Consider the following 54,920-nt stretch of genomic DNA (forward strand, 5'->3'; position numbering starts at 1 on the left):
AGAGCGCAGGTGTTGCAGCGCTGCGATCATTGCACCGGTGCCGGCCAGGCGGGCGCCGGCTTCGTCTGCGCGGAACTCGCGTTTGCGTGAGAACCACATGGTGATCGCACTGGCCAGGAAGCCCAGCACCACTTCAGCAAAGATGGTCGCCACGAAGTAAGCGATACCACGGCCTTCTTCGTTCTTGAAGATCACCTTGTCGACAAAGTTGCCGATGATCCGTGCGAAGAACATCACGAAGGTGTTCACCACGCCTTGTACCAGCGCCAGGGTGACCATGTCGCCATTGGCTACGTGGCCGATCTCGTGGGCCAGCACGGCCTTCACTTCGTCGTAGGAGAAGCGTTCGAGCATGCCCTGGCTCACCGCAACGAGCGCGTCGTTCTTGTTCCAGCCGGTGGCGAAGGCGTTGGCTTCATAGGCGGGGAAGATCCCGACCTCAGGCATCTTGATGCCGGCCTCGCGGGACAGTTGCTCAACGGTTTGCAGCAACCATTGTTCATGCCGGGTGCGTGGCTGGGTGATGACCTGGGTGCTGGTGCTCATCTTCGCCATCCATTTGGAGATGAACAGCGAAAACAGCGAGCCGGCAAAACCAAAGACCGCACAGAAAACCAGCAGCTGATTGAGGTTCAGATCAACCCCGTTGGCCGCCATGAACCCGTTGAAGCCGAAAAGGCTCAGGGTGATGCTGGCAATCAGCACGACCGCCAGGTTAGTGGCCAAGAACAGCAGGATGCGCATCATGGTTGTAGAGTTCTCCTCATGCTTAATATGTCGCGTACTGCGGGGTATATAAGGTGCGGCCTAAGGTGATTCAACCGAGCGACTATTTCAAACTGTGTCCTACAGCATCAATGTAGAGCCTTGAAGGGAATTTCTGACCTGGAAAGTGACGGGTGATCACCCCGCTCATGCCTTGGCGCCCTGTAATTACAAGGGGTTGACCGGTGCGTGGTGTGCAGCGGCGAGCGAGGAGGGTAGGCAGGCTAGAGAAGTGTTGCCAGATACTCGCTGTACGACCGAATGGCGGTCGTACAGCGACTTTTAGGTTACTGGCGATAGGACTTGAGGAAGTTGCCGATGCGACCAATGGCCATGTCCAGGTCATCCACACGCGGCAAGGTCACCACGCGGAAGTGATCCGGCCACGGCCAGTTGAACGCCGTTCCCTGCACCACCAGCAGCTTTTCCGACAGCAGCAGGTCGAGCACGAATTTCTCGTCGTTGAGGATCGGGCAGACTTTCGGGTCGATGCGTGGGAAGGCATACAACGCGCCCATGGGTTTCACGCAGCTGACGCCCGGGATCGCGTTGAGCAGTTCCCAGGTGCGGTTGCGTTGCTCCAATAGACGGCCCTGGGGCAAGACCAGGTCGTTGATGCTCTGGTAGCCGCCGAGAGCGGTCTGGATCGCATGTTGGCTCGGCACGTTGGCGCACAGGCGCATATTGGCCAGCATGTCGATGCCTTCGATGTAGCTCTGGGCATTGTGCTTGGGGCCTGAGATGGCGATCCAGCCGGAGCGGAAACCCGCCACCCGGTAGGACTTGGACAGGCCATTGAAGGTCAGGCACAGCAGGTCCGGTGCCAGGGAGCCGGTGCAGATGTGCACGGCGTCGTCGTAGAGGATCTTGTCGTAGATCTCGTCGGAGAACACCACCAGGTTGTGCTGGCGCGCCAGTTCGAGCATGCCCAGCAACACTTCTTTGGAATAGACGGCGCCGGTGGGGTTGTTCGGGTTGATGATCACCAGGGCCTTGGTGTTCGGGGTGATCTTGGCCTTGATGTCGGCCAGGTCCGGGAACCAGTCCGCGCCTTCATCGCACAGGTAGTGCGCCGGGTGGCCGCCGGCGAGGGTCACGGCAGCGGTCCACAGCGGGTAGTCGGGCGCCGGCACCAGCACTTCATCGCCATTGTTGAGCAAGGCCTGCATGGACATCACGATCAGCTCGGACACGCCATTACCCAGGTAGATGTCTTCGATGCCGACACCTTCGACCTGCTTTTGCTGGTAGTACTGCATCACGGCTTTACGCGCGCTGAACAGGCCCTTGGAGTCGCTGTAGCCCTGGGCTGTCGGCAGGTTGCGGATCACGTCCTGGAGGATTTCGTCCGGCGCTTCGAAACCAAAAGGCGCCGGGTTGCCAATGTTCAGCTTGAGGATGCGATGGCCTTCCTCTTCCAGGCGTTTGGCGTGCTTGAGCACCGGGCCGCGAATGTCGTAGCAGACGTTGGCGAGCTTGTTCGATTTGCTGACCTGCATGGCGATGTGATCCTGAAAATGAACGATCCAGACGGCGTGGACACTACCGTACTGCGAAACCTGCGGGGCTCGCACCCATAAATACGTTTGAATGCCGGTAGCGCGGGTGCCAGACTGGCGTTTTGAAGAGGCGCAATCATACGTGCCGCCTGATCCATGGAAAAGACACAGATCAGGGTTTTTCAGTTGCCGAGGTGTATCGATGGATAAGTTGCAGAAAACCGTTGAAGAATGGAAGGCGATGCTCGATCCGGAGCAGTACAACGTGTGCCGTCTCAAAGGCACCGAGCGACCTTTCAGCGGCAAATACAATGCCACCAAGACTGATGGCGTGTACCACTGCATTTGCTGCAATGAGCCGCTGTTCGATTCCACCACCAAGTTTGATTCCGGCTGCGGCTGGCCGAGTTTCTACGCGCCGATTGCCGACAGCGCGATGATCGAGATCCGTGACATCAGCCACGGCATGATCCGCACCGAAGTCACCTGTGCCAAGTGCGACGCGCACCTGGGGCATGTGTTCCCGGACGGTCCGCCGCCCACCGGCCTGCGTTACTGCATCAACTCGGTGTGCCTGGACCTCGTTCCACGCTGACTGATCGTTCCCACGCTCCGCGTGGGAACGCCTCCTGTGGCGCTTCGCGTCACGACTTTAGAAGCGGACGCAGAGCGTTCTGGGCTGCATTCCCACGCGGAGCGTGGGAACGATCTATGCGCAGGCATCACTGCGGTCAATTAAATTGCACGCAATTGAATTGCCGACTATCTTTATAGCTCTTTCTCCGTATCCGAGGCGCTGCCATGAGCGACAACCTGCTGAGCATCCCGTGCACCACCATCAAGGGTGAGCAAAAGACCTTGGCCGATTTTGCCGGCAAGGCCATTTTGGTGGTCAACACCGCCAGCAAATGTGGTTTCACCCCACAATACAAAGGCCTGGAGCAGGTTTGGCAGCAGTACAAGGACCAGGGTCTGGTGGTGCTGGGCTTTCCCTGCAATCAGTTCGGCAAACAGGAGCCAGGCAACGAAGGGGCGATTTCCGAGTTCTGCGAGCTGAACTTCGGCGTCAGCTTCCCGCTGTTCAAGAAGATCGACGTGAATGGCAGCGACGCCCACCCACTGTTCGTGCAACTTAAAAAACAAGCGCCGGGGCTGCTGGGCTCCAAAGGTATCAAGTGGAACTTCACCAAATTTCTGATCGGCCGTGATGGCAAGGTGGTCAAGCGTTTTGCCCCGACCACCAAGCCCGAAGCCCTGACCCAAGAGATTGAAGCCCTGCTCAAATGACCGACTTGCCCCGCGTGTCCCTGGCGCTGGACGACCAGCTGTGTTTCAAGCTCTATGCCGCGTCCCGAGCGGTGACGCGGGCTTACAAGCCCATGCTCGATCAGTTGGGCCTGACCTACCCGCAATACCTGGCGATGCTGGTGTTGTGGGAATGGCACTGCGCGACCCCAACGCAACCCACGGTCAAGGCCCTGGGCGAGCGCCTGATGCTGGACTCTGGCACGCTGACGCCGCTGCTTAAGCGCCTGGAACAGCTGGCGCTGGTGCAGCGCCGGCGCAGCGCGCTGGATGAGCGCGAGGTGCATCTGAGCCTGAGCCCCGCGGGCGTACAGTTGCGCGACCAGGCCCATGCCCTGAAAACCCGGCTGCTGTGCGACAGCGGTGTCGACCTGAACCAGGCCGACGTGTTGCGCAATGGTCTGGACGAGCTGCTGGCGCAGATCAAAAACTTGTCGAGTTCGGCACCCACAGGTCCAGCAGGGCTTTGAGCTCTTCGCGGCGAAACGGTTTGGCCAGGTAGTCATCCATTCCCGCCGCCCGGCAGCGCTCGCGTTCTTCCGCCAGGGCGTTGGCGGTCAGGGCGACGATAGGCAGCTCCGGCCAGCGCCCGCTGCGGCGAATCTGCCGGCTGGCCTCGTAGCCGTCCATCACCGGCATATTGCAGTCCATCAACACCATGTCGAAGCGCTGCTCCTCCAGCAACTTGAGCGCCTCGCCGCCATGGGCAGCCACAATCACTTCGCAGCCGAGCTTGCTGAGCATGCCCTTGGCTACCAATTGATTGACCGGGTTGTCCTCCACCAGCAGGATGCGCGCGCGATGTGCCAGGGGCACGGCTTCTATCTGGACAGGGTCGAGGATCAGTTGCGCCTCGCTGCGCAGGTTGCGCTGCAGAATCTGATACAGCGCGTTGCGGCTCAACGGGCGTGCCTGTTGCTGCAGCGGCATCAGAGCCGCGACTTCTTCGCTGGGCATGAAGTTGCCATAGGCCGTCACCAGCAGGATCGGCGCGCTGATGCCAGGGCGCAGGCGGAACAGGCACTCCGGGCAATCGGTGATCAGCAGGTCGGGGGCCAGCCCGGTCAGGTCGTCATCCTGGGAGTAGCAGCGCAGCGCCAGCCCCCAAGCCGGCAGCAAGGTGCCGAGCAATTCCGCCAGGCCACTCCCGGTGTTGGTGATGGCGATGACTTCGCCCAACAGCGGCGCTTGTCGTGCGGCCGGCAAATGTGTGGGCAGCGGCAGGTCGGCGCAGAACTGGCTGCCAAAACCGACTTCCGAGCTGATGCTCAAGCGGCCCTTCATCGCTTCACACAGGTTATGCGTCAACGCCAGCCCCAGCCCGGTGCCGCCGAACTGGCGTGTGATACCCGCACCGGCCTGGGTAAACGGCTGGAATATTTTCACCTGCGCTTCCTGGGCAATGCCGATGCCGGTGTCACAGACTTCGATTTTTACCCGGCCACCCTCGGCACTGAGGCGCACGTCCACACGCCCGAAGCGGGTGAACTTCAAGGCATTGGAAAGCAGGTTGCTGACGATTTGCCGCACCCGTGTCGGGTCGCCAATGACTTGCGCAGGAAACAGCGGGTCGATCAGGCAGGTCAACTCGACACTCGGCGCCGCGTTCTGCGACAGCAGGTTGGCGGTGTCTTCCACCAATGAGCCGAGGTCGAACGGGATGCGTTCGAGCTCCAACTGGCCGGCGTCGAATTTCGACAGGTCGAGGATATCGTTGAGCAGTTCCACCAGCACCTTGCCCGAATCGTGGGCGATGGACAGTTGCTGGCGTTGTTCGGCGTTCAGCGGGCTGTCGAGCGACAGCGCGATCATGCCCAGCAAGCCATTGAGCGGCGTGCGGATCTCATGGCTCATATTGGCCAGGAACGCGGCGCGCGCCTGGGCCATGGCCAGGGCGGTCAATTTGGCGGCTTCGAGTTCATCGTTGGATTGGCTCAAGCGCTGGTTGCTGGCCTTAAGCTCCAGAGTGCGTGCCGAGACGATATCTTCCAGTTGGCCCAGGTACTCGGTGAGGCGGTCCTCGGCATGGCGCCGTTGCTGGATTTCGGTCTGCATGTTTTCGAATTGCTGGTTGGCGACGTTCACCAGCACGCCGATTTCATCGTTTTCGTGACCTGGCGGGCAATCCAGGCGAGCCTGCTTGCTGGTGCTCAGGGCACGGATGATGCGCACCAGTGGCTGGGTCAGCATCACGTAGAACAGGCCCAGCAGAATGCCTGTCAGCAGCAGGCTGCGGGCGAACCCGTTGAGCAAGGTTATCTCGGCGCGGTGCAGGAAACGGCTGCCAAAGGCGTAGGTGTCGACGTCCAGGCGCAGCACGCCGAGGGAATCCTCGGGCATGTGGCTCAGGAACAGTCGATCTTCAAACAAGCGGTTGGCGCCAAACAGGAAGTCACTGATGGGCCGGTAGGCGCTCTCTTTGCGCGGCCGGTTCACGTCGGCCAGTACCACGCCATTGTTATCGACCAGTTGCGCGTGGGTAATGGCCGGCGAGTGCAACAGGCCCAGGGTCAGTTCCTGGGCAAGTTCGGCATCAATGTTGTAGGCGATACGTGAGGCAGGGTTATGGCTGATTTCGATCAGTGAGCGTATTTCACGGTTGATCGAGGCGTCTTCGCTGGCATAATCAATGCCGATTTGGATCAGGCTGAGCAAGGTTCCCAAGACGAAACCGACCAGCACAGTCAATCGAGCTTGTTTATAAGACAAGCGGTGGGCGAACTTGATATCCATCGGGTGTTGAACCACTTCACGTTTCCCTTCGCCCGGCAAGCATAGCTGAACATCCACAGGCTTTGGCTTGGCCGGCATGAATCGTTTTATACGCAGCCTCGTGGGGTCTGCCACAGGGTTGCCAATACGCCATCTTTTGCAAGAACTTGCCAGAGGAATAATCGTGGATTCTCGATTGAATGCCTTTCTTGAGCGGGCCGATGCGGTCCTTGCGCGCCTGGAACCGCTGTTACCTGCACCGCGCCAAGCCATCGATTGGAATAACTGCCTCGCCGCCCGTTGGCAGCGCGAAGGCCGTACTGGCTTTTTGCTCCCGCTGGAAGTGAGCCTGGACATGCGCCTGTCCGACCTTATCGGCGTGGACAAGCAACGTGAGCAACTGGCTCGCAACACTCAGCAATTTCTCGATGGCCTGCCCGCCAACCATGCGTTGCTGTGGGGCTCGCGCGGCACCGGCAAATCTTCCATGGTGCGTGCTTTGCTGGCCCAGCATGCCAAGGCCGGTTTGCGCCTGATTGAAATCGAGCGCGATCACCTGGCTGACCTGCCGCGCGTGGTCGAGCAACTGCTCAAGCTGCCGCAACGGTTCATCCTGTTCTGTGACGACCTGTCTTTCGAAGCGGGTGAGGGCGATTATCGCGTACTCAAGAGCGTACTGGACGGCTCCCTTGAGCAAGCGCCGGAAAATGTGTTGCTGTATGCCACCTCCAACCGTCGTCACCTGGTGCCGGAAAACCAGAGCGACAACGACAATTGGAAGCGCGTGGACGGTGAGTTGCACCCCAGCGAGGCGGTGGAAGACAAGATCGCCTTGTCCGACCGTTTTGGCCTGTGGCTGTCGTTCTATCCGTTCAGCCAGGAACACTTCCTGGATGTGGTCGAACACTGGATCGGCGAACTGGCCAGCAAGGCCGGCTTGCAGTGGCAGCGTGATGAAGCCCTCGACATCCTGGCCGTGCGCTGGGCCACCGGGCGTGGCAACCGCAACGGCCGTTGCGCGTATCAATTCGCCCGTTACTGGGTGGGTCTCAAGTTGTTGGAGCGTCAACCATGATCGATTTACAACAGGCCGGCACCGGCCTGGATGGCTACGCCATGCTCTGCGCGCAGCTGGAATCGCTGCTCGCCGATGAGCGTGACTTTATCGCCAACAGTGCGCAGTTCTCGGCGTTCCTGTTCAACCAGTTGGACGACTTGAACTGGGCGGGCTTCTACCTCAATCGCAATGAAGAACTGGTGCTTGGCCCGTTCCAGGGCCAGATCGCTTGCGTGCGTATTCCCTTCGGTCGTGGCGTCTGCGGTGCGGCGGCGGCATCCCGGCAAACCCAGCGGGTAGAAGATGTGCATGCGTTCCCAGGCCATATTGCCTGTGACAGTGCCTCCAACAGCGAACTGGTGGTGCCATTGGTCAAGGATGGCCTACTGGTGGGTGTCCTGGATCTGGACAGCCCGTCGCTGGCCCGTTTTACCGCGCAGGACCAGGCGGGCATCGAGCAGTTGGCGGCGATTTTCCTGCGGTTGACCGACTGCTGATCCCGCAGGAGAGGGTCGGCCGCCGTTATTGGCTGTCCAGCTTATGGAGCTGCACTTGCAACGTCCTCTCCAGCTCCAGCATGAGTTTTTCCAGGGCCTTGACCCCCATGTCTATCGTGGGGCGCTCCTCGTTGCGGGCGCAGGCCAGCTCCAGTGCTTCGCATTGCGCGGCCAATGCACTTGCCTGGACGATGCGCGCGGCGCCCTTGATCTTGTGGGCTTGCTCAATGATCGCCTGGGGCGCTGCCTGGCGGGCCATCAAGGCCACCAGGTCCTCGCGGTCCTGACGGCTGCTGCTTAACAGTTGCGCAAGCAAACGCTGGCTCAACTGCGGGTCGCCTCCGGTCAGTGCGTCCAGGCAATCGAGTTCCAGCCGCTGGCCGCTGGATCGGGGTTTGATCTGCGCCAGTTGCTGCTCCAGTGCAGTGAGGCTGATGGGCTTGAACAGGCAGTCATTCATGCCCGCCTGCGCACAGCGAAGTTTCTCCTCGGGTTGGGCATTGGCGGTGAAACCGAGGATTACGCAGGGCACCTGCTGTTCTCGCTGCTCGTATTCACGGATCGAACGGCTCAGCTCATAGCCATTCATGATGGGCATGTTGCAATCGGCAATCACCAGGTCGAAGTGCTCCTGGCGCCAGGCCTGAAACCCGGCGGCGCCATGTTGGGCTGCCGTGAACTGGTGCCCGAGGTAACCTAATTGCTGGCACATCAGCAAACGGTTCGCCGGGTGGTCGTCCACTACCAGCACATTGAGCACCGCCGCGGCTGTTGGCGCCTGAGACTTGAGCTCGTCCAGCGCTTCAATGGGCTTGAGGCAGGTCATCTTCAGGCTGACCTGCACTTGAGTGCCCACCATTGGCACGCTGCTCAGGCTCAGTTGCCCACCCATCATCTCGCACAGGCTGCGACAGATCACCAGCCCCAGGCCCGCTCCGCTCCTGGCCAGGTGCCCGGAGTTGTCCGCCTGGGCAAAGGGTTCGAACAGGCGCAATTGGTCGTCCCGGCTGATGCCGATGCCTGTGTCCTCGACCACCAGCTTCATCTGCACCTCTTGGGGCTGCTCGGTGGCTTGCACCTGCACCTTGATCTTCACCTGCCCGCGCTCGGTGAACTTGATCGCGTTGCTGACCAGGTTGGACAGCACCTGCTTGAAGCGCAGCGGGTCTATCAGCACGGCGGTGTTGTCGAGGTTGGGGTCGAATTCGAGTAACAGGCTGAGGGTTTTCTGGCGGGCCAGACCATCGAAGACGCGCACCACCGATTCGATCACTTCGCGCAGGTTCACGCGCTCGGGAGCCAGGCTCAGGCGGCCGGATTCGATACGTGCAATGTCGAGGATATCGCCGATCAGCTCCAGCAGGTCCTTGGCCGAGTTGTAGGCCACTTCGATAGCCGGACGGTCGAGATGGCCCTGATCGGCGCGCTTGAGCGTCAGTTCCAGCATCCCGATCACGGCATTCATCGGCGTGCGGATTTCATGGCTCATGGTGGCGAGGAAGGTGCTTTTGGCGCGGTTCGCCTCGTCGGCGCGTTCCTTGGCAGTGCGCAACTCGTCGAACAGTTGGCGCCGGTCACTGATATCGATCCAGCCACCGATGATGCCCTGGACTTCGCCGTCCGAGTCGCGATAGGGCAGGATCCAGTGGTAGATCGTGAGTTTTTTGCCGTGAATGTGCAGGGTGCGATCAAGGATCAGCGGAGTGCCTTCCACCACCACCCGTTGGTAGTCGGCATGGTACTGCGCGGCTTCAGGCGCCAGGGCCATGTCCATTTGCACCACACTCTTGCCGATGACCTCTTCGCGTTTGACCCCGAACACTTGCAGGTAGCTGTCATTGCAGGTCTGCAACAGGCCCTTGCGATCACGCACATAGATTGGGTGCGGTGTTTCATTAACCAGTGCGCGCATGAACTCGAACTGGTCATTGAGGGCGCGCTCGGCCATTTTGCGGTGCTTGATCTGGCGGCGCATGTAGGCGTTCCAGGTCAGGGAAATCAGCAGCAGCAACCCGGTGCCAATGATGATTTGCGCAATCAGTTGGTGGTAATTGCGCCAGTAACTGTCCGAGGCTGGCGTGTAACCGCGCCAGCGGCTGTTGATCACGCCCATTTCGTCCGGGGCAATGCTCAGCAGCGCCTTGTCCAGGATTGAGCTCAGTTCGACGGCACCGCGCGGCGTGGCCAGGGCGAAGGTGGCGGGCAGCGTGCCAATGCTGGCGCTGATCTGCAGTTTGTCCTGGAACACCTGGGAGGCCAGGAAATAGTTGGCGATGACCAGTGAGTTCACTGCCCCGTCCACGCTTCCCTGAGCCAGCATTTCCGAGGCCTTGAAGGTATCGCTGACTTCCACCAGGCGAATCTGTGGGAAGTTTTCTTGCAAGGTTTTTTCCAGCGGGTTACCGAGGGTGATTGCCAGGCGCTTGCCTGCCATCTGCTCCAGGTTTGTGGCCGCGTCGGGCTCCTTGCGGGTCAGCAGGACGTAGGAGTTTTCCAGGTACGGGCGGCTGAAGCTGAGCTGAACCTCGCGTTCGGTGCTGGGGACGATGGCCCCGATGATATCGGCTTTACCCGCGGTGAGCTGCTCGATCATCGTGCTGACTTCGCGACTGCGCTGTATTTCAAAACGCAGGCCGGTGCGCAGGCGGATCAGTTCCAGCAGGTCGGCGGTAATACCGCGAAAGTTGCCGTCGGCATCGAAGAACGTCAGCGGCGCGAACGTCTCATTGACCACGACTTTTACCACCGGGTGATCTTTGAGCCAGCGCTCTTCACGCTGGGTCAGTTGCAGTTTCTTGTCGGTCAGCAAGATGTCGCTGCCGGCGCTCCAGCGCTTGGCAATGCTGTCTCGTTCATTAACGGGGACGGCCGTCAGCACCGCGTCGACGATGCTCTGTAGAACCTCCTGATCGTGACGCAAGGCGAAGCTGAACCCATAGGCTTCATGCTTGCCGAAGTTGGCCATGTGGATATTTTTGAGGTAGCCCTTGTTGATCATGTAATGGGTGGAAATAGTGTCCCCCAGAAACACATCCGCCTGATCGAACGCCACGGCATTGAGCGCGTTTTGATAGGAAGGAAAGGCGCGGATATCCGCCTGCGGGTATAACTTTTCCACTTCGTTCAGCGGCAGGTAGTGATAAACAAGGCTCAAGCGCAGGCCGGCCAGACCATCGCTTAAACTGCGCGTTTCACCTTCGCGGGTCACCAGTACGGGCTGGTCCACCGCATACGGCTGCGACAGGATGAGTTTCGGGTTGGCGGCCTCAAAGCCATTGGATGAGCCCAGCAGGTCGATTTCCCCGGTTTCCAGCGCATGGATCGCGGCTTCTCGTGTCGGATAACGCAATACCTTGACGGGCAGGGCCATGGCTTTGGCCAGCAGCCCTGCGTAATCGGCGGTCAGGCCTTCATAGTCGCGACCGCTGGAGGTGAGGTCGAAGGGCGGATAGTCGGGTGCCGAGGTGCCCAGTACCAGCTCGCGTTTGTACATTAGCCACTGGCGCTGGGTCTTATCCAGCTGAATATCGAGTTGAACGGTACCCGCGCGGCTCAATAAGGTGAAGTGTTCCGGTCCGATTTGAGGGGCCGCGGGCACGGTAGTGCTCAAGCACAGGCCGGCCAATAATATAATCAGATAGTCCTTTATACGCCTTGGCATCCGCTTTCTCACACTAGCGCGTTTCGTTTTGCCATCTCGATAAGTTCTACCAAGGACTTGGCTTTAAGTTTTTGCATCAGCCTTTTTTTGTAGGTACTTACTGTCTTGTTACTTAGAAACATACCTTTGGCGATTTCTTTGTTTGTACGACCTTGTGCAAAAAGTTGCAGCACCATCAGTTCCCGGTCGTTCACGGCCTTGAATAACTCAAGTTCCAGTGCGTCCTTGCTGTCGGCGCCATTGGAATTGAGTGCCTGGCTGGGGAAGTAGTTGTAGCCAGACAGTACCGCACGAATGGCACTCAGCAGTTCGCTCAGGTCGCCTTCCTTGCACACATAGCCGTCTGCGCCCGAGCGCATGCAGCGGGTGGCAAACAACGTCGGGCTCTGGGCCGTCAGGATCAGGGTTTTCATCGAGGTGTTCATCGCGTTGAATCGGCAGAGCACTTCGAGGCCGTCGAGTTTTGGAATACTGATGTCCAGGATGATCAGGTCGGGCAGGCATTCGCGAACCATTTGTATCGCGTCACAACCGTTGTCCGTTTCGCCAACGATTTTATAACCTTCGTGTTCCAGCAACATGCGAATCGCCAGCCTGATAACCGGGTGATCATCAATGATAAAAACCGTGTTCATAATCATATTCCATGCAAGTGCAAATAAAGCGGGCACATTAGCTCAGAAGAAGAGGGAGGAGGACGAGCGTTGGGGGGAGTAGATATAAAACAGGAGAATTCCTACATAATAAAAGGTAACGACCTACGGTTCGATAAGGCTTTGCGTCGTCGGATGTAAGTAATAGTTGGATCAGTAAGCCTTGGAGCCGTGCCTGGGATTCGGCGATGGTTTTGCGGCGATTGTTTACCGGTGAACGGTGTTTATAGTCCTACAGTTATAACGAGAGCAGTGGCGCAATCAACTCTGTCAGTGCATCTTTATTCAGGGGCTTCAATAAATAACCAAGCAGGGGCAGCCCGCGCCGCCGGGCCTGGAGTGTCAGGTTGGACAACTCTGTTGCGGGCAGCCCGCTCAACAGGATTGCGCCGGTGATGAAGTGTTGGCGGCTGGCAATGTCTACCAGTTCCAGCCCAGGCAGGTCAGGCAGGCATTGATCGCACAGCATCAAGTCAAAGGGGCGGGTGGCGCAAGACATCGAGCGGATCGCCTGCTCGGCATTTTCCGCAAGGGTCAGTTGTTCGAAACCGAAGCTTTTGAGCAGGCACTGCGTGGCCAGGAGTTGAAAGGGATGATCCTCCACCAATAGGATTCGAAGACGGGGTATGGGCATAGAAGGCACATGGCTCAGTCAGAGGGGCGTGACGTAGGAATTGCGTGTCGGGTTCGCAAGAAGCGTGCTCGATTATTCCTCGAGCGGATGTGCGAATTCGATCAGGCCGCTCTGTTCCCGTCGTAGGTAAAGTCTGTACGGGACGCAGGCGGCATAACCTAAGGTTTTACTGTGGGCTGGATCGCCCGGTCATCTCCCGTGCCATTTCGGTGGCGTAGCTGTCGGTCATGCCGGCGATAAAGTCGATCATGCGCAGAAACGAAGCGTGCAGCGACCAGGCTGGGTTCGGCGCGCTGTTGCCCAGCAAGTCAAGGATGCGTCGGTTCTTGAACGACGGCGTGCGCCCGCCATGCTGCTCCAGGGCGGCACCGCAAAACGCGTTCAGCAGGATTTCCAGGGTGGTGTAGGCGCCGATCTCGTGCAGGGTCTTGCGTTTGTCCTGGAAGATTTTCTTGCGCGCCATGTCCTTGGCGTCCAGTACACAGCGCTTGGCCGGGCCGTGCATGTGTTCCACCAGGTCGCCCGGCAGTGTGCCGGCGAGCAATGCGTCCTGCTGCTCGACGAAGGCGCGTGCCGCTGCGTTGGTCAGGTGCTCGATGGCCTTGCCGCGCAGGATCGCCAGCTTGCGCCGGCGTGAATCCTGCGGGCCCAGTTGCCGGTAGGTCTGGGGCAAATCATCACCCACCAGGTCGAGCAGCAGCGACTCGACTTCGGCATATTCGAGCAGCTCCATTTCCAGGCCGTCTTCGAGGTCGATCAAGGCGTAGCAGATATCATCGGCCGCCTCCATCAGGTAGACCAGCGGGTGACGGGCCCAGCGTTGCTCTTCCAGCTGGGGCAGGCCGAGCTTGTGGGCGATCTGTTCAAGGATCGGCAACTCGCTCTGATAACAACCGAACTTATGCTTCTTGTAGCCCAACGAATCCGCGTGGCGGGCGGTCCAGGGGTACTTCAGGTAAGTGCCGAGGGTGGCGTAGGTCAGCCGTGTGCCGCCGTCGAACTGGTGGTACTCCAGCTGGGTAAGCACCCTGAAGCCTTGGGCATTGCCTTCGAAATTGAGGAAATCGTTGCGTTCGGCACTGCTCATGTCATCCAGCCAGCCGCGTCCGGCCGCCTGTTGGAACCAGTGGCGAATGGCATCTTCACCCGAGTGCCCGAACGGCGGGTTGCCGATGTCATGGGCCAGGCAAGCCGATTGCACCACCATGCCCAGGTCGCTTGGCTCGCACCAGTCGGGCAGGGCGCTGCGCAAGGTTTCGCCGACACGCATGCCAAGGGAGCGGCCGACGCAGCTGACTTCCAGGGAGTGGGTCAGACGTGTATGGATATGGTCATTACTGGACACCGGGTGCACTTGAGTCTTGCGGCCCAGGCGGCGGAACGCGCCGGAGAAAATAATCCGATCGTGGTCTTTGTGGAACGGACTACGGCCGAGTTCTTCCGGGCTGTGCAGGGGTTTTCCAAGACGTTCGCGGGTAAGCAGGGTGGGCCAATCCAAGGCGGTTACTCTCCGTGCGGTGAATGACCCTCCCAGCTTCCCGGTTCAGCGCGGCATCGGCAAGCAAAAATCTACAGGCCGGCCGCATCGATATCGATTAACAGCAAGCGCTGACCGTTATCGAAGAACTGCCCGGCGGTGAGGCAGTATTGGTTGGTAGTGGCATCGCGGTAGGTCGACGACAGCGTCAGGCGCCGCTCCTCCCAGCCTTCGGCGAGCAGGTGATAGAAGTATGGCCGCCATGACCAGTTGTGGCCCAGGTAGCGGCTGTCGGCCTGCCAGGCATCCTGGCGCCACTCGAAGTTGGGCGTCAGCTGGGTGCCATGGCGGTCGCACTGGTAAAAGCGCAGCAGCCATGGAAAGTCCGGCAATTGGGGCAGTTGATCGAGCGGCGCGCGGGCCTGTGCCCAGCGTTGGAGGATGCTCATCAGCTCGGCCAATTGCACGCGCAACTGCATCACACGGCCACGCTCGGCGAGTTTGTGTTGCACGTAAACCCCGCGCAGTTGGGCAAAGCGCGCGACGAACGCATCGGCCGCAAACCAGTCCAGTTGGGCCTGGGCAAACAGATAACCCTGCACATAACGCGCGCCGCACTCCAGGGCAAAATTCAGTTGCGCCTCGGTTTCCACGCCCTCGGCGATGATCCAGCAGCCGGTTTTTTCGGCCATTTGCGCCAGTGCCCGCACCACGTCACTGCTCGGCCCGCCTTTGGCGGCTTCCTGGAACAGTCGCATGTCGAGCTTGAGAATATCCGGCTGCAGCGCCAGTACGCGGTCGAGTTGCGAATAGCCGGCACCGAAGTCATCGATGGCGATGCGTGCGCCAGCATCGCGGTAGCGTGCGACCACCTCGGCCAGGCGCTGGATGTCGCCGCCCAGTTCGGTGATTTCAAACACAATGCGCCGCGGATCGACATTGTGGGCCTGCACTTGTTTCAGGCTGGGCAAGGCTTGGCCAGGGCGCAGGCGGTTGATCCAGCGCGGTGAGATGTTCAGGCTCAGAAACCAGTCGGCGGGGGCTTCATGCAGGCGGCTCAAGGCGTTTTCGCGGATCTGCCGGTCCAGACGGCGCAGGGCCACACCCGGTGTGCGTGGGTCGGCAAACAGCGGGCCTACCGACTGCAAGTGACCATCGGCCTGACGCAAGCGGCCCAGGGCCTCGACGCCGGCAATGCGCCCGGTGGCGGTGTCGATGAATGGCTGGAAACAGGCGAGCGGTTGCCCGTCGATCACGGGGCCTCCTTAAGAGAGCTGGCGAAAAAAAGGCCCGGCCCTCAGTGACGAGGGCCGGGCCGATTCTGTTTGCAAGAATGCAGCCAGCCAGCTTCAGCCTTTACGCTGCATGGCCAATTTGATCAGCGGGATCAAACCGGCACCCAGCCGCACCAGGCGCGTCAGGCTGCTGATGCCGCCGCCCTTGGCGCCCTTGCCGGTGAAAAAGCCCATCAGGGTCACCGCCGCCACGCCCCACAGCGGCGCGTGCTTGATGCCCAGGCTGTCTTGCCAGTTGTGGCGCATGTCGCGCATTTTGTTCAACGGCGCCATCAGTTGCTGGGACTCGTGACGGATCTCCTGGCGATGCATTTCCATGCGCAGGCGAATCAACGCCTTGCGCATTTCCCGGCGCGAGGTGTTTTGCGGGATTTCAGTCATGCTCATGGCAGCAGGCGCTCCCGATCATTGGCCAACTCTTCAAGGGTGGCGTGGAAGGGCGTGGACTCATCGAACACCGCCGCTTTCAAGCGCACCCCGCAGAAGGCCGCGGCCAGGCTGTAGAACACGCAAAGGCAGATAATCCCGGTGAGACGATAGCCGGTGTCCCACACCAGAATCATCACCAACGTCGACAACCCCACCAGCAATAACAGCGCAAACACCAGCGCCAAGCCTGCAAACAGCAGCAGGCTCACGGTGCGGGCCTTCTGTTCCTGCAACTCGATGCCAAATAATTCGACGTGGCTGTGCAGCAAGCCCAGAACGGCTGCGCCCAGGCGTCGTGAAGTGGAACTGGTGCCCGTGGACGAGCCGGTTTCGCCGATAGACATGATAGTTAGCGCCTTGTAGCCAGCAGACCGATCAAAAAGCCCACGCCGGCGGCAATGCCTACAGACTGCCAAGGGTTGGCCTGAACGTAATCTTCGGTGGCCGTGACCGCCGCCTGGCCGCGTTCACGCAGGGAATCTTCGGTCAGTTGCAGGGTTTCACGGGCTTTGAGCAGGCTCTCGTGAATCTTGCTGCGCAGCTCATCGGCCTGGTCACCGGCCAGCACGGCGGTGTCGTCGAGCAACTTTTCGGTGTCACTGACCAGGGTTTGGAAATCCGCCATCAGTATTTCTTGAGCAGTCTTTGCAGTTCTTCTGGCCATGGGTATCTCCGTGATTGGCTGATCTGTTTGGTACGTGTGGTTTCGAGTCACCGGTTTCGGTGAAGGTTCAGTTCAATTGTCTGGTACAGCTTTTGCTTTGCCTTGGTGCGCAGGCCCTGGGGCTTGCGCCGAGTCGGGGCGGATCGAGGCCGATGCCTGGAAAAACCTTACCCTAAATCACACAAACTCGCGGAAAAACCCTGTCGGCAACGGCCCATTGTGTTGATCGCTGCGCTAAAGCGGTTCACGCCCTCTCAAGAGGGGCGGTGCCGGTGGTGCCAATTTAGTGCGCGCAACCCTGGCTTGAACCGCTTTGGTGCTTTTTGCCTTGAATGCAGGCCTGCCAACCTCCATGGAAAATTTGCAAAGCGCAGTGGACACCCTCGTCCACAGCTCCAATACCCTGTTTATCCTGATTGGTGCGGTCATGGTCCTGGCCATGCACGCCGGCTTCGCGTTCCTGGAAGTCGGCACCGTGCGCCAGAAAAACCAGGTCAACGCCCTGTCGAAAATCCTCAGTGACTTCGCCATCTCGACCCTGGCTTATTTCTTTATAGGCTATTGGATCTCCTATGGCGTGAGCTTTATGCAGCCGGCGGCGGTGATCAGCGCCGATCACGGCTATGGCCTGGTGAAGTTCTTCTTTCTGTTGACCTTCGCGGCAGCGATCCCGGCGATCATTTCCGGCGGCATTGCCGAACGCGCCAAGTTCGCCCCGCAGCTGTGTGCCACCGCGCTGATCGTGGCGTTTATCTACCCGTTTTTCGAAGGCATGGTGTGGAACGGCAATTTTGGCCTGCAAGCCTGGTTGCTCGCGCGCTTTGGCGCCAGCTTCCATGACTTTGCCGGCTCCGTGGTGGTGCACGCCATGGGCGGCTGGCTGGCGCTGGCGGCGGTGCTGCTGTTGGGCCCGCGCAACGGGCGCTACAGGGAAGGGCGGCTGGTCGCGTTTGCGCCTTCGAGCATTCCGTTCCTGGCGCTGGGTTCGTGGATTCTGATCGTCGGCTGGTTCGGCTTTAACGTGATGAGCGCGCAAACCCTCAACGGTGTCAGCGGCCTTGTCGCCGTCAACTCACTGATGGCGATGGTCGGCGGTACGGTCGCGGCCTTGGTGATCGGCCGCAATGACCCTGGCTTCCTGCACAACGGCCCGCTGGCAGGGCTGGTGGCGATTTGCGCCGGCTCCGACCTGATGCACCCGGTGGGCGCGCTGGTCACCGGTGTGGTCGCGGGTGGGCTGTTCGTGTGGTGCTTTATCGCCGCCCAGGATCGCTGGAAGATCGACGACGTGCTGGGCGTATGGCCGCTGCATGGCCTGTGTGGTGTGTGGGGCGGCATTGCCTGCGGGATCTTTGGCCAGACCGCATTCGGTGGCCTGGGCGGCGTCAGCCTGATCAGCCAGTTGATCGGCACCGCGCTGGGCGTGGCCGTGGCACTGGGCGGCGGCTTGCTGGTATACGGCGTGATCAAGCGCGTACACGGGCTGCGCCTGAGTCAGGAGCAGGAGTATTACGGCGCGGATCTGTCGATTCACAAAATTGGTGCGGTCAGCCAGGATTGATCGACTGTCTGGCAACAGGCTGGCCCGCTCGCCACAGTCAGGTGGGTGGGCTTAGAATGGTTGCCTGTTTTTGATCGGGTCCATTCGCCATGCTTCCTGAATGCCAGTTGTTCGGCACCCTGGGTTGCCATCTCTGTGAGCTTGCTGAAGCCGAAATCATGCCGCTCGTCGAGGGCGGGTTGCTGGTGGAGTTAGTGGATATTACTGACCCCGACGACCTCACTGAAGTTTACGGGCTGCGCATCCCGGTGCTTCGGCGCGCCGATACAGGGGCGGAGCTGGATTGGCCGTTTGAGAGCGAACAGGTGGTCAACTTCCTTAAATAGCGCGAACCCGGTGGCTTGCCGAACACCAGGCTTTGGTTGTTCAAGCGCTTTAAGTGTTCTCCAGACCGCAGCGCTCATGCGCGATCAAGTCATCGTGGGTTTCGCGCCGCCGTATCAATTTGGCGTGTGCTCCCTCCACCAGCACTTCTGGTGGGCGCCCTCGGGAGTTGTATTGGCTGGCCATGCTCATCCCATAAGCGCCACATGAGAAAATCGCCAACAAGCTTGCGTCTTCCAGTACGGGCAAGGGCCGGCCTAATGCGAAGTGATCGCCGGTTTCACAAATGGGGCCAACAATGTCGACCTCTTCCAGAGGCGCGGCTCCCGCCTCACGGACGCTTTCGCTCAACGCCGTCCAATGGCCGGAAAAGTCGCCAAATCGGGTTGGCCAGATGACGTGATTCGCGCCGTATAAAGTGGGGCGCAGCAGGACGTTCATACCCGCATCAACAATTGCAATCTTGCGATCCCAGCCTTGTTTGATGTACTCGACCGTGGTGAGTAAAACGCCCGCGTTCGCGCTGATCGAACGGCCCGGCTCAATGATGAAGCGCAGACCACGACGTTTCAGTTCTTGCAGACGCTCACAAATATGCGCTCCCGTTTCAGTCAATGAACAGACGGGATTGCTTTCGTTTCCGTATTGCGCTGGAAACCCACCGCCGATATTGATGAACTCAATCGGGCAGTCAGCGGCCTGAAGCCGGTTGACCATTTCTTCAATCTTGTCGATGGCAGACAAGTAGGTGTGGGCCGATGGGATCGGGGACCCGAGATGTATATGGATGCCAACGACATCGACGCTCGCGTAACGCTTTGGGGCAAACAGTTCATAGGCGCGTTCAATCGGTATGCCAAATTTCGTCTGGCGGCCGCCAGTGGCCGTTTTCTCATGGGTACCGGCATCCACCACATCCGGATTGACCCGAATGGCCACCTTTACACGCTTGCCGGCCGCCGACGCTACCGCATCCAGGCGCAGCAACTCTGCCTCGGACTCCACATTGAAAAGGAATACGCCCACGTCAACGGCATAGCTGATTTCTTCGTGGGACTTGCCGACACCCGCGAACACTATCTTGTCTGCGGTCACGCCTGCCATCAGTGCCCGGTACAGTTCACCGCCACTGACCACATCGAGGCCGGATCCTTGGTCGACCAAGAGCTTGAGGACGCTGAGATTGCTGCAGCTTTTAACCGAGAAACAAATCAAAGGCGCCAGTGCAGAAAATGCGTTTTGTAGTACGGCATAGTGATTTTTCAGCGTCTGTGCTGAATAGAGATAAACAGGGCTGCCGTGCTGTTCGACAATGGCATTTACATCCACTTGCTCTACATGTAAATGGCCGTTGATAAAATTAAAATGGTCCATCTTCCTACCTCGATTGGATGACTCCGACTAAACGCACTGACAACTTTCTCGGCGCAGACGATGCAAGTGTGCATGGCGAAAAAATAAAGAAAAAATATCAAAATGATGGCCATCTATTCATTTCTGATATGGTTCGACCCATTCAATTCAACGCGTGGGTTTGCTCATGAATTTCAGTTTTCGCCATGTGGAAGTGTTCTGGGCGGTCATGACCACCGGCAGTGCAACCGCTGCCGCGGCATTGCTGCATACCTCGCAGCCCACTATCAGCCGCGAGCTGAGTCGTTTTGAAACTTTGACTCAGTTGACCTTGTTCAAACGCGCGGGCGCGAAACTGATTCCCACCGAGCATGGCCTGATGCTCTTCGATGAAGTTCAGCGCAGCTATGTGGGCCTGGCTCGCGTCAAGAACGCCGCTGAGGCCATCCGGCACTTTCGCCATGGGCAAATTTCGCTGACCTGCCAGCCGGCGTTTTCGAATGCCTTGCTGCCACAGGTCTGCCAGGATTTTTGTATTAAATTCCCGGGTGTCAGCATCAATGTCACGCCGCAGGAATCTCCCGCCCTGGAAGAGTCACTGACGGCTCAACGTTATCATTTGGGGCTGACTGAAACCCTTGAGACACCACCTGGAACCCACAGCGAAACCTTGTTAAACCTTGATGTGGTGTGTGTATTGCCTTCTCATCATGTGCTCAATGCAAAAGCAGTCCTCACGCCAGAGGACTTCAATGGGCAAAACTTTGTTTACCTTGCGGCGGATGACCCCTACAGGATCAAAACCGACGCGATCTTTCAGCAGGCGGGCATTGAGAGACGGCTGGTGGTCGAAACGCATAACGCCAGCGCTGTGTGTGCGACCGTAAACCTGGGTGTGGGCGTTGCAATCGTCAATCCGCTCACCGCTCTGGACTATGTAGGCAGAGGTTTGCAGATCCGGCGTTTTTCCCATTCGATTTCTTACTGTGTGAGTGTCGTGCGGCCGTTGCACCGCCCTGAATCGTCCAGCGTCATTCACTTTGTGGATGTGCTGCGCAGCCATTGTCAGCGCATAAGTGCTCAGTTGCAGAACCTCTGAGCAGGCCCACTGGTCGCGCACGGGTGGTCTTGATTGCACAGGCGCGTTTTCGCGATGGCGAGTTTCCGAATATTAAGTTACTGTATGTTTGTACAGCGATTGAATAGAGGGAACGCCCGTGGTGAATGTTGAACAACTGAAAAGCAGCGTCAATCGCATGTCCGCCGACGTCGTGCGCGACGCGGTGAATGAGCTGCGCCTCGACGGCCTGGTCACGGAAGGCAAGACGCCGTTTAACAAAGTGCATTTCAATACCTGCTTCGCCGAGATCGAGGCGTTGTTCCAGCGCGCTGGTTACCACAAGCAGCTGGACGTGGTGGGTTACCAGGGCTTGTTGTACGCGCTCTACGATCCCGGCCGCTGGGAAGCGGTGGACGTGTTGCGCTGGCTCAAGGAATTTACCGAGGCGGCCAGCGCCTCGCCGGTGTTGCGAGCGCAATTGGCCAAGGCCTGAGATCCGCCCTAGGCCCAATCGCGTTCCATGCGGGATAATGCCTGCCGGTTTATCCAGGTTTCGAGCATTGCATGTCCACATCCGCTTTCTCTGCGTCCCAGCATCAAGCCAGCACCTTGTATCTGCCACCCGGCCCGTGGGCGACAGTGCTCGATTGCCTGTGCGAGCACTTTCCGGCGATCAGCCGTGAACACTGGCTGGACCGCGTCGCCCGTGGCCGCGTCTTGGACATCAATGGCCTGCCAATCAGCCTGGACCTCGCCTACAAGGAAGGCCTGTGCATTTATTATTTCCGCGAAGTGCCGAATGAGAAGGTGATCCCGGTTCAGGAAAGCATCCTGTATGCCGATGAGCACTTGGTAGTGGCCGACAAACCACACTTTCTGCCGGTGACCCCGGCCGGCGAATACGTCGAACAAACCCTGTTGCGCCGCCTGATTCGTCGCCTGGATAACCCCGCGCTGGTGCCCCTGCATCGCATTGATCGGCACACGGCGGGGCTGGTGCTGTTCTCGGCCAACCCGCAAACCCGGTCGGCGTATCAACAGCTGTTTCCCACACGGCGCATCGATAAATTCTACGAAGCCATTGCCCCGGCCTTACCCGACCTGACCTTCCCGCTGGTGCATAAAAGTCGCCTGGTCGATGGCCAGCCGTTCTTTCGCATGCAGGAAGGGCCGGGCGCCAGCAACACCGAAACGGCGGTGCAAGTGCGCGAGAAAAATGGCGATCTGTGGCGCTACGGCCTGTTCCCCGTGACCGGCAAGAAGCACCAGCTGCGGGTGCACATGACGGCGCTGGGGGCGAGTATCTGCAACGACCCGTTCTACCCCGATGTGCTCAAGGATGCCGAGGACGACTACGCCAACCCACTCAAACTGCTGGCCCAGGGCGTGCGCTTTATTGACCCGGTGACCGGTGAACAACGCCATTTTCGCAGCCGCATCACCCTCGACTGGTAACCGCCAGAAACGACAAGGCCCGCACATGGCGGGCCTTGTGGGCAAACGCTTAAGACTTACAGGTCTTTAACGGTGCGAACCTGATCCTTGTTGATACGGGTCTGCTTGCCGTCAAGTTGTTCGAACTCGTAGAAGCCCGAAGCCTTGTCGTATTTAGGGGTGTCGACGGCCTGGATTTCGCGACCGTCATTCAGGGTGATCACTGTAGGCGAAGCGCAACCGGCGAGAGTGGCGAGGCCCAGTGCAAGCATGAGAGCGGCGATGGTCCGTTGAGTCATGAGTTTGTCTCCAAGAGAATTCTTTTAAATAGCTGACCTTGTGACGCGCATGGCGTCGACAAAGTTCCTTGTGCGAGGTTCATTCTGACACGCCAGACCCAGGGTGCAACAGCTCGGGTGTATTCAGATTGGCCAGGCGTGGGTCGTCAGCTTGGCATTCCAGGCCCACACCGCCCAACTGCAGGAATATCTTGCGCGGGCTGCGCTCACCGGCGTCCCATGCCTGTTGTACCTGGGTTTTGAGGTGGGTGGGGATGATGCAGATCAAGGGTTCCCAGAACTCGCCATGGCGTACCATCACCGGCACCTGCGGGTTGCGGTGTGCCGTCTCACACAAATCGGCCAACAGTCCCACGTCGATGTTGGGTACGTCACACGGCAGTATCAGCACATGCGCATGGCGCGCGGCGGCCAGGCCCGCGCGGATGCCCGCCAGCGGGCCGGGGAAGTCCGGGCTGTCGTCGCTCACCAACTGGTCGGCATAGGGCGCGTACTGCTCATGGTTGCGGTTGCACGAGATGATCAGGTCATTGGTCAGCGGTCGGGTCAGGCGCTGCAAATGTGCAACCAATGGCTGGCCGTGCCAGGGCAGCAGGCCTTTGTCCTGGCCGCCCATGCGTTGGCCACGGCCGCCGGCCAGCAGCAGGATCGAACAAGGCAGGGGCGAAGAATCAAGCGACATGGTGGTTCCGCAGCGGCAGGCAAATAGGGGCCTGTGATATAACATCGGGCTGTTCATTCGACAACCGGACCAAGCCATGAAAGCCAAGGCTGATGCGCCCTTCGTACCCCTCAATATCGCTGTGCTGACTGTCAGCGACACCCGCACCCTGGACACCGACACCTCCGGCCAGGTCTTCGTCGATCGCCTGGCCGCCGCCGGCCACAACCTGGCCGAGCGCGTACTGCTCAAGGACGACCTGTACAAAATCCGCGCCCAGGTCGCCCACTGGATCGCCGAAGACGTGGTGCAAGTGGTGCTGATCACCGGCGGCACCGGCTTCACCGGCCGCGACAGCACGCCCGAAGCCGTCAGCTGCCTGCTGGACAAGCAGGTCGATGGTTTTGGCGAACTGTTCCGCCAGATCTCCGTGGCTGATATCGGCACCTCCACCGTCCAATCACGCGCCCTGGCCGGCCTGGCCAATGGCACGCTGGTCTGCTGCCTGCCGGGTTCGACCAACGCGGTGCGCACCGGTTGGGATGGCATCCTTGCCGAGCAACTGGATAACCGCCACCGCCCGTGCAACTTTGTGCCGCACCTGAAGCAGGCCGAACCCTGCGAATCCCGTGGATAAGCCTGGCAAGTCCGGTGCACTGATGCCGGTGGAACAAGCGCTGCAGCAACTACTGGACATGGCTGAAGCAACGCCGATTCGCGAGCACGACGTGCAGCCCTTGGCCGAGTGTGATGGCCGCGTATTGGCGCAAGATTTGGTCTCCACCCTCGACCTGCCGCCCTGGCCCAACAGCGCCATGGACGGTTACGCCCTGCGCCTGTCGGATTGGACCGGCGAGCCGCTGCCCGTGAGCCAGCGCATCTTCGCCGGCCAGGCACCGCAGCCACTGGCGGCCGGCACTTGCGCGCGCATCTTTACCGGCGCGCCGGTGCCCGAAGGCGCCGATTGTGTGCAGATGCAGGAAAACGCCGTGGTCCACGCCGACGACCGCGTGAGCTTCACCGAGCGCTTGCGGGCCGGCCAGAACATCCGCCCCCAAGGCCAGGAAACCACGGTCGGCGAGTTGGTGCTAAACGCAGGCACCCGGCTTGGCCCGATAGAGCTGGGCCTGGCTGCTTCCCTCGGGCATGACTGTTTAAGTGTGGTGCGCCGGGTACGCGTGGCCGTGCTGTCCACCGGCGATGAACTGATCGAACCCGGCCTGCCGCTGGGGCCGGGGCAGATCTACAACAGCAACCGGCGTGTGTTGTGCAGCTGGCTTGTGCGCATGGGCTGTGAAGTGATCGATGCCGGGATTCTTCCGGATGACCTGGAAAAGACCCGCACACGCCTGGCAAGCCTGGGCAGTGTCGACCTGATCCTGTCCACCGGCGGTGTCTCGGTCGGCGAGGCGGACTTTCTCGGCATCGCCCTGCGCGAAGAGGGCGAACTGGCCCTGTGGAAACTTGCGATCAAGCCGGGCAAACCGCTGACCTTCGGGCACTTTCGCGGTGTGCCGGTGATTGGCCTGCCCGGCAACCCGGCGTCGACTTTGGTGACCTTTGCGCTGCTGGCCCGGCCCTATCTGCTGCGCCGCCAAGGCGTGCAGGACGTGGCGCCGCTGCGCTTCGAAGTGCCGGTGGGGTTCGTGTGGCCTCAGCCGGGCAACCGCCGCGAGTACCTGCGCGGGCGTATCGAGCAGGGCCGGGCGATTATCTACCGCAACCAGAGCTCCGGCGTGCTACGCAGCGCGGCGTGGGCCGAAGGGTTTGTGGAGGTGTTGGAGGGGACGACACTCGATATTGGCGACCGCGTCAATTTCATTCCCTTGAGTGAAGTCCTGAACTGACAATAGAGACCGACTGTGGGAGCTGGCTTGCCTGCGATGCAGACACCTCGGAGTGTCAGGTACACCCGGTTGATGCCATCGCAGGCAAGCCAGCTCCCACATTTGGATTTGCGTGTAGCTAGTAATCATCCCCACGCGCAGTCACATCCCGCTCCATCGGCTCGGCATTCGGGTCATAGCCCACCGGGAATTTGCCCTTGAGCGTCCACGCAAACGCAATAATCTCGGCCACCGTGCGGTACAGCTCCTCCGGGATGCTGTCGCCCAATTCCATGCGCGCCAGCAGTTTCACTAGCTCGGCATTCTCATAGATCGGCACTTCATTTTCCCGCGCCAACTTCAAAATGGCTTCGGCCAGGGCATCGTCGCCCTTGGCCGTCAGGGTTGGCGCTTGCTGGCCGTCGTACTTGAGGGCAATCGCCTGGCGTGGCGGAAGGGAGTTTTTCATGCGGTTTCATCCACCCAGCGTTGCTCCAATCCGGTTCGTGGCCCACGTGGCGGCGTACCGAGGTGGCAGTCCAGGTCGCCGACATTGATGCCCGAGGTCACCAGGCGCTCGCGCAAGCTGCCCAAATGGCTTTCGATCAGGCTGGCGGTAAACGGGCGCGAGGCCCACAGCTGGCTGGACAATTTGCCCTGGGTCAGTTGCGCCTGCACCTGCAACGGCCCCAGCGGCTCCATGTCGAAGGCCAGCTCGACGCGCCAGAGCATTTGCTTGGGGTCTTTCTTTTCCTTGCGCTCCGGTTGGTCCTTGTCCGGCGGCGGTTCTTCACGCTGGAACTTGACCTGCAACGGCACAATGTCCTGCAAGGTGCGCATGGGGATTTCCAGCTGCCAAGTGGTTTGCAGGCGGCCATCGGCGGTAGTGCCGGTTTGCTCCAGGCTCGATAACTGGTGGCTTTGCAGCCGGGAAATGGCCCCGGCGGCCAGGCGCAGCAGGTTTTCCAGGTCGCCTTCGCCTGCAAGTTTGGCCATCAGCCGGTCCGGCAGCGGAAAGCCCGCCGGGGCTTGTCGTGCGCCGATCTGGCCGAGGGTGCTGAGCGGGTTGCGCACGAAGTTGGGCAGTACCTGGGCCAGGGTATTGGCGGCGAGGATGGCGTTCAGATTAGTGGCGGCGGGCAGGGCGGGCAGCAGTTCGGCGACCAGCCGCAGCAGGCTGCCTTTCATGTCCAGCGGTGGCACTTGCGGGTCTTGCCCGGCCAGCAGTTTGGCTTCAAGAAACACGCCGCTACTTTGTACCAACTGCGCCAGCACCTTGGGGTTGCTGACTTGAGCCAGGTCGGGCAGGGCGTTGAGCAAGCGCGCGGCGGCGGCGCGCAGGTCGCTGGAGGTGGTGTCATCGGTAGGCAGGCTTTGCAGCGCGTTGAACAGCACATCCAGCGAGCCTTGTCGACTTTGCTGGGTCGACAGCTGTTGCGCCACGGCCAGTTGATCCTTCAGCCCGCTCAACGGCACGAAATTCAGGGTTTGCGCATTTTGCACCACGGCGCTGAGCAAGCTGCCGACCCGCAGCGGCTGCGGGCTTTCCAGACTCAACGTGGTGCCGGCCAGGGCGTTATTGAGTACGCTGACCAATGAGCGATAGATCGCCGGTTGCGCGGTGCCTTGCGGCAGCATCTGGGTGGTCAGCACCTTGGCCTGCAACAGCGTGCCCACCGGCAGTTGCGTGGTGTCGATGCGGGTCAGGGCGGCCACATTGGCGCTCAGGGCTTGCTGCAAGGTGATGGTCAGGTTGCCGGTCGGCGTCTGGCTCACCGCCACGTTGCTGCCCAGCGGCAACGGCTGGGCGCTGCTGGCCTGTACCAATGTCTGGCGGCCGCTTTCGAGGGTCAACTTGAGCAACAGCTGAAATGCATCGCCGCCTTGTTTAAGCGCTATCACCTCGGCGTTCGCGGTTTTGCCAGGGTCGATCAGGCCGGTCTGCGGCTCCAGCAGTTTCAACAACTCGCCGGTCGGCGGCAGCGGGGCAGGCCCGGGCGTCGGTGCTGGCGGCAGCGTAGGAAGGTTGATCTCACCGGTCATCGTGCGCGTCGTCTCTGGGGAAATTGCCCTCTTTAGAGTAGGGCATCACATGTATAATGCCGCCCGTCTGCAAAGAGAGCGGTAAAAACCTCACAACTATTTGATCCAGCTCTCTAAAATCGGTCGCCAAAGCCGTTATTGTGCACTTCTCTATAACGGCCGCTGCACCGCCGACTTGAACCGTAAAGGCCCGCGATCTTTTGACCAGCCCTCTTCTAGAAGCCGTAGCGCTTGCCTGTGAACGCGACCTGCGCCTGCTGTTCGAGCACCTCGAACTGCGGCTGGCGGGCGGCGACATGGTGCAGATCAGCGGCCCCAATGGCAGCGGCAAGACCAGTTTGCTGCGCCTGCTGGCCGGGTTGATGCAGCCGACGGCCGGTGAGGTTCGACTCAACGGCAAGCCCCTCAACGAACAACGCACCGAGCTTGCGCGCAACCTGATCTGGATCGGCCACGCCGCCGGCATCAAGGACGTGCTCACGCCGGAAGAAAACCTCAGCTGGCTCAGCGCCCTGCATCATCCGGCGCCCCGCGATGCCATCTGGCAAGCCTTGGCCGCTGTTGGCCTTAAAGGCTTCGAAGATGTCCCTTGCCACACCTTGTCCGCCGGCCAGCAGCGCCGCGTGGCGCTGGCACGTTTGTATCTGCCTGGCCCGCCGCTGTGGATTCTCGACGAACCCTTCACCGCCCTCGACAAGCAGGGCGTCGCCCAACTCGAAGAACACCTGGCACAGCACTGTGAACAGGGTGGCCTGGTGCTGCTCACCACCCACCACACGCTGGCGCGCAGGCCCGCCGGTTACCGCGACCTGGATTTAGGGCGGTGGTCGGCATGAGTGTGTTCGCGCTGTTAGTCGCCCGTGAAGCCCGCCTGTTGTGCCGTCGCCCGGCTGAATTGGCCAATCCCTTGGTATTTTTCGCCATCGTCATCGCGCTGTTCCCGCTGGCAGTCGGCCCCGAGACTAAACTGTTGCAAACCTTGTCCCCGGGACTGGTGTGGGTGGCCGCGCTTTTATCGGTGCTGCTCTCGCTGGACGGGCTGTTTCGCAGTGATTTTGAAGACGGTTCCCTCGAACAGTGGGTCCTTTCGTCGCACCCCTTGCCACTTCTGGTACTGGCCAAGGTGCTGGCACACTGGGTTTTTTCCGGCTTGGCGCTAGTATTGCTCTCGCCGCTGCTGGCGATGATGCTCGGCTTGCCCGTTGAGTGCCTGCCGGTGTTGCTCCTGTCCTTGTTACTCGGTACGCCGGTGCTCAGCCTGTTGGGGGCGGTGGGCGCAGCGTTGACCGTCGGTTTGAAGCGGGGTGGCCTGTTGCTGGCCCTGCTGATTCTGCCTTTGTACATCCCGGTGTTGATCCTGGGCAGCGGCGCCTTGCAGGCCGCGCTCATGGGCATGCCGGCGACCGGTTACCTCCTGTGGCTTGGCAGCCTGACCGCCCTGGCGGTAACCCTGACACCCTTTGCTATAGCGGCTGGCCTGAAGATCAGCGTCGGCGAATAATGAGGTCTGGCCAAGTGTTATGCCTTGGCCAGTAAAGACCCTGAGCTTTGCGCAATGACGCACAGCCACCGTGATGGAAACAGCAATGAACTGGACCTGGTTTCACAAGCTCGGCTCGCCCAAATGGTTTTACGGCATCAGCGGCAAATTGCTGCCGTGGTTGAGCATCGCCGCCATTTTGCTGATCGGCATCGGCCTGGTCTGGGGCCTGGCCTTCGCGCCGCCGGACTACCAGCAAGGCAACAGCTTTCGCATCATCTATATCCACGTGCCCGCCGCCATGCTGGCCCAGTCCTGCTATGTGATGCTGGCGGTGTGCGGCATCGTCGGGCTGGTGTGGAAGATGAAACTGGCCGACGTGGCCCTGCAATGCGCCGCGCCCATCGGCGCCTGGATGACCGCCGTGGCGCTGGTCACCGGCGCGATCTGGGGCAAACCCACCTGGGGTTCGTGGTGGGTGTGGGATGCGCGACTGACCTCCATGCTGATCCTGCTGTTCCTGTACTTCGGCCTCATCGCCCTGGGCAATGCCATCAGCAACCGCGACAGCGCGGCCAAGGCCTGTGCGGTGCTGGCGATTGTCGGCGTAATCAACATCCCGATCATCAAATACTCGGTGGAGTGGTGGAACACTCTGCACCAGGGCGCCACCTTCACCCTCACCGAAAAACCGGCGATGCCCGTGGAAATGTGGGCGCCGCTGCTGCTGATGGTGCTGGGGTTCTACTGCTTCTTCGGCGCCGTGCTGCTGATGCGCATGCGCCTCGAAGTGCTCAAACGTGAAGCCCGCACCAGTTGGGTCAAGACCGAAGTGCAAAACAGCCTGGAAGCGCGCGGATGAACTTCAACTCGTTCAGTGAATTTCTCGCCATGGGCCATCACGGCCTGTATGTCTGGACGGCCTATGGCATCTGCCTGGCAGTGCTGGCCCTCAACGTTGCCGCGCCGATCCTGGCCCGCAAGCGTTACCTGCAACAAGAGGCGCGTCGTTTGCGCCGGGAGACCGATAAGTGAATCCGCTGCGTAGAAAGCGTCTGTTGATCATCCTCGCCATCATGGCCGGCGTCGGCATTGCCGTGACCCTGGCCCTGAGCGCCTTGCAGCAGAACATCAACCTGTTCTACACCCCGACCCAGATCGCCAATGGCGAAGCGCCTGTCGACACGCGCATCCGCGCCGGCGGCATGGTCGAGAAGGGCTCCTTGAAGCGTTCCGGTGATTCCCTTGACGTGACCTTTGTGGTCACCGACTTCAACAAAGCCGTGACCATCACCTATCGCGGCATCCTCCCGGACCTGTTCCGTGAAGGCCAGGGCATCGTCGCCCTGGGCAAGCTCAACGCCGACGGCGTGGTGGTGGCCGATGAAGTACTCGCCAAGCACGATGAGAAGTACATGCCGCCGGAAGTGACCAAGGCGTTGAAAGACAGCGGCCAATCGGCCCCAGCACCTGCCAAGGAGGGCTAAGCCATGACGTCCGCACTGTTTATTCCGGAGCTGGGCCAGTTGGCGATGATCCTCGCCCTGTGCTTCGCCATCGTCCAGGCCGTGGTGCCGTTGCTCGGCGCCTGGCGCGGCGACCGCCTGTGGATGAGCCTGGCGCAGCCGGCCGCCTGGGGCCAGTTTGCCTTTTTGGTGTTCGCGTTTGGCTGCCTGACCTACGCCTTTATGACCGACGACTTTTCCGTCGCCTATGTCGCCAATAACTCCAACAGCGCGCTGCCGTGGTACTACAAGTTCAGCGCCGTGTGGGGCGCCCACGAAGGTTCGTTGCTGCTGTGGGCCTTGATCCTTGGCGGCTGGACCTTTGCCGTATCGGTGTTCTCGCGCCAACTGCCGCAGGTCATGCTGGCCCGCGTGTTGGCGGTGATGGGCATGATCAGCATCGGCTTCCTGCTGTTTTTGATCATGACCTCCAACCCGTTCACGCGCATCCTGCCGCAGATCCCGATGGATGGGCATGACCTCAACCCGTTGTTGCAAGACATCGGCCTGATCGTGCACCCGCCGATGCTCTACATGGGCTACGTCGGTTTCTCCGTGGCCTTTGCGTTTGCCATCGCCGCCTTGCTCGGCGGGCGCCTCGATGCGGCCTGGGCGCGCTGGTCGCGGCCATGGACCATTGTGGCCTGGGCGTTCCTCGGTATCGGTATCACCCTCGGTTCGTGGTGGGCCTACTACGAACTCGGCTGGGGCGGCTGGTGGTTCTGGGACCCGGTGGAAAACGCCTCGTTCATGCCCTGGCTGGTGGGCACCGCGCTGATTCACTCGCTGGCCGTCACCGAAAAACGCGGCGTGTTCAAAAGCTGGACCGTGTTGCTGGCCATCGCCGCGTTTTCCCTCAGCCTGCTGGGTACTTTCCTGGTGCGTTCGGGCGTGTTGACCTCGGTGCATGCGTTTGCGTCCGACCCGGAGCGCGGCGTGTTCATCCTGATCTTCCTGCTGTTTGTAGTCGGTGGCTCGCTGACCCTGTTTGCGTTGCGCGCACCCGTGGTCAAGAGCCAGGTCGGCTTTAACCTGTGGTCGCGGGAAACCCTGCTGCTGGGCAATAACCTGGTGCTGGTGGTGGCCGCGTCGATGATCCTGCTCGGCACCCTGTACCCCTTGGTGCTGGACGCTTTGAGCGGCGCCAAGCTGTCCGTCGGGCCGCCGTACTTCAACGCGTTGTTTATCCCGTTGATGGGCCTGTTGATGGTGGTCATGGCCGTTGGTGTGCTGGTGCGCTGGAAAGACACGCCGGTCAAATGGCTGGCCGGCATGCTGATGCCGGTGCTGCTGGGCAGCGTGGCCCTGGCAGTGATCGCCGGGTTCGCCTACGGCGATTTCAATTGGGCGGTGCTCGCCACTTTCCTGCTGGCTGCCTGGGTATTGCTGGCCGGCGTTCGCGATATTTTCGACAAGACCCGTCACAAAGGCCTGATCAAAGGCTTGCCGACGTTGACCCGCAGCTACTGGGGCATGCAAGTCGCCCACATCGGCATCGCCGTGTGCGCCCTCGGCGTGGTGCTGTCCAGCCAGAACAGCGCTGAGCGCGACCTGCGCCTGGCGCCGGGTGAGTCCATGGACCTGGCCGGTTACCACTTCATTTTCGAAGGCGCCAAGCACTTCGAAGGCCCGAACTTCACGTCCGACAAAGGCACTGTTCGTGTCGTGCGCAACGGCAAGGAAGTGGCGGTGCTGCACCCGGAGAAACGCCTGTACACCGTGCAAAGCTCGATGATGACCGAAGCGGGTATCGACGCCGGTTTCACCCGTGACCTCTATGTGGCATTGGGTGAGCCGCTGGGCGACGGCGCCTGGGCGGTGCGCGTGCACGTCAAACCGTTTGTGCGCTGGATCTGGTTCGGCGGTTTGCTCACCGGTTTCGGCGGGTTGCTGGCCGCGCTGGACCGGCGTTATCGCGTCAAGGTCAAAAGCCGTGTGCGTGAAGCCCTCGGCCTGCAAGGAGCGGCGGCATGAAGCGTTGGTTGATGGTGTTGCCGCTGGCGGCCTTTCTGGTGATGGCAGTGTTCTTGTATCGCGGCTTGTACCTCGATCCGGCCGAGTTGCCCTCGGCGATGATCGGTAAACCCTTCCCTGCGTTCAGCCTGAAGACCGTGCAGGGCGACAAAACCCTGACCCAGGCCGACCTGCTGGGTAAACCGGCGCTGGTCAATGTGTGGGGCACCTGGTGCATTTCCTGCCGCGTTGAACACCCGGTACTGAACAAACTGGCCGAGCAGGGCGTGGTGATCTACGGCATCAACTACAAGGACGACAATGCTGCCGCCTTGAAGTGGCTGGCCGAGTTCCATAACCCCTACCAGTTGGATATCCGCGATGAGGACGGCAACCTCGGTCTCAACCTCGGTGTATACGGCGCGCCGGAAACCTTCTTCATCGATGCCAAAGGCGTGATCCGCGACAAGTATGTTGGCGTGATCGACGAAGTGGTCTGGCGCGAGCAACTGGCCGCCAAGTACCAGGCACTGGTCGATGAGGCCAAGCCATGAAGCGTCTGTTAGCCGCTGCGGTTCTTGCACTTGGACTGGTTGGCGTCGCCCATGCGGCCATCGACACCTACGAGTTCGCCAAGGACGGTGACCGTGAGCGTTTTCGCGAATTGACCAAGGAACTGCGCTGCCCCAAGTGCCAGAACCAGGACATCGCCGACTCCAACGCCCCGATCGCCGCCGACCTGCGCAAAGAGATTTTCCGCATGCTGGGGGAGGGCAAGGACAACCAGCAGATCATCGACTTCATGGTCGACCGCTACGGTGATTTCGTGCGCTACAAACCGGCCCTTACCGGCAAGACTGCGTTGCTCTGGTTCGGCCCCGCTGGGCTGTTGCTGGCCGGCGTGGTGGTGATGGCCGTGATCGTGCGCCGTCGCCGCGCTGCGCCTACTGATGGTTCCGATGCGCTCTCCCCGGATGAACGCAAACGCCTCGACCAATTGCTGGACACCAAGACTGATGATTGATTTTTGGCTCGCAGCAGGGTTGCTGCTCCTGATTGCCCTGAGTTTTCTGTTGATCCCTGTACTGCGCGGCCGCCGTGCCCAGCGTGAAGAGGACCGCACCGCACTGAACGTGGCGCTCTACCAGGAACGCGTAGCCGAGCTGCAAGTGCAGCAGGACGAAGGCGTGCTGAATGCCGCCCAGCTCGACACCGGCCGCGCCGAGGCTGCGCGTGAGTTGCTGGCTGATACCGAAGGCGTGGAAAAGCCGCGTGAATCGCGCCTGGGCAAACCACTGCCGTTGTTGGCGGCGTTTCTCGTGCCGGTCCTGGGCGTTGCGCTGTACCTGCATTACGGGGCGAGCGACAAGGTCGAGCTGACCCGCGAATTCTCCCAGCCGCCGGTGTCGATGCAAGACATGACCCGCCGCCTGGAGCGCGCCGCCGCCGCCCAGCCGGACTCGGCGGAAGGCTTGTACTTCCTCGGTCGCGCTTACATGGCTCAGGACCGTTCCGCCGATGCCGCGAAAATCTTCGAGCGCACCGTCGCTCTCGCCGGTCGCCAGCCCGAACTGCTCGGCCAATGGGCCCAGGCGCAGTACTTTGCCGACAACAAACAATGGTCGCCCAAGGTGCAGGCGCTGACCGATGAAGCCTTGAAGCTCGACCCCAAAGAAGTCACCAGCCTTGGCCTGCTGGGTATCGCCGCCTTTGAAGGCCAGCGTTATCAGGAAGCCATCGATTACTGGAACCGCCTGTTGGCCCAGTTGCCAGCGCAAGACAACTCCCGTGTCGCGCTGCAAGGCGGTATCGACCGCGCGGCCGAGAAGCTCAAGGAAAGCGGTGGCACCGTCGCGGCAAAAACCGTGATGAAAGTCCGTGTGGACCTGGCACCTGAGGTAAAGGCCAAAGCCCTGCCCACCGACAGCGTGTTCATCTTCGCCCGTGCGGTAAACGGCCCGCCTGCGCCGCTGGCAGCCAAGCGTGTCACCGTGGCTGAACTGCCGGTCACCGTCGAACTGGGCGATGCGGACGCAATGATGCCGCAGTTGAAACTGTCGAACTTCCCCGAAGTCCAACTGGTTGCGCGCATATCCCGGGCCGGTCAGCCGACCACTGGCGAGTGGATCGGCCGCAGCCAACCTTTGGCCAGCACTACCACTGCGCTGCAGCAACTGACCATTGACACTCCGGACAAGTAAATCGAGGAAACGCCTATGACCGCATTTGCACGTATCACCTTGCTCAGCCTGGTATTGGGGCTGAGCGCTTGTGCGGTCCATCGGCCTCCCGCACCCACCGGCCCGACCATCCCACCGTCTAGCCCGTCGACCCAACCGAGCACCAAGCCTTCCGGCCCGGTAACACCGCCGCCGAAACCTGTGCCAAGCAAGTCGCCGACCTTCGCCCCTCCACCGGGCGCCGCCAGCCACTGGGACGGCAAGATGCAGGTGTATGTATTGGACGAACAGCCCGACACCTTCTACCGCCAGCGCACCTACTACCGCTGGAGCAACGGCTGGAGCCGCTCCATCAGCCCGAACGGGCCGTGGGAAGACACCGATGTGCATGGCGTGCCGCCGGGGTTGAGCAAGCAATACGCGCAATAACAAAAGGCGACCTTTGAAAGGTCGCCTTTTTTATTCCTGACTTGAAACGCAATCCCCTGTGGGAGCTGGCTTGCCTGCGATAGCGGTGTATCAGCTACCCATCTGCCAACTGACCCACCGCCATCGCAGGCAAGCCAGCTCCCACAGTAGATCCCCTTTGATCGTTCGAATTTGATCGTTCCCACGCGCAGCAAAGGAATGCATCCGGTGACGCTCTGCGTCAGGCCCACTTGGGGACGCAGAGCGTCCCAGGCGGCATTCCCACGCAGAGCGTGGGAACGAGCGTTACCTGACTTGAAATGCAATCCACTGTGGGAGCTGGCTTGCCTGCGATAGCGGTACACCTGCTGCCTAGGTATTGCCTGGTCCACCGCTATCGCGGGCAAGCCCGCTCCCACAGTTTTGATCTCCATTTGATCTGAGATTTACGCCAGTTCTCGAACCTGGCGCGGCGCACCGAGCCAGTGAATCACCCCAGCCACCACCCCCAACACCACCCCAAATTCCACAATCCCCACCCAACCAAACTGCGCCATCAACCACCCACTCACCGTCGCCCCAACCGCTCCACCCACAAACGTCGCGGTCATATACAAACTGTTAATCCGCCCCTGCGCCTTGGGGTCCACCGCAAACGCCCGCGTCTGATTGGCCACCAACCCGGCCTGCACACCGATATCCAGCACAACTACGCCCAGCACCAGCAAGATCAGCGAGGTCTGCGCCCCCGCCAGCAGCAAAAACGCCAAGGTCACAATCCCCACGCTGGCCCCGATCACCTTGCGACAACCCAGTTTGTCCGCCGCCCGGCCGCCATACGACGCTGCGAACGCACCCACTGCGCCGATAATCCCGAAACCACCGGCCCAGGCACTGCCCAGCTGCCACGGTCCATTGGCGAGCAACCCGGCCAAATTCACCCAAAACGCGTTGAAGCACGCCCACAACAACGCCTGCACCATCATTGATTGCCGAATCGGGCTGTTATCGCGCATCAACGGCCACAGCGATGCCAGCAGCCGAGGGTAGGACAGGTTCGTACTCGGCACGCCCGCCGGCAGTAGCCTCGCCGCGATAAACCACACCGGGATCATGAACGCCGCCTCCATGGCGTACACCGCCCGCCAGCCATACGCCTCACCGACCACACCACTGATGGTGCGGCCGAGCAAAATCCCCAACATGATCCCGCTGACCACCGTGCCCACATTGCGCCCGCGTTCGTGGGGCTGCGACATCACTGCCGCAAAGGGCACCAGTTGCTGCGGAACGCAACACACCACGCCCAGCCCGAACGAGGCGCCGATCAACGCCCAGATACTCGGCGCAAAAGCCGCCGCCAAGGCAAAGCAGAACGCCAGCGCAATCTGCCCGAGTACCAGCTTGCGCCGGTCAAAGCGGTCGCCCATGGGCAATAAAAACGCCAACCCGGTGGCAAACCCCAGCAAGGCTGCGCCTGCCACCAGGTTGACCGTCGACACTGCGACGCCCATGTCCGAGGCGATCAACGGCAGCACCGGCTGGGTGCAGTAAATGTTGGTGACCACCGCGCCGGCGATCACCGCCATCATGATGATCTTGCCTCGCGGCGGTGCATTCTCGGATGTCATGGCGTTTGCCTCATGTCGCTGGGGGATGAGTCGCCAACCTTACGCAGTCGCGTTTATATCGATAATCCCCTAGGATCGGTAATCATCCTTCCAAAAAATGATAGGGCGTTATGAACCGTCTTGAATCGATGTCGGTGTTTGTTGCGGTGGTGGAGGCGGGCAGCCTGTCGGCGGCAGCGCGCCAGTTGGGCATGCCGCTGGCCACCGTCAGCCGTAAAGTCGCGGAACTGGAAGCTCACCTGAAATCCCGGCTGCTGCACCGCACCACGCGGCAGTTGTCGCTGACGGACGTGGGCGCTTCCTATCTGGCGGCGTGCCGGCGGATCCTCGAAGAGATCGGCGAAGCCGAACGGGCCGCCACCGGCGAATATGCCGTTCCCAAAGGCGAGCTCACGGTGACCGCGCCCATCGTGTTCGGGCGCCTGCATATCGTGCCGGTGGTGGCGGAGTTTCTGGCGCAATACCCCGAGATCAGCGTCAACCTGATGCTCACCGACCGCGTAGTACACCTGATGGAAGAACAGTGCGATGTGGCCGTGCGCATTGGTGACCTGCCGGACAGTTCGCTCAAGGCGCTGCAAGTCGGCACGGTGCGGCGGGTGGTGTGTGCCAGCCCTCGGTATTTGCAAACCCATGGCGAACCGACCACGCCGCAGGCGCTGACGGACCACAGTTGCATCACCTTTGAAGTGCTGTCCTCGGTGGGCGCCTGGGTGTTTGGGGCGGGTAAAGCGCAACAGGCCGTGCCCGTGCATTCGCGGCTGTCGGTAAACACGGCGGACGCGGCGATCACGGCGGCAACACTGGGTGTTGGCGTGATTCGAGTGCTGTCGTATCAAGTGGCGGACGCAGTGCAAAAGGGTGATTTGCAGGTGGTGTTGCAGCCCTATGAATCAGCGGCATTGCCCATCAGCCTGGTGCATAAAGGGCAGGCGCCATTGCCGTTGAAAGTGCGCGCCTTCCTGGATTTCGTCACCCCGCGACTGCGCGTGCGTGACGCAAATATCCCCTGATGTACGCTCCCACACTAGATCGCCTCAGCCATCAGGCCACGGGACACTCCCGATTCAGCGCTTGATCCACCAACAACTGCGCAATCTCAACCATCTGCACCACCGCCAGCACCTGTTTGCGGCTTGAACCGTCCAAATGCTCGGCACAGTCATAGGCACACACCGTCGCCGATTCCAGCATCTCGCTGGCATTGCTCAAGGCAACTTCGGTACTGAGGCCGGGGCGGACGGTGAAGATGATGTTCTTTGTGGCTTGTGAGGTTTCATCCGGGGTAGACGATATTGGGTTAGGCGTTACTTTTTTCATACGGATACTCCGTGAGTTATGAAAAAAGCGCTCACTTCTGTGGGCGCTAAGGCGCCTGGATCATTCGGGCTTCCACACCCGGTCGTTGATTTTGCAACGACTCGAGAAGGTTAGCGGTGAGCTATGTTCGGACGCAACCCGAAATCTGTGTAGGGCATGTCCTAACAAGAGGGCTGCTAAGAAGAGAGAGCCATACGCAGGCTACCGATCGTTCCCACGCTCTGCGTGGGAATGCATCCCGTGACGCTCTGCGTCACCGTTGCGCAAACCTTCGCCTGCTTCGGGACGCAGAGCGTCCCAGGCGGCATTCCCACGCAGAGCGTGGGAACGATCGGTCAACACTGAATACCTTAAGGCAAGCCAATCCCCTGTGGCGAGCAGGCTTGCCCTGCGTTGGGCTGCGAAGCGGCCCTAAAACCTGAGGACGCGTTCTGCCTGAATAAGCGCGGTGGTCTTATTGGGGCTGCTGCGCAGCCAAACGCAGGGCAAGCCTGCTCGCCACAACAAGACCTCTCAGGGTCGCATCCAACCTTTCACAAAACCTTCATCAAACCGCCGCCCGGCAGTCATGTGCAAGTAATAGCACTGACACCTCCCGCGCCTACTGTCGTTTGAACTCAACCGCAGCCCTTGTGTGGCTGTTCAAACCAGACAGAGAAGCCCATGACTCACGCTATCCATGTCGATCACTTGAACAAGACCTTTGCGAAGAAGTCCGCATTGGTCGACCTCGAACTCACCATTGCCGCAGGTGAGATGGTCGCGCTGATTGGCGCTTCCGGTTCCGGCAAGTCCACGTTGTTGCGCCATTTGGCGGGCCTGGCCTGTTGCGACAAGAGCAACGGTGGCAGCGTCAAGGTGTTGGGCCGGGAGGTGCAGGCCAGTGGGCGCTTGAATGGCAAGGTGCGGCGGTTGCGCGCAGACATCGGCTACATCTTCCAGCAGTTCAACCTGGTCAACCGCCTGAGCGTGCTCGACAACGTATTGCTCGGCTGCCTGGGCCGCATGCCACGCTGGCGCGGCAACCTCGGTTTGTTCAATGCCGAGGAAAAAGCCTTTGCCCTCGAATCCCTCGCCCGCGTGGGCTTGGCCGACCTGGCCGGGCAGCGTGCTTCGACCTTGTCCGGCGGCCAGCAGCAGCGGGTGGCGATTGCCCGTGCATTGACCCAGCGCGCCGAAGTCATCCTCGCTGACGAGCCTATTGCCTCGCTGGACCCGGAGTCGGCGCGCAAGGTCATGGAGATCCTCGCCGACATCAACCGCCGCGACGGCAAGACCGTGGTGGTGACCCTGCATCAAGTCGATTACGCCATGCGTTATTGCCCGCGTGCCGTGGCCCTTAAAGGTGGGCGCATTCATTTCGACGGGCAGGGCAGCGCCATGAGCAGCCAGTTCCTCAACGATTTGTACGGTGCCGACGTCGACACCAGCCTGATGTTTTCCGACCACACCCGCACAGCCGTCGCCACGCCTCGGCTGGCCATGGCGCGCGCTTGAAACCCTACTCACGACCCACAGGAATCCCGTCCATGTTGAACCGTATCGGCCAAGTGTTTCTGTCTGCGGTGTTGCTGGCCGGCGCCGCCATGGGCACTGCCCAGGCTGCCGACAAAGCCATCAACTTCGGCATCATGTCCACCGAGTCTTCGCAGAACCTCAAGAGCATCTGGCAGCCGTTTTTGGATGACATGCACAAGAAAACAGGCCTGACCATCAACGCCACCTTCGCCTCCGACTACGCCGGTTTGATCCAGGGCATGCGCTTTAACAAGGTCGACGTGGCCTGGCTGGGCAACAAGGCGGCGATGGAAGCCGTGGACCGTTCCAACGGCGAGATTTTCGCCCAGACCGCCGCCGCCAACGGCGCCGCCGGTTACTGGAGCGTGCTGATCGTGCGCAAGGACAGCCCGATCAACAACGTCGACGACATGCTCAAGAACGCCAAGAACCTGACCTTCGGCAACGGTGACCCGAACTCCACCTCGGGCTACCTGGTGCCGGGCTACTACGTGTTCGCCAAGAACCATGTGGATGCCGCCACCGCGTTCAAACGCACGCTCAACTCCAGCCATGAAGTCAACGCACTCAGCGTCGCCAAGGGGCAGTTGGACGTGGCCACCTTCAACACCGAAAGCTGGGACCGCCTGGAAGTCACCCAGCCGGACAAAGCCGCAATGCTCAAGGTGATCTGGAAATCGCCGCTGATTCCGGCCGACCCGATGGTGTGGAGCAAGGCGCTGACGGACAGCGAGAAAACCAAGATCCGTGATTTCTTCGCCCACTACGGCGACACCGATGAAGAGAAGGCGGTGTTGAAGAACATGCAGTTGGGCAAGTTCCTCGCCTCCAACGACGACCAGCTCTTGCCGATCCGCCAGCTGGAGCTGTTCAAGCAGCGCACCACCATCAGTGCCGACAACAAGCTTGAGGCAGCCGACAAGGCCAAGAAGCTCGCCGACATCGATGCTGACCTGGCCAAGCTGCAACAGCGCATCTCCGAGCTGGACAAGAAGACCGCAGCAAACGGCTAACCCCAGTAGGAACCGGCTTTTGTGGCGAGGGAGCTTGCTCCCGCTGGGGTGCGAAGCACCCCAATAGCTGGCGACTGCTTCGCAGTCGAACGGGAGCAAGCTCCCTCGCCACAGAAAGCACACCTCACAACAACTGAGAGTGAACCCATGACTACCTTACACGCTGAAGCCGTCGGCAAGCGCACCTGGCCGCAATACCTCGGCTGGGGCCTGTTCCTGGTCCTGCTGGCCTGGGCCTGGCACGGCGCCGAGATGAACCCGCTGGCGCTGTACCGCGATTCCGGAAACATGGCGACCTTCGCCGCCGACTTCTTCCCGCCGGACTTTCACGAATGGCGCTCCTACCTCAAGGAGATGATCGTCACCGTACAAATCGCCCTGTGGGGCACGGTGCTGGCCATCGTCTGCTCGGTGCCGCTGGGCATCTTGTGCGCCGACAACATCACCCCGTGGTGGGTCCACCAACCGCTGCGCCGCGTGATGGATGCCTTCCGCTCCATCAATGAAATGGTCTTCGCCATGTTGTTCGTGGTCGCCGTCGGCCTCGGTCCGTTTGCCGGTGTATTGGCCTTGTGGATCAGCACCACCGGCGTGCTCGCCAAGCTGTTTGCCGAAGCCGTCGAGGCCATCGACCCCGGCCCGGTAGAAGGCGTGCGAGCCACCGGCGCGAGTGCTTTGCAGGAGGTGATCTACGGCGTGATCCCGCAGGTCATGCCGCTGTGGGTGAGCTACGCGCTGTACCGCTTCGAAGCCAATGTGCGTTCGGCAACCGTAGTGGGCATGGTCGGCGCCGGCGGGATCGGCGTGATCCTCTGGGAAAACATTCGCGCTTTCCAGTTCGTACAAACCTGCGCGGTGCTGCTGGTGATCATCGTGGTGGTGAGCTGTATCGACGTGCTGTCCCAACGCCTGCGCAAGCAGTTCATCTGACGCCTGAGGGGTGCCCGCGCGGCGCTTTTTTTAAGCATGCAGTTGTCTAGACAAGATGAGCCGGTGTACCGCGAACTCGCGGATATCCTGCGCCGTGAATTGAGCAGCTACCAGGCCGGTGACTTCCTGCCCGGCGAGGTGCACATGGCCGAGCGCTTTGGCGTCAACCGCCACACCTTGCGCCGCGCCATCGACGAGTTGGTGTTCGAAGGCAGCCTGCTGCGCCGTCAGGGCAAGGGCACCCAGGTGCTCGACCGCCCGCTGATTTACTCGATGGGCGCCGAGACCTCCTACAGCCAATCGCTGTCGGCCCAGGGCGTCGGCGTGCAGGCGGTGTTGCTCAAGCGCCGCTATTGCTACGCCAGCCGCGACGAAGCCGAGCATTTGGGCATCGCCGAGATGGCCCCGATGATCGAGCTGCAAACCCTGCGCAAGCTTGATCACCAGCCCGTCAGCCTGATCCGTCATCGCTACTGCGCCAGCCGTGCGCCATTGCTGGCCGATTACAACGGCGGCTCTCTGCGCCAGTACCTGCGTGAACGAGCGCTGCCGCTGACCCGCACCCAAAGCCTGATCGGTGCGCGTTTGCCCAACCGTGATGAAGCCGCGCTGCTGATGATGCCTCGGCACTTGCCGGCCCTCACGGTGTTTACCCTTTCCTGCGATCGCGATGGCCGCCCGGTGGAGCTGGCGCAGTCCACCAGCCGTTCGGATCGCTTCCAGTACCAAGTGGTGACTTGAATGATGAGTGTGTCCCCGCGACAACATTGGATCGGCGTATTAGCCCGCGCCCAGCTCAATGAACTGCAACCCTTTGAGGCCGCGTTGAAAGACGCCGAGTACCAACTGATCCGCGCCCCGGAAATCGGCATGACTCTGGTGCGCGGGCGCATGGGCGGTGACGGCGCGGCCTTCAACGTCGGCGAAATGAGCGTGACCCGCTGCGTGGTGCGCCTGGCCGACGGCCGCACCGGCTACAGCTACCTGGCCGGGCGCGACAAGCTGCATGCCGAGTTGGCCGCGTTGGCGGACGCCCATCTGCAAGGCACGCAACCGAGCCTGTGGCTCAGCGACTTGATCACCTCCCTGGCCACTGCCCAAGCCAAACGCCGCGCCGAAAAAGAAGCTGACACCGCTGCCACCAAGGTCGAGTTCTTCACCCTGGTGCGAGGAGAAAACTGATGAACGCTCACCTGTTGCAACCGGCGTTTGTCGAGCCGGTGCTGGATGCCCAACGCGGTTTTCGTGCGGCCCTCAAGGCGCTGGCCGAACCCGGTTTGATCCAGCATCTGCCGTCCGCGCCACGCCTCGACGGCCTGGCGCCGGCTACTTACGCGCTGTGCCTGGCCCTGCTGGATATGGACACGCCGCTGTGGCTGGCGCCGAGCTTCGACACGCCGCTGATCCGCGCCAACCTGGCCTTCCACTGCGGTTGCCCGCTCACCGATAAACGCGAAGACGCGGTGTTCGCGCTGCTCGGCGAGCAAGACCTGCTCGACCTCGGCGGCTTCGACCACGGCAACGACCGTTACCCGGATCAGTCCTGCACCTTGCTGGTTCAGCTTACCGACCTGGAGTCCGGTCGCGGCCTGCACTGGCGCGGCCCAGGGATCAAAACCCAGCGCCTGGTCAACCTGCCGGTGCCGCAAGCCTTCTGGCAAGAGCGCCAACGCCGCGAAGCCTTCCCGCGTGGTCTGGACCTGGTGTTCACCGCCGGCCACCACCTGATCGGCCTGCCGCGCAGCAGCCGCATTGCACAGGAGCACGCCTGATGTACGTAGCCGTCAAAGGTGGCGAACAGGCCATCGACAACGCCCACCGCCTGCTGGCGAAAAAACGCCGGGGCGATACTGCGATTCCCGAGTTAAGCGTGACGCAAATCCGCGAGCAATTGCCGCTGGCGGTGGCGCGGGTGATGACCGAAGGCTCGTTGTTCGACGAAGAGCTGGCGGCGCTGGCGATCAAGCAGTCAGCAGGGGATTTGGTCGAGGCGATCTTCCTGCTGCGCGCCTACCGCACCACGCTGCCGCGCTTCAGCCCGAGCCTGCCGATTGATACGTCGCAGATGTGCTTGAGCCGACGTTTGTCGGCCACGTTCAAGGACGTGCCCGGCGGCCAACTGCTCGGCCCGACCTTCGACTACACCCACCGCCTGCTGGATTTTTCGCTGTTGGCCGAAGGTCAATACCCAGGCCCGCAGACCACGAAGGATGCGCAAATTGACGCCTGCCCTCGGGTACTCGGTTTGCTCGCCAAAGAAGGCTTGATCAAAAACGAAGCCGACGACAACGCCAGCGTCGCCGACATTACCCGCGACCCGCTGGAATACCCGGCCAGCCGCGCCGAGCGCCTGCAAGCCCTGGCCCGTGGCGACGAGGGTTTCCTGCTCGCGCTGGGCTACTCGACCCAACGCGGTTACGGCCGCAACCACCCGTTTGCCGGTGAGATTCGCATCGGCGACGTCGAGGTGTGGATCGACCCCGAAGAGTTGGGCTTTCCCATCTGCCTGGGCAGCATCGAAGTCACCGAGTGCGAGATGGTCAACCAATTCGTCGGCTCGGCCACCGAGCTTGCGCAGTTTACCCGTGGTTACGGCCTGGCGTTCGGGCATGCCGAGCGCAAGGCCATGGGCATGGCGCTGGTCGACCGCTCGCTGCGCGCCGGGGAATACAACGAAGAAGTCGTTTCACCGGCCCAGCGCGAAGAGTTTGTGCTGGCCCATTGCGACAACGTCGAGGCGGCGGGGTTTGTTTCGCACCTCAAATTGCCTCACTACGTGGACTTCCAGTCCGAGCTGGAACTGATCCGCAAACTGCGCCAACCGGCCGAGGGCAACCGCCATGAATGACTTGACCCAACCGGCTGTGCGCGACCCGGCGTACAACTTCGCCTACCTCGACGAACAGACCAAACGCATGATCCGCCGCGCCTTGCTCAAGGCCGTGGCGATTCCCGGTTACCAAGTGCCGTTTGGCGGCCGCGAAATGCCGTTGCCTTACGGCTGGGGCACCGGCGGCATGCAATTGACCGCCGCGATCCTCGGTGATGATGACGTGCTCAAGGTGATCGACCAGGGCGCCGACGACACCACCAATGCCGTGTCGATCCGGCGCTTTTTCGCCCGCACGGCGGGGGTTGCCACCACCGAAGCGACGCCCGACGCCAGCGTGATCCAGACCCGCCACCGCATCCCGGAAACGGCGCTGCAGGCCGGTCAGATCATGGTTTACCAGGTGCCGATCCCCGAGCCGCTGCGCTTTATCGAACCCTCGGAAACCGAGACCCGCACCATGCACGCCCTCAATGACTACGGGGTGATGCACGTCAAACTCTACGAAGACATCGCCACCTTCGGCCATATCGCCACCAGCTACGCCTACCCGGTGATGGTCGATGAGCGCTACGTGATGGACCCGTCGCCGATCCCCAAATTCGACAACCCCAAACTCGACATGAGCCCGGCGCTGATGCTGTTCGGCGCCGGTCGCGAAAAGCGCCTGTACGCGGTGCCGCCGTACACCCAGGTCACCAGCCTGGACTTCGAAGACCATCCGTTCGAAGTGCAGCAGTGGGAACACAACTGCGCCATCTGCGGCAGCCACGATTCCTTCCTCGACGAGCTGATTCTCGACGACGCGGGAACCCAGAGTTTTGTGTGTTCCGACACCTGGTATTGCGCCCAACGGGTCAAGGAGAACAACCAGTGAGCCAGCCTTTGCTTCAAGTACGTGACCTGTCGTTGCTGTACGGCCCGGAGAAGGGTTGCCAGGGCGTGAGCTTTGATCTTTACCCTGGCGAAGTGCTGGGAATTGTCGGCGAATCCGGCTCAGGTAAATCCACCTTGCTCTCGCTGCTGAGCGGGCGTTTGCCGCCGCAAGCGGGCAGCATCGGCTACCGCAGCAAGGACGGCGAATGGCTGGATTTGTACAGCGCCAGTGAAGCCGAGCGCCGCACCTTGCTGCGCACCGAGTGGGGCTTTGTCGAGCAGAACCCACGGGACGGCCTGCGCATGGGCGTGTCGGCCGGCGCCAACATCGGCGAACGCCTGATGGCCCAAGGCCTGCGCAACTATGCGCAACTGCGCGGCGCCGGTCTGGATTGGCTTGGCCAGGTGGAAATCGACCCGCAGCGCATCGACGATTTGCCGCGCACCTTCTCGGGCGGCATGCAGCAGCGCCTGCAAATCGCCCGCAACCTCGTCTCCAGCCCGCGCCTGGTATTCATGGACGAACCCACCGGCGGCCTGGATGTGTCGGTGCAAGCGCGCCTGCTCGACCTGTTGCGCGGCCTGGTACGTGAGCTGGATCTGGCGGTGGTGATCGTCACCCACGACCTGGCCGTTGCACGTTTGCTCGCCGACCGCCTGATGGTGATGCGCCGCTCCCATGTGGTGGAAACCGGGCTCACTGACCAGATCCTCGACGATCCACAGCACCCTTACTCTCAACTGCTGGTGTCTTCGGTATTGCAGCCATGACAAATGCCTTGATCGAGGTCCGTGACCTCTCGAAAACCTTCACCCTGCATCAGCAACACGGCGTGGTGCTTAACGTGTTGCGCGGTGTGGCGTTCAGTGTGCAGGGCGGTGAGTGCCTGGTGCTGCATGGCCAGTCCGGCGCGGGTAAAAGCACCTTGCTACGTACCCTGTACGGCAACTACCTGCCGGCGGGCGGCAGTATTCGTGTGCAGCATGCCGGTGAGTGGCTGGAGCTGGTCGGCGCCGAGCCGCGTGACATTCTTCAGGTGCGTCAGCAGACCCTCGGTTACGTCAGCCAGTTTCTGCGCGTCATCCCCCGCGTGGCCTGCCTGGACGTGGTGATGGAGCCGGCCCTGGCGCGTGGCTGGTCGAAGGCCGATGCACAGGCCCGCGCCGAACAGTTGCTCACGCGTCTGAACATCCCGCAGCGCTTGTGGCAATTGGCGCCCGGCACGTTCTCCGGTGGCGAACAACAGCGCGTCAATATCGCCCGGGGCTTCATGGTCGCCTGGCCGGTGATGTTGCTGGACGAACCTACCGCGTCCCTGGACGACAACAACCGCCAGGTGGTGCTGGAACTGATGAACGAAGCCAAGGCCGCCGGCGCGGCGCTGATCGGCATCTTCCACGACCGCGCCGCCCGTGAAGCGGTCGCCGACCGCCATTTCGACATGACCCCATCGCCCGTCGCCCAAGAGGAATACGCCCATGCCCGCTGAACAGATCCTCACCCATGCCCAGGTCGTCACGGCTGAGCGCATGTTCCTGGGCACGGTGGTGCTGCGCGACGGCAAGATTGTCGACCTCGCCGAAGGCCGCAGCCAGTTGCCCCAGGCCCAGGACCTGGGCGGCGATTGCCTGCTGCCGGGCCTGGTAGAGCTGCACACCGACAACCTGGAAAAACACATGACCCCGCGCCCCGGCGTGGACTGGCCGTCGATCTCGGCGGTGCTCAGCCATGATGCGCAAATCATCGCGGCGGGGATCACTACAGTGTTCGACGCAGTGTCCATCGGCGATGTGAACCCCAAGGGCAACCGCATGAAAAAGCTGCCGGTGATGCTCGACGCGATCGCCCAGGCTGAAGACGCCGGCTTGACCCGCGCCGAACACCACCTGCACCTGCGCTGCGAGCTGTGCCACCCGGACACCCTCAGTGTGTTCCGCGACCTGGTGGAAAACCCGCTGGTGCGGCTGGTGTCGGTGATGGACCATTCGCCGGGCCAGCGCCAGTTCGTGCTCGAATCCAAGTACCGTGAGTACTACATGGGCAAGTACCACCTCAACGACGAAACCATGGACGCGTTTATCGTGCTGCAAATGGCCAATTCCAAGCAATACAGCGACCGCTATCGCGCCGCCATTGTTGCGCATTGCCTGGAACGCGGCCTGTCGGTGGCCAGCCATGACGACGCGACGCTGGCGCATGTGGAGGAGTCGGCGGGCTATGGCATGACCATTGCTGAATTCCCCACCACACTTGAGGCGGCCAAGGGCTGCCAGGCGCTGAACATGAAAGTGCTGATGGGCGCGCCGAACGTGGTGCGCGGAGGGTCGCACTCGGGTAATGTGGCCGCCGCCGGCCTGGCTGCCGAGGGATTGCTGGATATACTTTCCAGTGATTACTACCCGGCCAGCCTGTTGCAGGCGGCCTTTGTTCTGGCCGATCAACAGGATGGCGGCGACCTGTCGCGGGCCGTCAAGATGATCAGCCTGGCGCCTGCACAAGCGGCGGGCCTCAATGATCGCGGTGAAATTGCCATTGGCCTGCGGGCGGATTTGGTGCAAGCCCGCCGCTGCGAGGGGCTTCCTGTGGTGCAACAAGTCTGGCGACAAGCGAAGAGGGTGTTTTGATGGCAGGCAGGTTGATCTATCTCATCGGGCCATCCGGTTCGGGCAAGGACAGCCTGCTGGATGCCGCACGCCCACGCTTGGCCGAGCGCGGCTGCCGCATTGTGCGCCGGGTGATCACCCGCTCGCTGGAAGCGGTGGGCGAGGCCGCACAAGGGGTGAGCCCGGAACAGTTCGCCGCGCTGCTGGCCGAGGGCGCGTTTGCCCTCAGTTGGCAGGCCAATGGCTTGTGGTATGGCATTCCCAAGGCCATCGACGAATGGCTGGCGGCGGGGGACGATGTGCTGGTCAATGGTTCGCGTGCGCACCTGGCGCAAACCCGCGAGCGCTATCCGAGCTTGCTGGTATTGCTGTTGACGGTGGATCAGGCCGTATTGCGCCAGCGCCTGATGGCACGCGGGCGCGAGTCCCAGGCCGATATCGAGGAACGCCTGGCGCGCAATGCGCGGTTTACTGCTGATTTGATCGCGGGCAATGGCCGCGGATTGTTTGTACTCGACAATTCCGGTCCGCTGGAAAACACCGTCGAGCGCTTGCTGTGCTGCCTCGATCACGGGCACACGGCATGCGCCTGACCTTACTGGGCACCGGTGATGCGCGGCAGGTTCCGGTGTATGGCTGCGAGTGCGCGGCGTGCGGTCTGGCGCGCAGCGACGCCAGCCTGCGCCGCCGCCCGTGCAGCGCGTTGATCGAGTGCGGCGAGCAGCGCTGGTTGATCGACAGCGGCTTGCCCGACCTCTGTGAACGCTTCCCGCCACGCAGCTTCAACGGGATTTTGCAGACGCACTATCACGCCGATCATGCGCAGGGTTTGTTGCACCTGCGCTGGGGCCAGGGCTTGATCATTCCGGTACACGGCCCCGCCGACCCGGAGGGTTTGTCCGACCTCTACAAACATCCAGGCATCCTCGATTTCAGCCAGCCGTTTGCCGAGTTTGAAACACGGCAGTTTGGTGAGCTGAGCGTCACTGCATTGCCGTTGCAACATTCAAAACCGACCTTGGGTTATCTGCTGGAAGGCGAGGGGCGGCGCATCGCCTACCTCACCGACACGGTGGGTTTGCCGCCGGTCACGCTGGCCTGGTTGCAACGGCAGCCGTTGGACGTGTTGGTGCTCGACTGCTCCATGCCGCCGCAGCCGCAAGCGCCGCGTAACCACAATGACCTGACGTTGGCGTTGCAGAGCATTGAGGAGACGGGTGCGAAATTGGGCGTTTTGACCCATGTAGGGCACACCTTGGATGCCTGGTTGCTGGAACACCGACGCGAGTTGCCACGGCATGTGACGGTGGCCTGGGATGGCCGGATTATTTGAACACCGCATAACCCTGTGGGAGCTGGCTTGCCTGCGATGGCATCAACTCGGTGTGCCTGATGTGCAGAGGTGCCTGCATCGCAGGCAAGCCAGCTCCCACATTTAGACTGTGTTGCATCAGGTAGATAGGCTTTTGCTTTGCACTTGATCTGGCTCTTGCTTCAACCACTCGACTCCAAAGCGCGCTGCAAACGCCTTGCGCCCCTTGGCGGTGACCCCCAGCGCGCGGCTGTCCAGATCCTGAGTCACCCACCCGCGATGGATCACGCATTGCAAAAAACCTGCGCCTAATGCCCCGGCCAAATGCGGGCGGCGCATGCTCCAGTCCAGGCAGGCACAGGCGAAACGCCGACGTTGCGCGCGTAACGCAGGCATATTCAGCCCCAACGCGATCATTGCGGTTTCGCCGGGGGCCGTCAGTGCATAGGTGCCGTCGCCAACCAGCCAACCAGAGGCAATGAAATGGTCGTGCAGGTGCACCGCCAGCGTGCCGGCCATGTGGTCGTAGCAGGTGCGTGCGAGCTGCAGGCGGTTGGGCGTGCTGGGGACAAATGCCTGGGCGGTGTTGCGGCTGATCACCATCAACCCTTCGATGGCCTGGGCCACGTGTGCGCCGGCGAGGCTGTAGTAGCGGTGTCGGCCCTGGGTGTGCAGCTTGAGCAGGCCATCGTCCTTGAGCCTGGCCAAGTGGGCGCTGGCCGTCGAGGTGCTGACGCCGGCAATCACGGCCATCTCGGTACTGGTGCGCGCATGGCCATCCATCAGCGCGCAGAGCATTTTTGTGCGCGCAGGCTCTGCTATCGCACCGGCGATTTGTGAGAGTGCCGCGTCATCATCAAAGGCGTTCATATTTCGTTCCTGAACGAATCATTGCCGCGTGGGAGGGCCGATAGTAACGCCTCTTTAAGCACAGGACGTCCCGGATGACACCGCTGCAAGCCGCTACCCATGTTGATCCCTATCCGTATTACGCAAGCCTGCGTCGCCATGAAGAACTGCTGTTCGATGCCGAGCTGGGCCTGTGGGTCGCCAGCCGCGCCAAGACGGTGGAGGCGGTGCTGGCACACCCGGATTGTCGCGTACGCCCATTGCATGAGCCGGTGCCCAAGGCGCTTGCACAGGGCGCGGCAGGACAGGTTTTTGCGCGGTTGATGCGCATGAACGAAGGCCCGGCGCATCGATGCCCGCGGGCGGCGATTGAACCCGCGTTGGCGGCGGTGGAGGCGTCGGCCATTGCTGAACGGGTCGCTCGGTTGATCGGCAGCGTGCAGACCCTGGATGCACTGATGTTTACCTTGCCCGTCTCGGTGGTCGCGTCGCTGCTGGGATGCCCGGCGCCACAGCTGGCATGTGTCGCCGGGCTAACGCGGGCGTTTGTCGCCGGCCTTTCACCGCTGAGCAGTGAAGCGCAGTTGTGCAATGCGCAGGCCGGCGCGTCGCAGTTGCAGCAGATGTTTTGTGCGGTGTTGGAAGAAACAGCGCTGCTGGCTCATATCCGCAGTGGCAACTGGGAAAGTGCGCAGGTATTGACGGCCAATTTGATCGGCCTGTTGTCGCAGACCTGCGAAGCCAGCGCCGGGTTGATCGGCAACTCACTGGTGATGCTCGCGCGGCACCCTGAGCGGGTTGCGCAGATTATGCGCACGCCAGCCCTCGCCACGGCGCTGGTGGAGGAGGTGGCGCGTTACGATTCACCGGTGCAAAACACACGGCGATTCGTGGCGGCGCGCTGCACCATCGGCAACCGGGTGTTGGCGGCGGGAGAGAGTGTTTTAGTCCTGCTGGCATCGGCCAATCGGGACGCTGAGGCCAACCTCGATCCCGACAGTTTTGTGCTGGCGCGCACGCAACGGCGTCTGTTCAGCTTTGGTATCGGGCGCCATCAGTGCCCAGGCCAACAGATGGCGTTGACGATCGCCGCGCAAGCGCTGTTGGGTTTGTTGCGTCATCAGCCTGCCTTGCTGGCGGACGCTGGCCGGTTCAGCTACTGGCCCTCGCTTAACGGCCGTATCCCCAGGTTCAGCGCTGCGGCGCTAAGCCAGTAACCCTTCTCCCTATTCCACAAACGCTTGAGCCTTGGTACTCGCCATTCGACCTGCCGGAAGCGATCAGCTCGGCGGTAGCGCGCTCGATGAGGGCGAGAATATTCTGGCGGATGCGGCGTTGGAGAAGTGGGTGCGTTGTTAACCGGTCAATTCCGGCGCCCGGCTATACAGGTCCTGAGACACCCATTGCTGCACGATAACGTTCGGTAAAAACGCCGGGCTCAGCGCCCCTGCTGCGCTATGATCCTGGGCGGACCATTACGCGAGTGAATTATCCAGTGAGCCCGTTACCACGGATTGGTGTTGGCCTCAGAGCCCCCCACTATCAAGATTTCATGAACCATCACCCTGCGGTCGATTGGCTGGAGGTACATACGGAGAACTACCTGGGCCCCGGAGGGAAAGACCTGCATATCCTCCGTCAGTTGGCACAGCGCTACCCGATCAGCCTGCATGGCGTCGGTTTGGGTATCGGCTCAGTCCATGGCTTTAGCAACGCACATGTCGAGCGAATTCGGGCCTTGGCCGAGCTGATCAACCCCTTTCTGATTTCGGAGCATTTGAGCTGGGGGGCTGTGGAAGGGCGCTGCTTGAATGATTTGTTGCCATTGCCCTTGGTGGAGGCGTCACTGAACCTGGTCTGTGATCGGGTCGATCAGGTTCAAAACGCTCTGGGCCGGCCGCTCATGCTCGAAAACGTGTCCACCAGCTTGCGGTTCAAGGGCGACACGCTGGGAGAAACCCAATTTCTCGCTGAAGTGGTCGCACGCACGGGGAGTGCTGTGTTACTTGATCTGAACAACCTTTACGTGAACCAGTGCAACCACGGTGAACCTGCGCTCGAGGCGATGCGCAGGCTGGATTCGACCAGCGTTGGCGAATTGCACCTGGCCGGCCATAGCCACGCTGAGGGGCTGTTGATCGATGACCATGGCAGTGCTGTGGCGGAGCCGGTCTGGTCGTTGTATCGCACGGCTTTGCGTCAGTTTGGGCCGGTGCCGGTGCTGGTCGAATGGGACACTCACCTGCCGCCGCTGGGCGAGTTGCTTGATCAAGTACGGATCGCCAGGGCGATTGCCGAAGAGGTGTTGCATGACACTTGAAGAACTGGCGGTGTTACAGCTCGAATTTTCCCGCGCTCTGGAGGACCCGGCTCCATCACCCCGCTTACCGCAGAGCTGGCTGCTGGCCGGTGTATCGGGTAGTGAACGACGCTTCGCTCGCTACCGCAGTGGCCTGTGGCAGCATCAGGAGCAATCGTTGGCACTCACTCATCCGGTGATCAAGGCATTGGTGGGCGATGAATTCTTTCGCACCCTGGCTTTTTCCTATGGTCAACGGTATCCCTCGCATCACCCTGATCTGGGGCGGTTCGGTGAGCACCTCGCGGAGTTTCTGGGTACTTATGTGCCCGTGGCAGCGTATCCGTATTTCGCCGACGTGGCAGCCTTGGAGTGGGCAGTTCATTGCGCCTGCACAGCCAGTGACGTCAATGCATTGGATGCTCGGGCAATGGCGGCGATAGGTGCCCAGGCCCTGGAAAGTACGCAACTCACTTTGGCTCCGGGTTGTGCATTGGTGAGCAGTGGGTGGCCGATCTTTGCTATCTGGGCGGCCCATAACAAGGGTGACCAGAGCGTGCCGAAGGTGGCCGGTGGCGCCTGTTCGGCGCTGGTGTATCGAAGTGGCTGGCGCGTGGAGGTTCGCGAGGTTGATGCTTGGGAGTTCACTGCACTGGCCCGTCTGCTGGAGCATGCGACCTTGGGGGATGCACTGCTGGCCGCGCAGGAACACTATGCAATGAATCGCGATGACGGCGCGTTCATTGACAGCGCTGCATGGGTGACGCGCTGGTTGTGTGATGGGTTGCTGGTCGCCATACCGTAGGTTTTTGAACAGCATTGTTTCACTGGGTGTCACGCCGCTTTCCCAGGATAGGCGCGCAGAGCCGTGGCCGGGAACCAAGGGCTTTCAGATGATTGGATCCAATTTTAACATCTTGAAACATTTGCCGGTCTGAATTAATTCGACATATTTAAGCCATGGGCTATAAAAAATAACGCATAGAACAAAAGCAGTTACCAAGTGTGCATTCAGGAATAAGCACTGTCCGTGCTCCTTTGCTGATCTGGTAACGATACGCTTGGCAGCGTGCGTCTTTGGCTAAGAAAGACGCGTCGCAGACCCGGGTCAGGAATGGATTCCGACGATGCCGCCCCGTGCGGCAAAGTTTTGCAAGGAGCAACACATGCATCCGATCTGCTTAACAGCCGCCTCTGCGTCGTGTCGGCCGGAGAACCTTCTGGTTGCGGGGCACAAAAGCTCCGAGCTTCGGCGTCATGTCGAGTGCCTGGTTCATTCCCTTCGTCTGATCTTCTGCCCCACCTTGATCGCCGAGCCCTGAAAGGCTCCGATCGGCTCAGTGTCGTCTTCACATCTTTGATGAATAACCCCTGACTGGCTCCAATGTTAGTTGGCTCACGTACGTGAGCGTAAAAAAAATAATTGAATGTACCCATCCTTAACCGGGAACTTGCGTGATGAATCTAAAAGATATTCTGGTAGCCACCGCCTTGGCTTCTATCAGCGGTGCTGCGTTGGCCGATGCAGCCACCGAGAAAACAGTAGAAACCGAGGTCTGCTACGGTGTGGCCAAGGCAGGGCACAATGATTGCTCCGACAGCAGTTGCCTGCATGACTGCTCGGAATCGAGCAAGGTCGACAATGACCCGAACGAGTGGATGGCTGTGCCCAAAGGCACGTGTACGCAAATGGGCGGGGTGCTCAGAGCCCAGCCTTATGCATGCCAGGCCGATGAGCAGACGGAAACTTCGGTGAAGAGTGCGCAAATGGGCGAGCGCCTGTTCAATCAAGGCGATCATACCCGTGGTATTCCTGCGTGTTCTTCATGCCATGGCGTGGCCGGTGATTCGCAAAATGCCGACTATCCGAAGTTGTCAGGACAGTTCGGCAAATACCTTGACTCCCAACTGCGTGCCTTCCGCGACGCTTCTCGCCCGTCCCCTGTCATGGTAGCGGCTGCCAAATCCCTGAATGACGAAGACATTGCCAACGTGGTGCAGTACCTGGTCCAGCCCTCGACAACAGCGGTGCCGGCGACGGTGCAAGGTCAGGCTGATACGACCGGCCCGGTAACGGCGGTCACACGCTGATAACAGCGACTGCGCCGGGATGAAATCCCGCCTTTTTAAATACACTCACCTTACGCTGCTCATGCGTTGAATATCGACTAAGTATCACAGTCGATTGCGTGGTTAGTTGCGCGGGCGAGGCGTTATTAAGTTGCAGGTTTTAATGCGGCTCGACGGCCGTCGAGTGTAAAAAAGCAAAATAAAAAAAGACAAAGGCTTGTTGATTTAAAGATGGTTTTCAGTATTGTCTGTCTATGGACGCCACCGCTTGAAAGGGACTGCAAACATGTCGGGTGAAAATGTGGAATATGACTCAGTGGCTGACCGTTTGAATTCGGTGATAGTGAGTTCATTCACGGGGCAATGCGTTGAGCAGAAGGGCACCTCCAAGTATGAATTCAGGCAAGACGAATTTTGGCGCAAGCTGGAGCGTTGGCATTCGGTGGATGCGGATACATTTCTCAATCATCTCTGGCAAGAAAAGAATGCGGTGACCAGTGTTGCGGTACTGGGCGATCTCATCAAAGATATAACGCCTGCCGGTTTTGTGAGCGATATTGAGAAGGGCCATCAACTGGCCCCGATGTCGATAAGACTGACACCCTATATTTTGTCATTGATTGATTGGTCTAATCCTTATTTTGACCCGTTGCGTCGACAGTTCTTGCCACTGGCGTCGGAAATCGAAGTTGATCACCCCATGGTCCAGCTTGATCCGATGGGCGAACAGAATGACTCCCCCGCCATGGGCCTTACTCACCGTTACCCGGACCGTGTGTTGTTTCTGGCAACCAATGTATGCCCGGTCTACTGTCGTTACTGCACCCGTAGTTATGCGGTGGGGCTGGATACCGATGTGGTGACTAAGCAGAAAATCAATGCACCTGGAGAGCGTTGGGAGCCGGCGTTTCGCTACATAGCAGCCAACTCCAG

General features: G+C 60.8%; 60 protein-coding genes (2 of these 60 cut by a window edge). 41 read left to right on the forward strand and 19 right to left on the reverse strand.

The window, feature by feature from the left end; all coding sequences use genetic code 11:
- Both htpX and HBO23_RS17615 read right to left on the reverse strand, forming a co-directional pair.
- Positions 1-747: the 5' portion of a protease HtpX gene (gene htpX, locus HBO23_RS17610; RefSeq protein WP_017136167.1), read on the reverse strand. It extends 141 nt beyond the left edge of the window; only the first 747 of its 888 coding nucleotides appear in the window; it begins with the start codon at positions 745-747; its stop codon lies beyond the left edge, outside the window.
- 305 nt (positions 748-1,052) lie between these two features.
- Positions 1,053-2,264, reverse strand: a complete 1,212-nt coding sequence (locus tag HBO23_RS17615) for a pyridoxal phosphate-dependent aminotransferase (RefSeq protein WP_170038979.1) — start codon at positions 2,262-2,264, stop codon at positions 1,053-1,055.
- Positions 2,265-2,466: 202 nt separating this feature from the next.
- Between HBO23_RS17615 and msrB the strand changes: the two genes are divergently transcribed.
- The 3 genes from msrB to HBO23_RS17630 all read left to right on the forward strand — a co-directional run bounded on the left by msrB (position 2,467) and on the right by HBO23_RS17630 (position 4,039).
- Positions 2,467-2,859 (forward strand): peptide-methionine (R)-S-oxide reductase MsrB, encoded by a 393-nt coding sequence (gene msrB / locus HBO23_RS17620; RefSeq protein ID WP_017136169.1) that lies wholly within the window; start codon positions 2,467-2,469, stop codon positions 2,857-2,859.
- Positions 2,860-3,065: 206 nt separating this feature from the next.
- Positions 3,066-3,551 carry a glutathione peroxidase gene (locus HBO23_RS17625; RefSeq protein WP_099549066.1) on the forward strand — a complete coding sequence of 162 codons (486 nt, stop codon included), beginning with the start codon at positions 3,066-3,068 and terminating at the stop codon, positions 3,549-3,551.
- A complete protein-coding gene (locus HBO23_RS17630; protein WP_017136171.1) occupies positions 3,548-4,039 on the forward strand; it encodes a MarR family transcriptional regulator in 492 nt (163 codons plus the stop codon). The genes HBO23_RS17625 and HBO23_RS17630 overlap by 4 nt, the downstream gene beginning before the upstream one ends.
- Here the strand turns inward: HBO23_RS17630 and HBO23_RS17635 are convergent.
- Entirely contained in the window at positions 3,993-6,302 is a 2,310-nt protein-coding gene (locus HBO23_RS17635; RefSeq protein WP_170038982.1) for a response regulator, read from the reverse strand. The genes HBO23_RS17630 and HBO23_RS17635 overlap by 47 nt on opposite strands.
- A 163-nt stretch (positions 6,303-6,465) precedes the next feature.
- Between HBO23_RS17635 and HBO23_RS17640 the strand changes: the two genes are divergently transcribed.
- Complete coding sequence (locus tag HBO23_RS17640) at positions 6,466-7,356, forward strand: ATP-binding protein (protein ID WP_017136173.1); 891 nt, start codon at positions 6,466-6,468, stop codon at positions 7,354-7,356.
- Complete coding sequence (locus HBO23_RS17645) at positions 7,353-7,835, forward strand: GAF domain-containing protein (RefSeq protein WP_017136174.1); 483 nt, start codon at positions 7,353-7,355, stop codon at positions 7,833-7,835. Before HBO23_RS17640 ends, HBO23_RS17645 begins: the two co-directional genes overlap by 4 nt.
- A gap of 25 nt (positions 7,836-7,860) precedes the next feature.
- Here the strand turns inward: HBO23_RS17645 and HBO23_RS17650 are convergent, their stop codons facing one another.
- The 8 genes from HBO23_RS17650 to HBO23_RS17685 form a co-directional block, all read right to left on the reverse strand.
- Positions 7,861-11,496 (reverse strand): transporter substrate-binding domain-containing protein, encoded by a 3,636-nt coding sequence (locus HBO23_RS17650; protein WP_170038985.1) that lies wholly within the window; start codon positions 11,494-11,496, stop codon positions 7,861-7,863.
- Positions 11,497-11,504: 8 nt separating this feature from the next.
- Positions 11,505-12,131, reverse strand: coding sequence for a response regulator transcription factor (locus HBO23_RS17655; RefSeq protein ID WP_017136176.1), 627 nt, complete (start codon positions 12,129-12,131; stop codon positions 11,505-11,507).
- Positions 12,132-12,387: 256 nt separating this feature from the next.
- Positions 12,388-12,783 carry a response regulator gene (locus HBO23_RS17660; RefSeq protein WP_017136177.1) on the reverse strand — a complete coding sequence of 132 codons (396 nt, stop codon included), beginning with the start codon at positions 12,781-12,783 and terminating at the stop codon, positions 12,388-12,390.
- A 166-nt stretch (positions 12,784-12,949) separates the two neighbouring features.
- On the reverse strand, positions 12,950-14,281 hold the full coding sequence (locus HBO23_RS17665; protein ID WP_017136178.1) for a deoxyguanosinetriphosphate triphosphohydrolase: 1,332 nt from the start codon (positions 14,279-14,281) through the stop codon (positions 12,950-12,952).
- 71 nt (positions 14,282-14,352) lie between these two features.
- Positions 14,353-15,516 (reverse strand): EAL domain-containing protein, encoded by a 1,164-nt coding sequence (locus tag HBO23_RS17670; RefSeq protein ID WP_169985702.1) that lies wholly within the window; start codon positions 15,514-15,516, stop codon positions 14,353-14,355.
- 93 nt (positions 15,517-15,609) lie between these two features.
- The gene (locus tag HBO23_RS17675; RefSeq protein ID WP_017136180.1) at positions 15,610-15,942 is read right to left on the reverse strand and encodes a hypothetical protein; all 333 of its coding nucleotides are present in this window, start codon (positions 15,940-15,942) and stop codon (positions 15,610-15,612) included.
- Positions 15,939-16,328, reverse strand: a complete 390-nt coding sequence (locus HBO23_RS17680) for a phage holin family protein (RefSeq protein ID WP_017136181.1) — start codon at positions 16,326-16,328, stop codon at positions 15,939-15,941. The genes HBO23_RS17675 and HBO23_RS17680 overlap by 4 nt, the downstream gene beginning before the upstream one ends.
- Positions 16,329-16,333: 5 nt before the next feature.
- Positions 16,334-16,648, reverse strand: a complete 315-nt coding sequence (locus HBO23_RS17685; protein ID WP_017136182.1) for a YqjD family protein — start codon at positions 16,646-16,648, stop codon at positions 16,334-16,336.
- Between the two features lie 352 nt (positions 16,649-17,000).
- Between HBO23_RS17685 and HBO23_RS17690 the strand changes: the two genes are divergently transcribed.
- Both HBO23_RS17690 and HBO23_RS17695 read left to right on the forward strand, forming a co-directional pair.
- Complete coding sequence (locus HBO23_RS17690) at positions 17,001-18,209, forward strand: ammonium transporter (protein WP_138450029.1); 1,209 nt, start codon at positions 17,001-17,003, stop codon at positions 18,207-18,209.
- 89 nt (positions 18,210-18,298) lie between these two features.
- Positions 18,299-18,535 carry a glutaredoxin family protein gene (locus HBO23_RS17695; protein WP_170038987.1) on the forward strand — a complete coding sequence of 79 codons (237 nt, stop codon included), beginning with the start codon at positions 18,299-18,301 and terminating at the stop codon, positions 18,533-18,535.
- 49 nt (positions 18,536-18,584) lie between these two features.
- On the opposite strand, the gene lysA is transcribed toward HBO23_RS17695, so the two are convergent.
- Complete coding sequence (gene lysA, locus HBO23_RS17700) at positions 18,585-19,907, reverse strand: diaminopimelate decarboxylase (RefSeq protein ID WP_170038989.1); 1,323 nt, start codon at positions 19,905-19,907, stop codon at positions 18,585-18,587.
- Positions 19,908-20,073: 166 nt separating this feature from the next.
- Between lysA and HBO23_RS17705 the strand changes: the two genes are divergently transcribed.
- The 3 genes from HBO23_RS17705 to HBO23_RS17715 all read left to right on the forward strand — a co-directional run bounded on the left by HBO23_RS17705 (position 20,074) and on the right by HBO23_RS17715 (position 22,401).
- The gene (locus tag HBO23_RS17705; RefSeq protein WP_099549060.1) at positions 20,074-20,985 is read left to right on the forward strand and encodes a LysR family transcriptional regulator; all 912 of its coding nucleotides are present in this window, start codon (positions 20,074-20,076) and stop codon (positions 20,983-20,985) included.
- A gap of 118 nt (positions 20,986-21,103) precedes the next feature.
- Positions 21,104-21,439: a hypothetical protein gene (locus HBO23_RS17710; RefSeq protein ID WP_003189932.1), complete on the forward strand. Its 336-nt coding sequence runs from the start codon at positions 21,104-21,106 to the stop codon at positions 21,437-21,439.
- 71 nt (positions 21,440-21,510) lie between these two features.
- Positions 21,511-22,401 carry a pseudouridine synthase gene (locus tag HBO23_RS17715; RefSeq protein ID WP_099549059.1) on the forward strand — a complete coding sequence of 297 codons (891 nt, stop codon included), beginning with the start codon at positions 21,511-21,513 and terminating at the stop codon, positions 22,399-22,401.
- A 56-nt stretch (positions 22,402-22,457) separates the two neighbouring features.
- On the opposite strand, the gene HBO23_RS17720 is transcribed toward HBO23_RS17715, so the two are convergent.
- Positions 22,458-22,679 (reverse strand): YgdI/YgdR family lipoprotein, encoded by a 222-nt coding sequence (locus HBO23_RS17720; protein WP_017136187.1) that lies wholly within the window; start codon positions 22,677-22,679, stop codon positions 22,458-22,460.
- Positions 22,680-22,758: 79 nt separating this feature from the next.
- Positions 22,759-23,361 (reverse strand): molybdenum cofactor guanylyltransferase MobA, encoded by a 603-nt coding sequence (gene mobA, locus HBO23_RS17725; RefSeq protein WP_017136188.1) that lies wholly within the window; start codon positions 23,359-23,361, stop codon positions 22,759-22,761.
- A 76-nt stretch (positions 23,362-23,437) separates the two neighbouring features.
- On the opposite strand from mobA, the gene moaB reads away from it, so the two are divergent.
- Both moaB and glp read left to right on the forward strand, forming a co-directional pair.
- A complete protein-coding gene (moaB, locus tag HBO23_RS17730; protein WP_017136189.1) occupies positions 23,438-23,977 on the forward strand; it encodes a molybdenum cofactor biosynthesis protein B in 540 nt (179 codons plus the stop codon).
- A 22-nt stretch (positions 23,978-23,999) separates the two neighbouring features.
- Positions 24,000-25,187 (forward strand): gephyrin-like molybdotransferase Glp, encoded by a 1,188-nt coding sequence (gene glp / locus HBO23_RS17735; RefSeq protein ID WP_170039029.1) that lies wholly within the window; start codon positions 24,000-24,002, stop codon positions 25,185-25,187.
- A gap of 118 nt (positions 25,188-25,305) precedes the next feature.
- On the opposite strand, the gene HBO23_RS17740 is transcribed toward glp, so the two are convergent.
- Both HBO23_RS17740 and HBO23_RS17745 read right to left on the reverse strand, forming a co-directional pair.
- Entirely contained in the window at positions 25,306-25,635 is a 330-nt protein-coding gene (locus HBO23_RS17740) for an EscU/YscU/HrcU family type III secretion system export apparatus switch protein (RefSeq protein ID WP_017136191.1), read from the reverse strand.
- Positions 25,632-27,209 carry a flagellar hook-length control protein FliK gene (locus HBO23_RS17745; RefSeq protein ID WP_170038991.1) on the reverse strand — a complete coding sequence of 526 codons (1,578 nt, stop codon included), beginning with the start codon at positions 27,207-27,209 and terminating at the stop codon, positions 25,632-25,634. Before HBO23_RS17745 ends, HBO23_RS17740 begins: the two co-directional genes overlap by 4 nt.
- Before the next feature lie 200 nt (positions 27,210-27,409).
- On the opposite strand from HBO23_RS17745, the gene ccmA reads away from it, so the two are divergent.
- From ccmA to HBO23_RS17795, 10 genes are all read left to right on the forward strand, one after another.
- Positions 27,410-28,045 carry a cytochrome c biogenesis heme-transporting ATPase CcmA gene (gene ccmA / locus HBO23_RS17750; RefSeq protein WP_138451781.1) on the forward strand — a complete coding sequence of 212 codons (636 nt, stop codon included), beginning with the start codon at positions 27,410-27,412 and terminating at the stop codon, positions 28,043-28,045.
- Positions 28,042-28,710, forward strand: coding sequence for a heme exporter protein CcmB (ccmB, locus tag HBO23_RS17755; protein ID WP_014717701.1), 669 nt, complete (start codon positions 28,042-28,044; stop codon positions 28,708-28,710). Before ccmA ends, ccmB begins: the two co-directional genes overlap by 4 nt.
- 85 nt (positions 28,711-28,795) lie before the next feature.
- On the forward strand, positions 28,796-29,551 hold the full coding sequence (locus tag HBO23_RS17760) for a heme ABC transporter permease (RefSeq protein WP_138451783.1): 756 nt from the start codon (positions 28,796-28,798) through the stop codon (positions 29,549-29,551).
- A complete protein-coding gene (ccmD, locus tag HBO23_RS17765) occupies positions 29,548-29,724 on the forward strand; it encodes a heme exporter protein CcmD (RefSeq protein WP_017136196.1) in 177 nt (58 codons plus the stop codon). The genes HBO23_RS17760 and ccmD overlap by 4 nt, the downstream gene beginning before the upstream one ends.
- On the forward strand, positions 29,721-30,176 hold the full coding sequence (gene ccmE, locus HBO23_RS17770; protein ID WP_017136197.1) for a cytochrome c maturation protein CcmE: 456 nt from the start codon (positions 29,721-29,723) through the stop codon (positions 30,174-30,176). Before ccmD ends, ccmE begins: the two co-directional genes overlap by 4 nt.
- 3 nt (positions 30,177-30,179) lie before the next feature.
- On the forward strand, positions 30,180-32,168 hold the full coding sequence (locus HBO23_RS17775) for a heme lyase CcmF/NrfE family subunit (protein ID WP_017136198.1): 1,989 nt from the start codon (positions 30,180-30,182) through the stop codon (positions 32,166-32,168).
- Positions 32,165-32,701, forward strand: coding sequence for a DsbE family thiol:disulfide interchange protein (locus HBO23_RS17780; RefSeq protein ID WP_017136199.1), 537 nt, complete (start codon positions 32,165-32,167; stop codon positions 32,699-32,701). The genes HBO23_RS17775 and HBO23_RS17780 overlap by 4 nt, the downstream gene beginning before the upstream one ends.
- A complete protein-coding gene (locus tag HBO23_RS17785; protein WP_017136200.1) occupies positions 32,698-33,171 on the forward strand; it encodes a cytochrome c-type biogenesis protein in 474 nt (157 codons plus the stop codon). Before HBO23_RS17780 ends, HBO23_RS17785 begins: the two co-directional genes overlap by 4 nt.
- Entirely contained in the window at positions 33,164-34,348 is a 1,185-nt protein-coding gene (gene ccmI, locus HBO23_RS17790) for a c-type cytochrome biogenesis protein CcmI (protein WP_099549052.1), read from the forward strand. Before HBO23_RS17785 ends, ccmI begins: the two co-directional genes overlap by 8 nt.
- A 15-nt stretch (positions 34,349-34,363) precedes the next feature.
- Positions 34,364-34,756 carry a hypothetical protein gene (locus tag HBO23_RS17795; RefSeq protein ID WP_170038993.1) on the forward strand — a complete coding sequence of 131 codons (393 nt, stop codon included), beginning with the start codon at positions 34,364-34,366 and terminating at the stop codon, positions 34,754-34,756.
- Positions 34,757-35,181: 425 nt separating this feature from the next.
- On the opposite strand, the gene HBO23_RS17800 is transcribed toward HBO23_RS17795, so the two are convergent.
- A complete protein-coding gene (locus HBO23_RS17800) occupies positions 35,182-36,366 on the reverse strand; it encodes an MFS transporter (protein ID WP_170038995.1) in 1,185 nt (394 codons plus the stop codon).
- A gap of 110 nt (positions 36,367-36,476) precedes the next feature.
- On the opposite strand from HBO23_RS17800, the gene HBO23_RS17805 reads away from it, so the two are divergent.
- Positions 36,477-37,379, forward strand: coding sequence for a LysR family transcriptional regulator (locus HBO23_RS17805; RefSeq protein ID WP_170038997.1), 903 nt, complete (start codon positions 36,477-36,479; stop codon positions 37,377-37,379).
- A 31-nt stretch (positions 37,380-37,410) separates the two neighbouring features.
- Here HBO23_RS17805 and HBO23_RS17810 read toward each other — a convergent pair whose 3' ends face one another.
- Positions 37,411-37,686, reverse strand: coding sequence for a DUF6124 family protein (locus HBO23_RS17810; protein WP_138454414.1), 276 nt, complete (start codon positions 37,684-37,686; stop codon positions 37,411-37,413).
- A 663-nt stretch (positions 37,687-38,349) separates the two neighbouring features.
- On the opposite strand from HBO23_RS17810, the gene phnC reads away from it, so the two are divergent.
- The 13 genes from phnC to phnP all read left to right on the forward strand — a co-directional run bounded on the left by phnC (position 38,350) and on the right by phnP (position 48,790).
- Positions 38,350-39,183 (forward strand): phosphonate ABC transporter ATP-binding protein, encoded by an 834-nt coding sequence (phnC, locus tag HBO23_RS17815; RefSeq protein ID WP_017136206.1) that lies wholly within the window; start codon positions 38,350-38,352, stop codon positions 39,181-39,183.
- A 32-nt stretch (positions 39,184-39,215) separates the two neighbouring features.
- On the forward strand, positions 39,216-40,217 hold the full coding sequence (phnD, locus tag HBO23_RS17820) for a phosphonate ABC transporter substrate-binding protein (protein WP_099549047.1): 1,002 nt from the start codon (positions 39,216-39,218) through the stop codon (positions 40,215-40,217).
- A 147-nt stretch (positions 40,218-40,364) separates the two neighbouring features.
- Positions 40,365-41,147, forward strand: coding sequence for a phosphonate ABC transporter, permease protein PhnE (gene phnE / locus HBO23_RS17825; RefSeq protein ID WP_017136208.1), 783 nt, complete (start codon positions 40,365-40,367; stop codon positions 41,145-41,147).
- Positions 41,148-41,183: 36 nt separating this feature from the next.
- Complete coding sequence (phnF, locus tag HBO23_RS17830; RefSeq protein WP_169985717.1) at positions 41,184-41,888, forward strand: phosphonate metabolism transcriptional regulator PhnF; 705 nt, start codon at positions 41,184-41,186, stop codon at positions 41,886-41,888.
- A 3-nt stretch (positions 41,889-41,891) separates the two neighbouring features.
- The gene (gene phnG, locus HBO23_RS17835; RefSeq protein WP_099490085.1) at positions 41,892-42,329 is read left to right on the forward strand and encodes a phosphonate C-P lyase system protein PhnG; all 438 of its coding nucleotides are present in this window, start codon (positions 41,892-41,894) and stop codon (positions 42,327-42,329) included.
- Positions 42,329-42,919: a phosphonate C-P lyase system protein PhnH gene (phnH, locus tag HBO23_RS17840; RefSeq protein WP_138451751.1), complete on the forward strand. Its 591-nt coding sequence runs from the start codon at positions 42,329-42,331 to the stop codon at positions 42,917-42,919. The genes phnG and phnH overlap by 1 nt, the downstream gene beginning before the upstream one ends.
- On the forward strand, positions 42,919-43,995 hold the full coding sequence (locus tag HBO23_RS17845) for a carbon-phosphorus lyase complex subunit PhnI (RefSeq protein ID WP_170038999.1): 1,077 nt from the start codon (positions 42,919-42,921) through the stop codon (positions 43,993-43,995). The genes phnH and HBO23_RS17845 overlap by 1 nt, the downstream gene beginning before the upstream one ends.
- On the forward strand, positions 43,988-44,854 hold the full coding sequence (locus HBO23_RS17850; RefSeq protein WP_170039002.1) for an alpha-D-ribose 1-methylphosphonate 5-phosphate C-P-lyase PhnJ: 867 nt from the start codon (positions 43,988-43,990) through the stop codon (positions 44,852-44,854). The genes HBO23_RS17845 and HBO23_RS17850 overlap by 8 nt, the downstream gene beginning before the upstream one ends.
- On the forward strand, positions 44,815-45,624 hold the full coding sequence (phnK, locus tag HBO23_RS17855; RefSeq protein WP_170039031.1) for a phosphonate C-P lyase system protein PhnK: 810 nt from the start codon (positions 44,815-44,817) through the stop codon (positions 45,622-45,624). Before HBO23_RS17850 ends, phnK begins: the two co-directional genes overlap by 40 nt.
- Positions 45,621-46,343 (forward strand): phosphonate C-P lyase system protein PhnL, encoded by a 723-nt coding sequence (phnL, locus tag HBO23_RS17860; RefSeq protein ID WP_170039004.1) that lies wholly within the window; start codon positions 45,621-45,623, stop codon positions 46,341-46,343. Before phnK ends, phnL begins: the two co-directional genes overlap by 4 nt.
- Complete coding sequence (locus HBO23_RS17865; RefSeq protein WP_170039006.1) at positions 46,333-47,478, forward strand: alpha-D-ribose 1-methylphosphonate 5-triphosphate diphosphatase; 1,146 nt, start codon at positions 46,333-46,335, stop codon at positions 47,476-47,478. The genes phnL and HBO23_RS17865 overlap by 11 nt, the downstream gene beginning before the upstream one ends.
- Entirely contained in the window at positions 47,478-48,050 is a 573-nt protein-coding gene (gene phnN, locus HBO23_RS17870; protein WP_170039008.1) for a phosphonate metabolism protein/1,5-bisphosphokinase (PRPP-forming) PhnN, read from the forward strand. Before HBO23_RS17865 ends, phnN begins: the two co-directional genes overlap by 1 nt.
- Positions 48,041-48,790, forward strand: coding sequence for a phosphonate metabolism protein PhnP (gene phnP, locus HBO23_RS17875; RefSeq protein ID WP_170039011.1), 750 nt, complete (start codon positions 48,041-48,043; stop codon positions 48,788-48,790). The genes phnN and phnP overlap by 10 nt, the downstream gene beginning before the upstream one ends.
- A gap of 117 nt (positions 48,791-48,907) precedes the next feature.
- Here phnP and HBO23_RS17880 read toward each other — a convergent pair whose 3' ends face one another.
- Positions 48,908-49,639 carry a helix-turn-helix transcriptional regulator gene (locus HBO23_RS17880; RefSeq protein ID WP_099549039.1) on the reverse strand — a complete coding sequence of 244 codons (732 nt, stop codon included), beginning with the start codon at positions 49,637-49,639 and terminating at the stop codon, positions 48,908-48,910.
- A gap of 74 nt (positions 49,640-49,713) precedes the next feature.
- Between HBO23_RS17880 and HBO23_RS17885 the strand changes: the two genes are divergently transcribed.
- The 5 genes from HBO23_RS17885 to HBO23_RS17905 form a co-directional block, all read left to right on the forward strand.
- Complete coding sequence (locus HBO23_RS17885; RefSeq protein ID WP_170039013.1) at positions 49,714-50,835, forward strand: cytochrome P450; 1,122 nt, start codon at positions 49,714-49,716, stop codon at positions 50,833-50,835.
- Between the two features lie 278 nt (positions 50,836-51,113).
- On the forward strand, positions 51,114-51,938 hold the full coding sequence (locus HBO23_RS17890) for a DUF692 domain-containing protein (protein WP_017136221.1): 825 nt from the start codon (positions 51,114-51,116) through the stop codon (positions 51,936-51,938).
- Positions 51,928-52,722, forward strand: coding sequence for a DNA-binding domain-containing protein (locus HBO23_RS17895; protein WP_017136222.1), 795 nt, complete (start codon positions 51,928-51,930; stop codon positions 52,720-52,722). Before HBO23_RS17890 ends, HBO23_RS17895 begins: the two co-directional genes overlap by 11 nt.
- A gap of 653 nt (positions 52,723-53,375) precedes the next feature.
- Positions 53,376-54,008, forward strand: a complete 633-nt coding sequence (locus HBO23_RS17900) for a DUF2282 domain-containing protein (RefSeq protein WP_017136223.1) — start codon at positions 53,376-53,378, stop codon at positions 54,006-54,008.
- 265 nt (positions 54,009-54,273) lie between these two features.
- Positions 54,274-54,920, forward strand: partial view of a KamA family radical SAM protein gene (locus tag HBO23_RS17905; protein ID WP_017136224.1) — the 5' end (the start) only. The gene runs 751 nt beyond the window's last position; only the first 647 of its 1,398 coding nucleotides appear in the window; the start codon lies at positions 54,274-54,276; the stop codon falls past the right edge of the window.

It is taken from the genome of Pseudomonas sp. WS 5532 (assembly GCF_012985445.1).
In the GTDB taxonomy this organism is placed as follows: domain Bacteria; phylum Pseudomonadota; class Gammaproteobacteria; order Pseudomonadales; family Pseudomonadaceae; genus Aquipseudomonas; species Aquipseudomonas edaphica.

Coding starts and splice junctions, on each gene's coding strand:
- HBO23_RS17615 (WP_170038979.1), bottom strand. CDS start 2,264: ATGCAGGTCAGCAAATCGAACAAGCTCGCCAACGTCTGCTACGACATT.
- msrB (WP_017136169.1), top strand. CDS start 2,467: ATGGATAAGTTGCAGAAAACCGTTGAAGAATGGAAGGCGATGCTCGAT.
- HBO23_RS17625 (WP_099549066.1), top strand. CDS start 3,066: ATGAGCGACAACCTGCTGAGCATCCCGTGCACCACCATCAAGGGTGAG.
- HBO23_RS17630 (WP_017136171.1), top strand. CDS start 3,548: ATGACCGACTTGCCCCGCGTGTCCCTGGCGCTGGACGACCAGCTGTGT.
- HBO23_RS17635 (WP_170038982.1), bottom strand. CDS start 6,302: ATGGATATCAAGTTCGCCCACCGCTTGTCTTATAAACAAGCTCGATTG.
- HBO23_RS17645 (WP_017136174.1), top strand. CDS start 7,353: ATGATCGATTTACAACAGGCCGGCACCGGCCTGGATGGCTACGCCATG.
- HBO23_RS17650 (WP_170038985.1), bottom strand. CDS start 11,496: ATGCCAAGGCGTATAAAGGACTATCTGATTATATTATTGGCCGGCCTG.
- HBO23_RS17655 (WP_017136176.1), bottom strand. CDS start 12,131: ATGAACACGGTTTTTATCATTGATGATCACCCGGTTATCAGGCTGGCG.
- HBO23_RS17660 (WP_017136177.1), bottom strand. CDS start 12,783: ATGCCCATACCCCGTCTTCGAATCCTATTGGTGGAGGATCATCCCTTT.
- HBO23_RS17675 (WP_017136180.1), bottom strand. CDS start 15,942: ATGAGCATGACTGAAATCCCGCAAAACACCTCGCGCCGGGAAATGCGC.
- HBO23_RS17680 (WP_017136181.1), bottom strand. CDS start 16,328: ATGTCTATCGGCGAAACCGGCTCGTCCACGGGCACCAGTTCCACTTCA.
- HBO23_RS17685 (WP_017136182.1), bottom strand. CDS start 16,648: ATGGCCAGAAGAACTGCAAAGACTGCTCAAGAAATACTGATGGCGGAT.
- HBO23_RS17690 (WP_138450029.1), top strand. CDS start 17,001: ATGGAAAATTTGCAAAGCGCAGTGGACACCCTCGTCCACAGCTCCAAT.
- HBO23_RS17695 (WP_170038987.1), top strand. CDS start 18,299: ATGCTTCCTGAATGCCAGTTGTTCGGCACCCTGGGTTGCCATCTCTGT.
- lysA (WP_170038989.1), bottom strand. CDS start 19,907: ATGGACCATTTTAATTTTATCAACGGCCATTTACATGTAGAGCAAGTG.
- HBO23_RS17705 (WP_099549060.1), top strand. CDS start 20,074: ATGAATTTCAGTTTTCGCCATGTGGAAGTGTTCTGGGCGGTCATGACC.
- HBO23_RS17715 (WP_099549059.1), top strand. CDS start 21,511: ATGTCCACATCCGCTTTCTCTGCGTCCCAGCATCAAGCCAGCACCTTG.
- HBO23_RS17720 (WP_017136187.1), bottom strand. CDS start 22,679: ATGACTCAACGGACCATCGCCGCTCTCATGCTTGCACTGGGCCTCGCC.
- mobA (WP_017136188.1), bottom strand. CDS start 23,361: ATGTCGCTTGATTCTTCGCCCCTGCCTTGTTCGATCCTGCTGCTGGCC.
- moaB (WP_017136189.1), top strand. CDS start 23,438: ATGAAAGCCAAGGCTGATGCGCCCTTCGTACCCCTCAATATCGCTGTG.
- glp (WP_170039029.1), top strand. CDS start 24,000: ATGCCGGTGGAACAAGCGCTGCAGCAACTACTGGACATGGCTGAAGCA.
- HBO23_RS17740 (WP_017136191.1), bottom strand. CDS start 25,635: ATGAAAAACTCCCTTCCGCCACGCCAGGCGATTGCCCTCAAGTACGAC.
- HBO23_RS17745 (WP_170038991.1), bottom strand. CDS start 27,209: ATGACCGGTGAGATCAACCTTCCTACGCTGCCGCCAGCACCGACGCCC.
- ccmB (WP_014717701.1), top strand. CDS start 28,042: ATGAGTGTGTTCGCGCTGTTAGTCGCCCGTGAAGCCCGCCTGTTGTGC.
- HBO23_RS17760 (WP_138451783.1), top strand. CDS start 28,796: ATGAACTGGACCTGGTTTCACAAGCTCGGCTCGCCCAAATGGTTTTAC.
- ccmD (WP_017136196.1), top strand. CDS start 29,548: ATGAACTTCAACTCGTTCAGTGAATTTCTCGCCATGGGCCATCACGGC.
- HBO23_RS17775 (WP_017136198.1), top strand. CDS start 30,180: ATGACGTCCGCACTGTTTATTCCGGAGCTGGGCCAGTTGGCGATGATC.
- HBO23_RS17780 (WP_017136199.1), top strand. CDS start 32,165: ATGAAGCGTTGGTTGATGGTGTTGCCGCTGGCGGCCTTTCTGGTGATG.
- HBO23_RS17785 (WP_017136200.1), top strand. CDS start 32,698: ATGAAGCGTCTGTTAGCCGCTGCGGTTCTTGCACTTGGACTGGTTGGC.
- ccmI (WP_099549052.1), top strand. CDS start 33,164: ATGATTGATTTTTGGCTCGCAGCAGGGTTGCTGCTCCTGATTGCCCTG.
- HBO23_RS17795 (WP_170038993.1), top strand. CDS start 34,364: ATGACCGCATTTGCACGTATCACCTTGCTCAGCCTGGTATTGGGGCTG.
- HBO23_RS17800 (WP_170038995.1), bottom strand. CDS start 36,366: ATGACATCCGAGAATGCACCGCCGCGAGGCAAGATCATCATGATGGCG.
- HBO23_RS17805 (WP_170038997.1), top strand. CDS start 36,477: ATGAACCGTCTTGAATCGATGTCGGTGTTTGTTGCGGTGGTGGAGGCG.
- HBO23_RS17810 (WP_138454414.1), bottom strand. CDS start 37,686: ATGAAAAAAGTAACGCCTAACCCAATATCGTCTACCCCGGATGAAACC.
- phnC (WP_017136206.1), top strand. CDS start 38,350: ATGACTCACGCTATCCATGTCGATCACTTGAACAAGACCTTTGCGAAG.
- phnD (WP_099549047.1), top strand. CDS start 39,216: ATGTTGAACCGTATCGGCCAAGTGTTTCTGTCTGCGGTGTTGCTGGCC.
- phnE (WP_017136208.1), top strand. CDS start 40,365: ATGACTACCTTACACGCTGAAGCCGTCGGCAAGCGCACCTGGCCGCAA.
- phnF (WP_169985717.1), top strand. CDS start 41,184: ATGCAGTTGTCTAGACAAGATGAGCCGGTGTACCGCGAACTCGCGGAT.
- phnG (WP_099490085.1), top strand. CDS start 41,892: ATGAGTGTGTCCCCGCGACAACATTGGATCGGCGTATTAGCCCGCGCC.
- phnH (WP_138451751.1), top strand. CDS start 42,329: ATGAACGCTCACCTGTTGCAACCGGCGTTTGTCGAGCCGGTGCTGGAT.
- HBO23_RS17845 (WP_170038999.1), top strand. CDS start 42,919: ATGTACGTAGCCGTCAAAGGTGGCGAACAGGCCATCGACAACGCCCAC.
- HBO23_RS17850 (WP_170039002.1), top strand. CDS start 43,988: ATGAATGACTTGACCCAACCGGCTGTGCGCGACCCGGCGTACAACTTC.
- phnL (WP_170039004.1), top strand. CDS start 45,621: ATGACAAATGCCTTGATCGAGGTCCGTGACCTCTCGAAAACCTTCACC.
- HBO23_RS17865 (WP_170039006.1), top strand. CDS start 46,333: ATGCCCGCTGAACAGATCCTCACCCATGCCCAGGTCGTCACGGCTGAG.
- phnN (WP_170039008.1), top strand. CDS start 47,478: ATGGCAGGCAGGTTGATCTATCTCATCGGGCCATCCGGTTCGGGCAAG.
- phnP (WP_170039011.1), top strand. CDS start 48,041: ATGCGCCTGACCTTACTGGGCACCGGTGATGCGCGGCAGGTTCCGGTG.
- HBO23_RS17880 (WP_099549039.1), bottom strand. CDS start 49,639: ATGAACGCCTTTGATGATGACGCGGCACTCTCACAAATCGCCGGTGCG.
- HBO23_RS17885 (WP_170039013.1), top strand. CDS start 49,714: ATGACACCGCTGCAAGCCGCTACCCATGTTGATCCCTATCCGTATTAC.
- HBO23_RS17895 (WP_017136222.1), top strand. CDS start 51,928: ATGACACTTGAAGAACTGGCGGTGTTACAGCTCGAATTTTCCCGCGCT.
- HBO23_RS17900 (WP_017136223.1), top strand. CDS start 53,376: ATGAATCTAAAAGATATTCTGGTAGCCACCGCCTTGGCTTCTATCAGC.